General features: G+C 66.2%; 54 protein-coding genes (2 of these 54 running past the window's edge). 26 read left to right on the forward strand and 28 right to left on the reverse strand.

All coding sequences use genetic code 11. The features are described 5' to 3' along the window. Positions 1-642: the 3' portion of a YggS family pyridoxal phosphate-dependent enzyme gene (locus ACT3UE_RS05840; RefSeq protein ID WP_443383082.1), read on the forward strand. It extends 129 nt beyond the left edge of the window; the window shows 642 of its 771 coding nt (coding positions 130-771); its start codon lies off the left edge, out of view; its stop codon occupies positions 640-642. Between the two features lie 28 nt (positions 643-670). Here the strand turns inward: ACT3UE_RS05840 and ACT3UE_RS05845 are convergent, their stop codons facing one another. Next, positions 671-1624 carry an acyl-CoA thioesterase gene (locus ACT3UE_RS05845; RefSeq protein WP_443383079.1) on the reverse strand — a complete coding sequence of 318 codons (954 nt, stop codon included), beginning with the start codon at positions 1622-1624 and terminating at the stop codon, positions 671-673. Between the two features lie 59 nt (positions 1625-1683). Here ACT3UE_RS05845 and ACT3UE_RS05850 point away from each other — a divergent pair, with 59 nt between their 5' ends. Both ACT3UE_RS05850 and ACT3UE_RS05855 read left to right on the forward strand, forming a co-directional pair. Continuing rightward, on the forward strand, positions 1684-2151 hold the full coding sequence (locus ACT3UE_RS05850; RefSeq protein ID WP_443383076.1) for a DoxX family protein: 468 nt from the start codon (positions 1684-1686) through the stop codon (positions 2149-2151). A gap of 57 nt (positions 2152-2208) precedes the next feature. Next, the gene (locus ACT3UE_RS05855) at positions 2209-2676 is read left to right on the forward strand and encodes a pyridoxamine 5'-phosphate oxidase family protein (RefSeq protein WP_443383074.1); all 468 of its coding nucleotides are present in this window, start codon (positions 2209-2211) and stop codon (positions 2674-2676) included. A 25-nt stretch (positions 2677-2701) separates the two neighbouring features. Here ACT3UE_RS05855 and ACT3UE_RS05860 read toward each other — a convergent pair whose 3' ends face one another. Then, on the reverse strand, positions 2702-3544 hold the full coding sequence (locus tag ACT3UE_RS05860; RefSeq protein WP_443383071.1) for an SDR family oxidoreductase: 843 nt from the start codon (positions 3542-3544) through the stop codon (positions 2702-2704). Positions 3545-3626: 82 nt separating this feature from the next. Here ACT3UE_RS05860 and ACT3UE_RS05865 point away from each other — a divergent pair, with 82 nt between their 5' ends. Then, positions 3627-4211: a TetR/AcrR family transcriptional regulator gene (locus ACT3UE_RS05865; RefSeq protein WP_443383068.1), complete on the forward strand. Its 585-nt coding sequence runs from the start codon at positions 3627-3629 to the stop codon at positions 4209-4211. On the opposite strand, the gene ACT3UE_RS05870 is transcribed toward ACT3UE_RS05865, so the two are convergent. The 6 genes from ACT3UE_RS05870 to ACT3UE_RS05895 all read right to left on the reverse strand — a co-directional run bounded on the left by ACT3UE_RS05870 (position 4208) and on the right by ACT3UE_RS05895 (position 11936). Beyond that, positions 4208-5251, reverse strand: a complete 1044-nt coding sequence (locus ACT3UE_RS05870; RefSeq protein ID WP_443383065.1) for a LacI family DNA-binding transcriptional regulator — start codon at positions 5249-5251, stop codon at positions 4208-4210. The genes ACT3UE_RS05865 and ACT3UE_RS05870 overlap by 4 nt on opposite strands. A gap of 21 nt (positions 5252-5272) precedes the next feature. Continuing rightward, positions 5273-6808 carry an arylsulfatase gene (locus ACT3UE_RS05875; RefSeq protein ID WP_443383063.1) on the reverse strand — a complete coding sequence of 512 codons (1536 nt, stop codon included), beginning with the start codon at positions 6806-6808 and terminating at the stop codon, positions 5273-5275. Continuing rightward, the gene (locus tag ACT3UE_RS05880) at positions 6795-8651 is read right to left on the reverse strand and encodes a glycoside hydrolase family 35 protein (protein ID WP_443383060.1); all 1857 of its coding nucleotides are present in this window, start codon (positions 8649-8651) and stop codon (positions 6795-6797) included. The genes ACT3UE_RS05875 and ACT3UE_RS05880 overlap by 14 nt, the downstream gene beginning before the upstream one ends. Positions 8652-8712: 61 nt before the next feature. Further along, positions 8713-9645 (reverse strand): carbohydrate ABC transporter permease, encoded by a 933-nt coding sequence (locus ACT3UE_RS05885; RefSeq protein WP_443383057.1) that lies wholly within the window; start codon positions 9643-9645, stop codon positions 8713-8715. A 110-nt stretch (positions 9646-9755) separates the two neighbouring features. After that, positions 9756-10625 carry a carbohydrate ABC transporter permease gene (locus tag ACT3UE_RS05890; protein ID WP_444566384.1) on the reverse strand — a complete coding sequence of 290 codons (870 nt, stop codon included), beginning with the start codon at positions 10623-10625 and terminating at the stop codon, positions 9756-9758. Then, positions 10626-11936, reverse strand: a complete 1311-nt coding sequence (locus ACT3UE_RS05895; RefSeq protein WP_443383052.1) for an ABC transporter substrate-binding protein — start codon at positions 11934-11936, stop codon at positions 10626-10628. A gap of 585 nt (positions 11937-12521) precedes the next feature. On the opposite strand from ACT3UE_RS05895, the gene ACT3UE_RS05900 reads away from it, so the two are divergent. Continuing rightward, positions 12522-15410, forward strand: a complete 2889-nt coding sequence (locus ACT3UE_RS05900) for an exo-alpha-sialidase (protein ID WP_444566385.1) — start codon at positions 12522-12524, stop codon at positions 15408-15410. A gap of 60 nt (positions 15411-15470) precedes the next feature. Here ACT3UE_RS05900 and lhgO read toward each other — a convergent pair whose 3' ends face one another. The 5 genes from lhgO to ACT3UE_RS05925 all read right to left on the reverse strand — a co-directional run bounded on the left by lhgO (position 15471) and on the right by ACT3UE_RS05925 (position 22266). Further along, positions 15471-16676 (reverse strand): L-2-hydroxyglutarate oxidase, encoded by a 1206-nt coding sequence (lhgO, locus tag ACT3UE_RS05905; RefSeq protein WP_444554109.1) that lies wholly within the window; start codon positions 16674-16676, stop codon positions 15471-15473. A 190-nt stretch (positions 16677-16866) separates the two neighbouring features. Further along, positions 16867-18558, reverse strand: coding sequence for a dipeptide ABC transporter ATP-binding protein (locus ACT3UE_RS05910; RefSeq protein WP_444554110.1), 1692 nt, complete (start codon positions 18556-18558; stop codon positions 16867-16869). Positions 18559-18569: 11 nt separating this feature from the next. Continuing rightward, complete coding sequence (locus ACT3UE_RS05915) at positions 18570-19562, reverse strand: ABC transporter permease (RefSeq protein WP_443383041.1); 993 nt, start codon at positions 19560-19562, stop codon at positions 18570-18572. Next, a complete protein-coding gene (locus tag ACT3UE_RS05920; protein WP_443383038.1) occupies positions 19555-20481 on the reverse strand; it encodes an ABC transporter permease in 927 nt (308 codons plus the stop codon). Before ACT3UE_RS05920 ends, ACT3UE_RS05915 begins: the two co-directional genes overlap by 8 nt. Positions 20482-20628: 147 nt before the next feature. Beyond that, positions 20629-22266, reverse strand: coding sequence for a peptide ABC transporter substrate-binding protein (locus ACT3UE_RS05925; RefSeq protein WP_443383035.1), 1638 nt, complete (start codon positions 22264-22266; stop codon positions 20629-20631). Between the two features lie 289 nt (positions 22267-22555). Here ACT3UE_RS05925 and ACT3UE_RS05930 point away from each other — a divergent pair, with 289 nt between their 5' ends. After that, positions 22556-23008 (forward strand): hypothetical protein, encoded by a 453-nt coding sequence (locus ACT3UE_RS05930; RefSeq protein ID WP_444566386.1) that lies wholly within the window; start codon positions 22556-22558, stop codon positions 23006-23008. Positions 23009-23021: 13 nt separating this feature from the next. Here the strand turns inward: ACT3UE_RS05930 and ACT3UE_RS05935 are convergent, their stop codons facing one another. Continuing rightward, positions 23022-23201, reverse strand: coding sequence for a hypothetical protein (locus tag ACT3UE_RS05935; protein WP_443383029.1), 180 nt, complete (start codon positions 23199-23201; stop codon positions 23022-23024). Between the two features lie 44 nt (positions 23202-23245). Here ACT3UE_RS05935 and ACT3UE_RS05940 point away from each other — a divergent pair, with 44 nt between their 5' ends. The 5 genes from ACT3UE_RS05940 to ACT3UE_RS05960 all read left to right on the forward strand — a co-directional run bounded on the left by ACT3UE_RS05940 (position 23246) and on the right by ACT3UE_RS05960 (position 27045). After that, a complete protein-coding gene (locus tag ACT3UE_RS05940) occupies positions 23246-23386 on the forward strand; it encodes a hypothetical protein (RefSeq protein ID WP_443383026.1) in 141 nt (46 codons plus the stop codon). A gap of 400 nt (positions 23387-23786) precedes the next feature. Beyond that, the gene (locus tag ACT3UE_RS05945) at positions 23787-24413 is read left to right on the forward strand and encodes a relaxase/mobilization nuclease domain-containing protein (RefSeq protein WP_444566387.1); all 627 of its coding nucleotides are present in this window, start codon (positions 23787-23789) and stop codon (positions 24411-24413) included. A 196-nt stretch (positions 24414-24609) separates the two neighbouring features. After that, on the forward strand, positions 24610-25008 hold the full coding sequence (locus ACT3UE_RS05950; RefSeq protein ID WP_444566388.1) for a helix-turn-helix domain-containing protein: 399 nt from the start codon (positions 24610-24612) through the stop codon (positions 25006-25008). A 36-nt stretch (positions 25009-25044) separates the two neighbouring features. Then, the gene (locus tag ACT3UE_RS05955) at positions 25045-26151 is read left to right on the forward strand and encodes a DUF3039 domain-containing protein (RefSeq protein ID WP_444566389.1); all 1107 of its coding nucleotides are present in this window, start codon (positions 25045-25047) and stop codon (positions 26149-26151) included. Between the two features lie 582 nt (positions 26152-26733). Next, complete coding sequence (locus tag ACT3UE_RS05960) at positions 26734-27045, forward strand: hypothetical protein (RefSeq protein ID WP_444566390.1); 312 nt, start codon at positions 26734-26736, stop codon at positions 27043-27045. On the opposite strand, the gene ACT3UE_RS05965 is transcribed toward ACT3UE_RS05960, so the two are convergent. After that, a complete protein-coding gene (locus ACT3UE_RS05965; protein ID WP_444566391.1) occupies positions 27000-27473 on the reverse strand; it encodes a DUF6326 family protein in 474 nt (157 codons plus the stop codon). The two genes, ACT3UE_RS05960 and ACT3UE_RS05965, sit on opposite strands and share 46 nt — an antisense overlap. Positions 27474-27638: 165 nt before the next feature. Between ACT3UE_RS05965 and ACT3UE_RS05970 the strand changes: the two genes are divergently transcribed. Together ACT3UE_RS05970 and ACT3UE_RS05975 are read left to right on the forward strand one after the other, a co-directional pair. Further along, complete coding sequence (locus tag ACT3UE_RS05970) at positions 27639-28787, forward strand: sensor histidine kinase (protein ID WP_443382108.1); 1149 nt, start codon at positions 27639-27641, stop codon at positions 28785-28787. Beyond that, positions 28784-29434, forward strand: a complete 651-nt coding sequence (locus ACT3UE_RS05975; RefSeq protein ID WP_444554116.1) for a response regulator — start codon at positions 28784-28786, stop codon at positions 29432-29434. Before ACT3UE_RS05970 ends, ACT3UE_RS05975 begins: the two co-directional genes overlap by 4 nt. A gap of 39 nt (positions 29435-29473) precedes the next feature. On the opposite strand, the gene ACT3UE_RS05980 is transcribed toward ACT3UE_RS05975, so the two are convergent. Beyond that, positions 29474-30217, reverse strand: coding sequence for a FadR/GntR family transcriptional regulator (locus tag ACT3UE_RS05980; RefSeq protein ID WP_444566392.1), 744 nt, complete (start codon positions 30215-30217; stop codon positions 29474-29476). 124 nt (positions 30218-30341) lie between these two features. Here ACT3UE_RS05980 and ACT3UE_RS05985 point away from each other — a divergent pair, with 124 nt between their 5' ends. Genes ACT3UE_RS05985 through ACT3UE_RS06000 form a run of 4 tightly spaced genes read left to right on the forward strand, consistent with a single transcriptional unit; the run spans position 30342 to position 34222 of the window. After that, complete coding sequence (locus ACT3UE_RS05985; protein WP_444554118.1) at positions 30342-31142, forward strand: (Fe-S)-binding protein; 801 nt, start codon at positions 30342-30344, stop codon at positions 31140-31142. Beyond that, positions 31139-32650, forward strand: coding sequence for a LutB/LldF family L-lactate oxidation iron-sulfur protein (locus ACT3UE_RS05990; protein ID WP_444554119.1), 1512 nt, complete (start codon positions 31139-31141; stop codon positions 32648-32650). Before ACT3UE_RS05985 ends, ACT3UE_RS05990 begins: the two co-directional genes overlap by 4 nt. Continuing rightward, positions 32650-33288 (forward strand): LutC/YkgG family protein, encoded by a 639-nt coding sequence (locus tag ACT3UE_RS05995; RefSeq protein ID WP_443382120.1) that lies wholly within the window; start codon positions 32650-32652, stop codon positions 33286-33288. The genes ACT3UE_RS05990 and ACT3UE_RS05995 overlap by 1 nt, the downstream gene beginning before the upstream one ends. 13 nt (positions 33289-33301) lie before the next feature. Then, complete coding sequence (locus ACT3UE_RS06000) at positions 33302-34222, forward strand: macrolide 2'-phosphotransferase (RefSeq protein WP_443382098.1); 921 nt, start codon at positions 33302-33304, stop codon at positions 34220-34222. Between the two features lie 22 nt (positions 34223-34244). On the opposite strand, the gene ACT3UE_RS06005 is transcribed toward ACT3UE_RS06000, so the two are convergent. Together ACT3UE_RS06005 and ACT3UE_RS06010 are read right to left on the reverse strand one after the other, a co-directional pair. Then, positions 34245-35141 (reverse strand): hypothetical protein, encoded by an 897-nt coding sequence (locus ACT3UE_RS06005; RefSeq protein WP_443382096.1) that lies wholly within the window; start codon positions 35139-35141, stop codon positions 34245-34247. A 99-nt stretch (positions 35142-35240) separates the two neighbouring features. After that, positions 35241-36884 (reverse strand): sialidase family protein, encoded by a 1644-nt coding sequence (locus tag ACT3UE_RS06010; protein ID WP_443382094.1) that lies wholly within the window; start codon positions 36882-36884, stop codon positions 35241-35243. Between the two features lie 113 nt (positions 36885-36997). Between ACT3UE_RS06010 and ACT3UE_RS06015 the strand changes: the two genes are divergently transcribed. Then, the gene (locus tag ACT3UE_RS06015) at positions 36998-37411 is read left to right on the forward strand and encodes a hypothetical protein (protein WP_443382092.1); all 414 of its coding nucleotides are present in this window, start codon (positions 36998-37000) and stop codon (positions 37409-37411) included. 12 nt (positions 37412-37423) lie between these two features. Here the strand turns inward: ACT3UE_RS06015 and ACT3UE_RS06020 are convergent, their stop codons facing one another. Further along, on the reverse strand, positions 37424-38089 hold the full coding sequence (locus ACT3UE_RS06020) for a helix-turn-helix transcriptional regulator (RefSeq protein ID WP_443382090.1): 666 nt from the start codon (positions 38087-38089) through the stop codon (positions 37424-37426). Positions 38090-38180: 91 nt separating this feature from the next. Here ACT3UE_RS06020 and ACT3UE_RS06025 point away from each other — a divergent pair, with 91 nt between their 5' ends. After that, positions 38181-38606 (forward strand): hypothetical protein, encoded by a 426-nt coding sequence (locus ACT3UE_RS06025; protein WP_443382088.1) that lies wholly within the window; start codon positions 38181-38183, stop codon positions 38604-38606. 74 nt (positions 38607-38680) lie between these two features. Here the strand turns inward: ACT3UE_RS06025 and ACT3UE_RS06030 are convergent, their stop codons facing one another. Continuing rightward, complete coding sequence (locus ACT3UE_RS06030) at positions 38681-40501, reverse strand: gamma-glutamyltransferase family protein (protein ID WP_443382086.1); 1821 nt, start codon at positions 40499-40501, stop codon at positions 38681-38683. A gap of 63 nt (positions 40502-40564) precedes the next feature. Here ACT3UE_RS06030 and ACT3UE_RS06035 point away from each other — a divergent pair, with 63 nt between their 5' ends. Beyond that, the gene (locus ACT3UE_RS06035) at positions 40565-41653 is read left to right on the forward strand and encodes an alpha/beta hydrolase (RefSeq protein ID WP_443382084.1); all 1089 of its coding nucleotides are present in this window, start codon (positions 40565-40567) and stop codon (positions 41651-41653) included. Between the two features lie 6 nt (positions 41654-41659). Here ACT3UE_RS06035 and ACT3UE_RS06040 read toward each other — a convergent pair whose 3' ends face one another. The 3 genes from ACT3UE_RS06040 to ACT3UE_RS06050 are packed head-to-tail and all read right to left on the reverse strand — an operon-like array spanning position 41660 to position 44059. Further along, positions 41660-42100: a hypothetical protein gene (locus ACT3UE_RS06040; protein WP_443382082.1), complete on the reverse strand. Its 441-nt coding sequence runs from the start codon at positions 42098-42100 to the stop codon at positions 41660-41662. Between the two features lie 48 nt (positions 42101-42148). Beyond that, positions 42149-43228, reverse strand: a complete 1080-nt coding sequence (locus ACT3UE_RS06045; RefSeq protein WP_443382080.1) for an NYN domain-containing protein — start codon at positions 43226-43228, stop codon at positions 42149-42151. Positions 43229-43276: 48 nt separating this feature from the next. Continuing rightward, a complete protein-coding gene (locus tag ACT3UE_RS06050) occupies positions 43277-44059 on the reverse strand; it encodes a CG0192-related protein (protein WP_443382078.1) in 783 nt (260 codons plus the stop codon). 30 nt (positions 44060-44089) lie between these two features. Here ACT3UE_RS06050 and ACT3UE_RS06055 point away from each other — a divergent pair, with 30 nt between their 5' ends. Continuing rightward, positions 44090-44863: a VOC family protein gene (locus ACT3UE_RS06055; protein WP_443382076.1), complete on the forward strand. Its 774-nt coding sequence runs from the start codon at positions 44090-44092 to the stop codon at positions 44861-44863. Positions 44864-44883: 20 nt separating this feature from the next. Here the strand turns inward: ACT3UE_RS06055 and ACT3UE_RS06060 are convergent, their stop codons facing one another. Both ACT3UE_RS06060 and ACT3UE_RS06065 read right to left on the reverse strand, forming a co-directional pair. Next, a complete protein-coding gene (locus ACT3UE_RS06060; RefSeq protein WP_443382074.1) occupies positions 44884-45435 on the reverse strand; it encodes a dihydrofolate reductase family protein in 552 nt (183 codons plus the stop codon). 109 nt (positions 45436-45544) lie between these two features. After that, complete coding sequence (locus ACT3UE_RS06065) at positions 45545-46813, reverse strand: glycerophosphodiester phosphodiesterase family protein (RefSeq protein ID WP_443382072.1); 1269 nt, start codon at positions 46811-46813, stop codon at positions 45545-45547. A gap of 208 nt (positions 46814-47021) precedes the next feature. Here ACT3UE_RS06065 and ACT3UE_RS06070 point away from each other — a divergent pair, with 208 nt between their 5' ends. The 3 genes from ACT3UE_RS06070 to ACT3UE_RS06080 are packed head-to-tail and all read left to right on the forward strand — an operon-like array spanning position 47022 to position 49586. Then, positions 47022-47228 carry a hypothetical protein gene (locus ACT3UE_RS06070; protein ID WP_443382070.1) on the forward strand — a complete coding sequence of 69 codons (207 nt, stop codon included), beginning with the start codon at positions 47022-47024 and terminating at the stop codon, positions 47226-47228. 45 nt (positions 47229-47273) lie between these two features. Beyond that, complete coding sequence (locus ACT3UE_RS06075) at positions 47274-48323, forward strand: glucose 1-dehydrogenase (RefSeq protein WP_443382068.1); 1050 nt, start codon at positions 47274-47276, stop codon at positions 48321-48323. A gap of 18 nt (positions 48324-48341) precedes the next feature. Then, positions 48342-49586 (forward strand): alpha-hydroxy acid oxidase, encoded by a 1245-nt coding sequence (locus tag ACT3UE_RS06080; RefSeq protein WP_443382066.1) that lies wholly within the window; start codon positions 48342-48344, stop codon positions 49584-49586. Here ACT3UE_RS06080 and ACT3UE_RS06085 read toward each other — a convergent pair. Together ACT3UE_RS06085 and ACT3UE_RS06090 are read right to left on the reverse strand one after the other, a co-directional pair. Beyond that, positions 49570-50838 carry a glycoside hydrolase family 3 N-terminal domain-containing protein gene (locus ACT3UE_RS06085; RefSeq protein ID WP_444566393.1) on the reverse strand — a complete coding sequence of 423 codons (1269 nt, stop codon included), beginning with the start codon at positions 50836-50838 and terminating at the stop codon, positions 49570-49572. The two genes, ACT3UE_RS06080 and ACT3UE_RS06085, sit on opposite strands and share 17 nt — an antisense overlap. Before the next feature lie 68 nt (positions 50839-50906). Next, entirely contained in the window at positions 50907-51911 is a 1005-nt protein-coding gene (locus ACT3UE_RS06090) for a YdcF family protein (protein ID WP_443382062.1), read from the reverse strand. A gap of 39 nt (positions 51912-51950) precedes the next feature. Here ACT3UE_RS06090 and ACT3UE_RS06095 point away from each other — a divergent pair, with 39 nt between their 5' ends. Together ACT3UE_RS06095 and ACT3UE_RS06100 are read left to right on the forward strand one after the other, a co-directional pair. After that, positions 51951-52769 carry an MOSC domain-containing protein gene (locus ACT3UE_RS06095; protein WP_444566394.1) on the forward strand — a complete coding sequence of 273 codons (819 nt, stop codon included), beginning with the start codon at positions 51951-51953 and terminating at the stop codon, positions 52767-52769. 66 nt (positions 52770-52835) lie between these two features. Then, a complete protein-coding gene (locus ACT3UE_RS06100) occupies positions 52836-54314 on the forward strand; it encodes an aldehyde dehydrogenase (protein WP_443382058.1) in 1479 nt (492 codons plus the stop codon). Here the strand turns inward: ACT3UE_RS06100 and ACT3UE_RS06105 are convergent. Further along, positions 54304-54488: the 3' portion of a DUF202 domain-containing protein gene (locus ACT3UE_RS06105; RefSeq protein ID WP_443382056.1), read on the reverse strand. It continues 148 nt past the right edge of the window; only the last 185 of its 333 coding nucleotides appear in the window; its start codon lies off the right edge, out of view; its stop codon occupies positions 54304-54306. The genes ACT3UE_RS06100 and ACT3UE_RS06105 overlap by 11 nt on opposite strands.

Here is a 54488-nt window from a genome sequence, read left to right on the forward strand (position 1 = left end):
CCGGTCAGCAAGACCATCGACGAAGCCCATATCCGGTTGGCCGTCGACGCCGGCTGCCGGTGGTTGGGTGAGAACAAGGTGCAGGAGGCCCACCGCAAATGGGAGGCGATGTCCGATCTGGAGGAGGTCAAATGGTCGGTGATCGGGCACCTGCAGACCAATAAGGCCAAATTCGTCGCCCGGTTCGCCAGCGAGTTCCAGGCCCTGGACAGCCTGCGTCTGGCCGAGGCGCTGGATCGCCGGCTGCAACGCGAGGGCCGCGGTCTGGACGTCTTTGTCCAGGTGAACACCTCCGGCGAAGCCAGCAAATACGGGATGGAGCCCGAGGAGACAGCCGGCTTCATCGCCGAATTGCCGGCATTCAGTACCCTGCGGGTCCGCGGACTCATGACGCTCGCCGCATTCAGCACCGACCAGGAGCGGGTACGCCGCTGTTTCTCCACCTTGCGCACCCTGCGCGATCGGATCCGCCAGGACGCCCCGGATCCGGCGGCCTTTGAAGAACTGTCCATGGGCATGTCCGGGGATTTCGAGTGGGCCATCGACGAAGGCGCAACGGTCGTGCGGGTGGGCCAGGCGATCTTCGGGCCACGGACGCTCCCCGACAGTTATTACTGGCCGGCGGCCGGCACCGACTCCTGACCCCGGGATGCCACCGGTTCCGCGCGGGCTAGTATTTTCGTTCGGTGGCGAATTGCAGCGGGGGAACCTCGGCCCGCCGGAGGATCAGTTCCAGCGCATGGTCATCAAGCCGCCGGTCCTCCTCGGTGACCGGAACCCACTGCGGGATCGGGGAGGCATGGCCGCTTTCGTCGCGGGACACGAAGATGCTCATGCAACGGGTGGTTTCCCGCCAGGCCTCCGAGCGCGGGTCCCGGGCCCTGACGTGTACCGCGATATGCATGCTGTGCGGGCCGGTGTGGATCAGCCGGGCCTCGAGTTCGACGACGTCTCCGATGTGGATGGGGTTCAAAAAATGGATGCCACCCGAGTAGACGGCCACCGAATCGCGTCCGCTCCAGCGCGTGGCACAGGCCCGGGCGACCTCGTCGATCCAGCGCATGACGATCCCGCCGTGGGCGTTGCCACCCCAGTTCACATCGGTGGGTGAGGCGAGGAACCTGAACATCTCCTGCGGGGCCGTTCCGGCCTCCGTGTATTTTTGGGCCCGCATCAGGTCGCGGATGGCTGCCCGGGCCTCCACCCGGTCCTCGACCCAGCGGGCCAGCTGCTCCGCCTCGGGATCGGAGGCCTCCCACGGTTGGACGGGTTTGGGTCGGCTGTCCTCATCCATGGCGACGAAAGCCAGAATGCAGTCCATCGCGGGCCGGAATTCGCGTTCACTGACATCCGCGGCGTCGACGGTGACCACCACCTGCATGCTGGTGCGTCCGGTATGCACGATCCGGGCGGTGACCTCGATCAGATCGCCGTTGCGGATGGGACGGGTGAAGTGCACGTTCCCGACGTAGGCGGTGACGCAATAGCCCCCGGCGTATCCGACCGCACAGGCGTACCCCGCCTGGTCGATCCATTCCAGGATCCGGCCGGCCTGGACCGTCACGCCGTCCTCGGACACATCGGTGGGGGCCGCTAGGAAACGCAGCTTCATCACGTCGTTCATCAGTAGATCGTATCCATGCCCGGCCCCGGTCCGGACATCGGCACTGCTAGCCTTCCGTCATGAAGCGTCCGTTCGTGCAGAGGGCCCGAAGCATGGTGGCCCGCCCCACGGGGAAGGTCTCACGGCCCCGATTCGTCGGCGCCGTCATCCTCGGTGCGTTCCTGGTCTTCGCCGGGACCAGCCATCTGAGTTTCGCCCGCACGGAATTCACGGCTCAGGTGCCGCAGTGGGTCCCCCTCGATGCCGATGTCGTGATCCTGGCCTCCGGAGTAGTGGAAATCGGTTTGGGTGCGGCCCTGGTGTTCTGGCGTCGACGCCGCGTTCTGGTGGGTTGGGCCGTTGCGGCCTTCTTCCTTGCGGTGTTCCCCGGCAACATCGCCCAATACGTCACTGGTACCTCCGCGTTCGGACTCGATAGTGATGGTTCGCGGCTGGTCCGCCTGTTCTTCCAGCCCGTCCTGATGCTCTGGGCCCTCTGGTCCACGGGGGCTTGGAGGGCACTGCGCACGGCCCTCCGGGGTCCCTGATCCCGGGGTCGGCTCCCGCCCTACCAAAGTCCGGCCGCCGAGCCTATGCTCGGGACCATGACGAAGGATCAGGGTTCCTCCACACAACGCCTCGAGGTCAACGAATGCTGGACGTTGCTTCGCAGCGTGTCGGTGGGCCGTTTGGCGGTCTGGGTGGAGGACCACCCGGATATTTTTCCAGTCAACTACGCCGTCGACCACGGAACCGTCGTTTTTCGCACCGGTGCGGGAACAAAACTTTCCGCAGCGTTGGGGGATCACCCGGTGGCCTTCGAAGTGGACGGCGTTGACCAGTCCACGGGTGTCGCCTGGAGCGTCAATCTCAAGGGTGCCGCCGAACTGCTCAAGTCCACGGAGGAGCTCGTGGAGAGTTTCTCGCTGATGCTCTTCCCGTGGGAATCGGGGCATAAGGACGCGTTCGTCCGCATCACCCCCACCTCGACCACCGGCCGCCGGTTCACCATTTCCGAACCCACCGAATGGTGGACCATCAATTCCCGGGCTCCCCGCACCGCCGACGAATAGGCCGCCCTGCAGCCGCGCCGGGATCTCAGCTCTGCGCTGAGTCCGTCGAAGCTGCCTCCCGTTTCCCGCCCGAGCGTCCGACGAAGGCGTCCATGGTGTTGTTCACCCCCAGCAGGTTGGCCACCTTGTCGAAGAGCGGCACCGGCAGGATACGCAGCGGAGACAGGGCATGGACGGCGCGGGGCATGACGAGCTTCTGCTTGCCCGCCTCGATGGCGTCGAGCATCCGGGTCACCACGTAGTCGGGTTTCAGGATCGGCAGGATCAGCGGGAACCTGGTCTTCACGCCCTCGAACATGCCGGTGGAAATGTAGTAGGGGCAGACCACCAGGGAGTTGACCCCGGTGCCGTCCTTGGCCAGTTCGACACGCAACGATTCGGCGAATCCGAAGGCCGCGAACTTGCTGGCCGAATAGTCGGTCTGCTTCGCCACCCCCACCATTCCCGCGGCGCTGGAGACCGTGACGATACTGCCGTGCCGGCGTTCGATCATTCCGCCCAGGAAGGCCCGGGTGACCCAGTACAAGGCCATCACGTTGACCTGGATCGTGGCCTCCAAGGCCTCCTCGGAGGCGTCGAGCAGCCGTTTGCCGCTGACGACGCCGGCATTATTGACCACGACGTCGACCTCGCCGGTCTGCTCCGCCGTGGCCCGGACGGCGGCCCGGTCGGTCACGTCCACCGCGAAGGCCTCGGCGTCGGCCCCCAGCGCCCGCACCTCGTCACGGACTGTCCGTCCGGAGGCTTCCGACAGGTCCCAGATGATGATGCGGGCCCCGCGGCGTGCGGCGCCCAGTGCCAACAGCCGGCCGATGCCGCTGCCTCCACCGGTGATCAGGACGGTCTCGTTCTTCAAGGGGTGGCGCATGGTGCTCCTCGTTCGGTGGAGTTAACGATCTTCAACTTACATTGAACCAGCGTTCGATGGATGACAAGGCTAGGGTTGGTTCATGGGGGGAATCAAGAAGCCCGAGGGCGAACGACGCAGGGACATCATGGACGCCGCCGCAAAGGTGGCACTGGACGGCGGGATCGAGTCGGTGACCTCCCGCAGCGTGGCTGCCGAAGCGGGGCTGTCGATCGGCCTGGTCTACTTCTATTACGAGTCCAAGGAAGGTCTCCTGCACGCGCTGTTGACCCACCTGCTGGAGACCATCCTGGGTGGTCCCCCGCCCGGTTTCGGCGAGGATCTCTCCCCCCGGGCCGCCCTGATTTCGATGGTGGCCCAGCAGATCCATGCCCTGCCCGCCCGGCGCGGTGAAGTCGACCTGATCTTCCAGTTCTATTTCCTGCGTCACCACGACGAATACCGCGCGCCCATCAACGCCGCACTGGACCGCTACGCGGCCACCCTGGAGCCGGTCACCGAGCGGCTGGTCGAAGGCACCGGCATGTCAGGCCCCGCGTTGCGTTCCACCCTGGCCTCACTCATCTACGGAGCGGCCGTGAACGTGGCCCGCCAGCCGGAGGAATTCAGCCCCGAGCTGCTGTTGCAGGTCGTCTCCACCCTGGTCCCCGAACACCGGGGGCACTAGCCGCCCGGCGGCGGGGCCGTACTGGAGCGGATGATCAGTTCCGGGGCCACCCGTTCGGAGGAATGGTCCGGTTCCGGGTGGGTCATCTGCCGGATCAGATGGGCCACCGCCTGCCTCCCGGTCTGCTCGAACGACTGCCTGATCGTGGTCAACGGCGGCTGGCTGTAGGCGGCCAGGGCGATGTCGTCGATTCCCACCACCGACACATCCTCGGGCACCCGCCGGCCGAGCTCATGCAAGGCACGCAGTGTCCCGAAGGCCATTTCGTCGCTGGCGACCAGCACTGCGGTCACCTCGGGCATCCGCCCCAGGAACTGGCCATTGCGGTACCCCGACTCCGGCGTCCAGTCACCGTGGAGTTCGGGCGGCACCTCGCAGCCGGCTTCCTGCAACGTCTCCCTCCAGCCGGCGACCCTTGTCGCCGAATCCGACCATTGATCGGGTCCGGCGATATGCCAGACCGTCCGGTGCCCCAGTTCGAGCAGGTGGCGGGTGGCCAGCCGGGCCGCTTCGGCCTGGTCCACGGCCACGACATCGGCGGCAGAGGTCCGCGAACCGTCCACGGTGACCGTGGGAACCCGGCGGGTGATCCGTTCGAGGGGTTCGTCGACGTCGATCAACGGCACCGCGATGATCAGCCCATCGACCCCCTGGTCCACGAGCCGGGTGACGGCCTGGCCGATGGCGGAGGAAGCCAACGAGTCGGTGGTGGTGTTGTTGACGAGGTAGCCGTGGGCGCGGGCCTCCTTCTCGATGCCCAGGGACAGCGAAGCCCGGGAATAGAAGTCCGTGGCCAGGGTGAGCACCCCCAACGTCTTGCTTTGACCGGTGACCAGGGCCCTGGCGGTGTAGTTGCGCCGATACCCCATCTCCTCGACCACCGTCATGACCCGGTTCCGGGTCGCCGGCTGCACATGCGGGTGCCCACTGAGCACCCGCGACACGGTCTGCGCCGAGACCCCGGCCGCCTGGGCCACATCGCGCATGGACGGGGCACGCCCCACCGGCATGGTCATGCCTCCACGTCCCCTCGTCATCATCCGGTCTCCTTGGGTTCCAGCCTAGGCCCGGGCAGCTTCATCGGCGGGGAGCGCAACGTTCGCGGCCGCCGCGGCCACCCGCTGGCGGGTCTGACGCAGGACGGTCACCGGTTCGGCGCCCACCACCAGCTCCCCGGCCTTGACGAATCCCTCTTCCCGGTCCTCCAACGCCGAGATCAGCCGCCCCCGGCAGCGCCGTTCGTCGTCCAGGACCGCCGGTTCGCCGATGAGGTTGTGGAATTCACCCGGGTCGGCGTCGAGGTCGAAGAGCTGTTCGGCGCCGCTGCCCGAGGCCCAGATGTATTTGAACCGCCCGTCGGTGATCCATTGGATCGACTGGCCGAAATAGGTGTGCTCGCCGTGCAGGTGCGTCCTGGCCGGGACCGGGCCTCCGGCCAGGTGCCCGGCCAGCGAGAGACCATCCACCGTGGCGGGGATCTCGACCCCGGCCAGGTCCAGCAGGGTGGGCATGAGGTCACGCAGTTCCACGACGTCGTCCACGGTGGAACCGTTCGAGGCGGCCGGGCTGCGGGGGTCGTGGATGATCAGCGGCACCCGGGCGGAGCCCTCGTAGGGCACGGCCTTGCGGAACATCTGGTGGTCCCCCATCATCTCGCCGTGGTCGGAGGTGAAGGCAATGACCGTGTTCTCGTCCAGTCCGAAGTCGGCCAGGGATTCGACGATGCGGTTGAGCTGTAGATCGAGCTGGGTCATCAACCCGTAATACCCCATGCGGGCCCGGCGGACGACGGCGGGAGGTAGCTTCGCGACGGCCGCCTGGTAGTCCCCGTCCCGGCGGTGCTCCTGCCAATCGGAGATCCAGTCCCCCACGGGCAGTTCGTCCTCGGGCACGCAGGAATACTGGTCCATCGCCCAGGCCGGTGGATCGTAGGGCGGATGGGGCCGATGGAAGGAGAGGTAGAGGAAGAACGGGCGGGTGGGGTCCCGGCGGTACATCCAGTCGATCGCCTCGGTGGCCAGCCAGTTGGTCGGATGCACCCGTTCGGGTTTGTCCCAAGGGCGGGCGGCCACCGAATTGCAGTTCACCCCGGAATCGAAGTATTCCTCGTCGGCGGCGATGCCGGGCTGGCGGCGCAGCCACGGGACGTAGTCGTCGAAGAAGCGGAAGTCCTGCCGATGCTCCCCGCGGGCATGGTGGAGGTACCCGTCGTGCAGTACGACGTCGTCGAAGCCCACCCGGGCGCGTTCGGGGTAGACATGCATCTTTCCGATGGCCTGGGTGTGGTAGCCGGCGCGGGAGAATTCCCCCGCGAGGGTGACCGGGTGGGCCGCGGCAAACGGAACACCTTCCTCGTAGCCGACCCGGCCGTGGCGTTCCTGTGACTGGCCGGTGAACAAGGCGGCGCGCGCTGGAACGCACGTGGGCGTCGCCGAGTAGGCCTTCGTGAAGCGGGTGCCGCGTCGGGCCAGTTCATCCAGGTGCGGGGTCTGGACCTGCGGGTGGCCCGCGATCGACAGGCAGTCCCCCCGCCACTGGTCGGCGCAGATGAGGATGACGTTCGGCCGTTCCGCGGTGCCCGCATTAGAAGGTTTCAATGAAGACCTCCGGGGGACCGAGTTCTGGTTCCTGCACGATCCGGACCTGGTCGCCCAGGCCTTCCAGCTCGAGGACGGTCAGGGTGTTGGCCCCTGGAACCAACAAGGGCGCCGGCAGGTACAGCGTGGTCTGCGGTCCACGGTTCCAGTAGCGCCCGAGCAGGAAACCGTTGACCCAGAGGAATCCCTTCACCGAACCGGGCAGGGACACGAAGGCATCCGCTGTGTCGTCGACCATCAGGGTCGCCTCCGCCAGGCCGGTTTTTCGGTTCTGCACAGTTTCCCCGGGGGTGGTCCGGGCCGTCGCCAACAGTTCGGCAGGCCCCGGTTCAGTCAGGGCCACGTGGCGGTGGTTCCAGCCGCTGACCAGTCGTCGCCCGATGAGGACCCCGCCGGTGATGCCCTTGGACTCCCCCAGCCGGGGGCCGTAGTTGATGCGCCCCTGGTTCTCCACGACGATCTCCAGCTCCACCCGCTCCCCCGCACCGGTGAGTTCGATGACCGCCTGCGGGTCGTTGCGTTGAAGCACCCCGACCAGGGTTCCGTTGACATGGACCTGGGCCCGGTCGCGCAGCCCCAGGATGCTGATGGTCGTCGGGCCCTTCGGCAGGATCGGCCGGGCACTGTAGAGCACCAGTCCGGCATCGGCGTCGAGCTCTTCGAACGTCAACGGGTGGGCCGAGGCGACCGGGGTTCCCGCCCCGCGCAGCACCGGAAGCAGACCTGCCCTGCCCTCCAGGGGCAGGCTCGTCGCCGGCAGGGTGGCCGGAGCGGCCAACAGTCCGGCGGGGACCGGTTCGGCTCCGGGGCCGAGCAGGACCTCGCGCATGGCATGGAACTTCGCGGTCAGCGCCCCGTTTTCGGCCACGGGGGCGTCCGAGTCGTAGCTGGTGATGGTCGGTTGGTATTGGCCCTCGTCGAAGTTCGCCCCCGAGGTGAGACCGAAGTTGGTTCCGCCATGGGCCATGTACAGGCTCACCGATCCGTCGGCTTCCACGATCTCGCGGATGATCCCGGCCGCGTCGCCGGGCTCGCGCACATGGTGCTTTTCGCCCCAGTGGTCGAACCAGCCGTTCCAGAATTCGGCGCACATGAAGGGATCCCCGGGGCGGCGTCCGCGCATCAACGCGGCGCTTTCGGCCACCCTGCTACCGAAGGTCGCCGTCGCGAACGTCCCCTCGAGGGTGCCGCCGTCGAGCATCAACTCGGTGGGCCCGTCGGCGGTGTAGAGCAGTTCGGTGACCCCGCGGGCCAGCAGTGCCTCGCGCAGCCAGGCCATGTATTCGGCGTCGTCGCCGTAGCTGCCGTATTCGTTTTCGACCTGCACGGCGACGATCGGCCCCCCGGTCCCCGACTGCCGGGACACCAGTTGGGGCATGACCAGGTCCAGCCAGCCGGCGACATCGCGGGTGAAGTCATCGCTGAGGCAGCGCAGGCGTCCCCTCCTGCCGTGGGTCACCCAGACGGGGAAGCCGCCGTTGTCCCATTCGGCGCAGATGTAGGGGCCCGGCCGGACCATGACGTCCAGGCCCAGCTCCCCGGCCAGATCGATGAACCGTCCCACATCCCGCCAGCCGGTGAAATCGACCCGGCCCTGGACCGCCTCGTGGAAGTTCCAGGGGATGTAGGTGTCTACGGTATTCAGCCCCATGGCCGCCAAGCGGGCCAGCCGGTCCCTCCACTGGTCGGGGTGGACCCGGAAGTAGTGGAGGGACCCGGAGAGGATCCGGTGGGGTTCGCCGAAACGGAGGAACCCCCCGTCGTGGATCGACAGCGCCGCCGGGGTCGGCGACGAGGCCTCCGTGTCCAGCGGCGCGGCGTGGGGGCGCGCTTCCTGCAGCATTCCTACTCACTTTCCATGGGGGTTGCATTCCGGTGGCCGTCCGGAAGGGTGGGTGGCCTCGTTATTTACTGGCGCCGAGCGTCATGCCCTCGATGATCCGGCGGCCCAGCCAGATGTAGAGCAGGATCATCGGCAGCACCAGCACCAGCACCCCGGCAAAGAGTCCGCCGTAGTCGGCTCCGTTGGTCTGTTGCCGGGCGATGAAGTTCAGCAACGCCACCGGAAGGACCTGCTTATCCGTGTCCTGGATCAGCACCAGGGCCAGGAACGTCTCGTTCCAGATGTTGATGGCGTTCAGCGTCAGCAAGGTGATGATGCCGGACCGGGCCAGGGGCATCATGATCTGCCAGAACGTCCGCAGCGAGGAGCTGCCATCCAGGGCCGCCGCCTCTTCGAGATCGTTGGGCAGGCTGCGCATGAACCCGGTCAGCAGGATCACCGTGAAGGGGATGTTGGCCCCCAGCAAGGCCAGGAAGAGCCCCCACAACGAGTTGATCAGATGCAGTTGTTCCAGCATGACGTACAGCGGGATGATGATCACCTGCACCGGCACGCCGATGCCGATGGCGAAGAGGGCGAAGATCGTCCCGGAGACCTTGCGGGTGCTGCGGGCCAGGACGTAGGCGGCCGGAGCGGCCAGCAGCATCAGGGTGATCGACCCGCCGACGGTCATCAGGGCGGTGTTGAACGCGGCAATGCCGAATTCGCCCTCGAATAATGCGGTGGCGAAGTTCTCGAAGGCCGGCGGGATCGGTAGCCCCCACGGTGTTTCGAAGATCGCCCGGTGGGTCCGCAGCGAGGTCAGCAACACCCACAGCAGGGTGCCGACGTTGAAGGCGGCCAGGATCCAGACCAGCACGATGCCGACGCTGCGGACCTTTCCGGTCGCGCCGATCCTGGCGGTGGAGCCTGTCTTGCGCGGCGGTGGCGGCGGGGTGTTCTCGGGATGTTCCTGATGGGCCGGGGTGGCCCGGTCGGAAAGCAGGGTAGCCATGGATTCCTCAGTACTCGATCGGTTCGCGGCGGGTGGCCCGCTGGAGCGCGAAGACGAAGACCATCACGGCCAGCACCGTGACCACTGCGGCTGCGGAGGCGTAGCCGAATTCAAAGGCCGGTGTCCGGCCCCCCGAAGGTCTTCCCGTAGATGAACAGGGCGCTGTTCCACACGTTGGTCGGTGGCATATCCGCCGAGGTGCCTCCGAAGGCATAGATGAACTCGAAGATCTTCAGTGAACCGATCGTCCACAACACCGCTGCGGCGGTAACGACATCCCAGGTCAGCGGCAGGGTGACATAGCGGAACCGTTGCCAGGCCGTGGCACCGGCGAGGGCGCATTCCTCATAAAGATAGATGGGGATCTGGTCCACTGCTGCCATGAGGATGGTGACGTAGAGGCCGAGGTTGATCCAGATCAGCCCCACCACGATGATCAGGAACAGATGGTCACCCAGCCAGTTCGGTCCCTCGGGGATCCCCACACCGCGGAATGCGGATTCGAGTAGTCCGTTGGACTGGAAGATGAAGCCCCAGAGGATGGAGAGCACGACCGGGGAAATGATCACCGGGAAGAAGACGACGTTGCGGATGAATTTCCGTCCGCGCATCTCCCGCAGCACCATGGTCAGGCCGAAGGCCACGGCGAAGACGGCGATGCCGCCGACCAGGAGGATGATCAGGGTATTGGCAAACGCCTGGTGGAAGACGCTATCGCCCAACAACCGGCTGTAGTTCTCGAAGCCGACCATGTCCGGCTCGCCCATGCCGTCCCAGCGCATGAACGAAATGACGAAGGAGGCCAGCGCCGGCCCGAGGAACAGGATCCCGTAGGCGAGCAGGGCCGGGATCAGGAACGGCCAGAAGATCCGGCGACGCCGCTTCTCCATGGGTGACTCGGAGCGGCCCGCCCGACGGCGGGCCGCTCCGTGCCGGGCGGGCCGAACGGGATGTTCGGCCGCCCGGGTGGCGAGGGCCATCTAGTTCTGGCCCTTCCAGTAGTTCGCCTGGGCCTTGGAGATCTTCTGGGCGAAGCCCTTGGCGTCGGTTCCCCCCGAAAGGTAGTCGCGGACCGGGGCGGCGAAGACCTCCGGGACGATGCCCGCGTAGTCGACGTTCACCCCGTCCAATGCCAGCACGGGGTCCTCGGCGGCGATGGAGTCACCGATGTTCTTCAGGTCCTCCGGGACCTCCACATCGTCGCGGACCGACATCGCGCTGGAGCTGGTCACGTAATCCTCCTGGTATTGCTTCTCCAGGACGAAACGGATGAAGGCCTTGGCCAACTCCTTATGCTTTGCCCTACCCGGGACCGAATACCCGGTCAGGCCGATCTGCGCGTTTGCTTCGCCCGAGGTCCCCGCGGGGATCTCCAGTGACGCGAAGTCGAAATCCTTGCCCGCACTCTTGGCGGTTTCCTGCGGGATCCAGGACCCGTTGAGCAGGAACGTCGCCTTCCCGGTGGCCCACCGTTCCTGGATGGCCGGGAACTTCGAACCGAAACTGCCGTCGGCGAATGACTCCGGGGGGACGACGTCACGGATCTTCTCCACGGCAGCCATCACGTCGTCGTCCATCCAGGCCTCACCGGACTTGTCCTCGACCGTGGCCCGGAACTTCTCGGGACCGAGTTCACGCATCAGGATGCTGCTGGCCCAGAGGGTGGTGTAGTACGGCACGTCGCTATCCAGTGCCACCGACCCCTTGCCTTCCTTCGTGATGAGGGCACCGAGATCGTCCAGGGTCTTCGGGGCGTTGCCTTCCAGCTCGGAGTGTTCCTTGGCGTCGTACCAGATGCCGATTCCGAGCACGGAGTAAGGAATCATCCAGACTTCGCCGTCGTCGTTGGTGACCAGGTCCTCGAACCGGTCCACGCCGGCGTCGGCCAGCGAGGAGTCCTCGTTGATGCTCTTTTCGGTCATGACCGAGCTGAGGTCCTCGCCCTGGCCGTCACCGACCAATGGCGCCAAGTTGTCCAGCGCCGATTCGACGACATCGGGGGCGTTCGAGCGCATCGCCGGCGCCAGCTTCTGGGTGACCTGGCGTCCCTGCCATTCCACCTCCACCGTCGCTCCGGTTTCCTCCTCGAAGTCCTCGATCGCTGCCGAAATCGCCTTGGCCTGGGGTTCCTTCTCCTGCCAGTACGACCAATAGGTCATCGTCTTTCCGGAAAAATCGCCGTCGGCGGCGTTGGCGGCACCCGACGACTCGGCATCTCCTCCGCATCCGGTCAGCGCCAAGGCGCCCGTCACGGCAATGGCGGTGAGGGCGCCGGCCCTCGAAGTGTGCATGGAACGCATCGTCTCTCCCGACTTCTCCAATGTGGTGATCCACGGATGTTATGGATCACTTACCTATGTTTACCCATGAAGAGTGTGAGCGCAAGCACATTCCCGAAAAGACCAAAACTGTGCGCCTCGAAATGAGGGCAAACCACAAAAGGGACGAAAACTTCTTTGATTTCATGCGCTTCCACGAACACATAGGGCGCGGGAAGGCCCCTGGGGCCATCATGGCCAATCCACGCACAGGTCCCTGATGACCCGAATTTGAGATCAGAATACGAAATGTTATCTGTATCAGAAATAAATACTTCGCCACGAGTTCACCGCACGGAAAGCCAGACAGGATTCGACGCCGTACCGGGATCGTGTCGACAAGGGGGCGCGCCGACCACTCCCGGAGAGTCAAACCTCGCTTGCCCAAAAGTCACACAGCCTTCCCCTTCTGGCCCAATCCAGAAATCTGTGATCCAGTTCATACAGTACATCGGACATCCCACCTCCCATCTATTCCATTTGCTTCGTTCGAAAGGTCTCTGCATGCACCACGCCCCAGCGGTTCCCCCTACCCGTCGTCGACGGTCGGCACCATGGATGGGACGAGTTCGCCACCTCTTCATCACCGGTGCAGCATTGGGGCTGGTGCTTCCGGTCGCCATCGCCGTCCCTGCCACGGGCGACACCACCACCCCGGGGGGCGATCCGTCAGCTGCCCCCGGGGTATTCAATGAGCAGAACCTCGCAGCCGACCGGACAGCAGAGGATTTCTTCTACCGGATCACCGCTCTGACGCATGTTCGTGACGGAGTATTGCTGGCTGCGTGGGATGCCCGACCGGACAGCGCAGCCGATGCACCCAACCCGAATTCAATCGTCATGCGGCGCAGTACCGACAACGGCAAGACGTGGGATTCCATGTCGACGATTGCCGCAGGCCATCCCGGTGATGCGACCGGGAAGAAATACGGATACAGCGACCCCAGCTTCGTCACCGACCACGAAGCCGGCAAGGTCTTCGCCTTCTTCGTGTATTCCAAGGATCAAGGTTTCCACGGCAGTGCATTCGGCAACGATGATGACGACCGCCAGGTCATCAGTGCTGCCGTTGCAGAGTCCACGGACGAGGGCAGGACGTGGTCCGAACCGCGGCTGATCACCGACGTGGCGAAGCCCGGAGCTTCGAAGACCCCATCCCCCGGCGATGTCCGCAGCATGTTCGCCAGTTCCGGAGAAGGAATCCAGCTACGCCATGGTGAACACCGTGGACGGCTCATCCAGCAGTTCGCCGGCGACGTCCAGCAATCAGACGGCACCCGCGCCATGCAGGCCTATTCGGTCTACTCCGACGACCACGGAGCGACTTGGCACCGCGGTGAACTCGTCGGCACCGGGATGGACGAGAACAAGGTCGTCGAGCTCTCCGACGGCCGTGTCATGCTCAACTCCCGCGATTCGAACGGAGGCGGATTCCGGAAGGTCACCATCTCCGAGGACGGCGGCGAAACCTACGGACAAGTCACCGCCGACCGACAGCTACCGGATCCCACTAACAACGCGGAGCTGACCAGCATGTTCCCGAATGCCGCCGAGGGTAGCGACGACGCCCGGAAACTGCTCTACACGGGGGCCAACTCACAGACTGAACGCGAAAACGTTTCGGCCAGGGTTTCCTGTGACGACGGGGCCACCTGGCCTGGTCTGCGGACCATTCGGTCCGGCACCTCCGCTTACTCGTCCACCACAGCCCTGGACAGCGGGATCTTCGGTACCTTCTACGAAGCCGGTTACACCAATGACCTGCGTTTCTCCGCCTACGACCAGGACTGGCTGAATGTCGTGTGCGCACCGCTTGAGGCCGAACCCCTGGAGATCGACCCGGATGAAACCGCCAACGTTCCGGTGACTGTGACGAACCAGGAAGCAACCCGACTGCCAGCAGGCCAACTGACCATCTCCGGCCCCGCCGGCTGGACGGCCAAGACCGTCGAGGTCCCCGCCGTCGCTTCCGGCAAGAGCACCATGGTCGAGGTTCCCGTGACCTCCCCCGCCACGGCCAACGGCCCCGTCCAGCTCCAGAGCGTCTTCACCGCCGCCGACGGGAGGGAATCCCAAGGTCCGGTCACGGCAGAAGTCGAGGGCAAGACCATCGTGGGTATCTCCGTCGAGGGCGAACAGACCGACTCGAACCGGGATGTCGACGCCGATCCGTATGCGGCCCGGGACCAGGTCCCCTACAGCTTCGTGGTGTCCCATACCGGAAATGTCACGCAATGGGTGGTGCCCACGGACGGAAACTTCGCCCCGTTCGCGGCCCAGCCCGTCGGGGACCCCAGCCCGGCAGGCAACTGCCGTTATGGTTCCCTCGCCGTGGGCACTTCCTACAACTGCACGTCTCCACGTCACACGGTGACCGACGACGACGTCGCGGACGGTTTCTTCGTCCCCCGAACCACCTGGACCGTCGGACAAGTCCCGGAATACACGAATATCGACCAAACCCTCGAAGTCACCGGTGAGGAAGTCGACGTTCTCCGCCGGGCACCGGAGCTTTCTGAAACCCACGACGACGGGGCTTTCATCGACGTGGACGGTGACGGGTACGCCAGCACCGGAGATACCGTCACCACGACGCTGACTCTGGAGAATACGGGCAACGTGCGGTTGACGGACGTGACCACGGGCGACCATACCGCGGCGAAGGAACTTTCCACCGGCGGAACGACGACCCATGAACTGCAGCACACGGTGTCCTCCGAAGACGTCGAGTCGGGTGCCATCGCGGCCCAGACTGTGAAATTCACTGCAGCCAATGGGTCGAAGTCGACCTCCCTGACGGCCAAGCTTGCTGCCATTTCCTTGGACGTGTCTGAAGATATCGACCCTGGAGCACCCAGCGACAACGAATCCACGGCGCCGACAGCAGCATCCCTGTCCCACGACAACGGGTGGGACACCGGCCTCCAGGATGGCGATTTTACGGTCAGCATGAACCTCTGGCACGGGTCCAATGCCAGCTTGTTCCGTCTCTACGAAGATGGCGAACTGGTTTCCGTCTCGAAGCTCAAGGCCAAAACGCCGGAAGCACAGAAGGCCTCCTTCTCTGTTGAGGGGAAAAAGAACGGCACCTACACCTACACCGGAGAGCTGGTGAATGCCGCTGGCTCGACGAAGACCGCGCCGCTGAAGGTCAGGGTCACCGACGCGGCCCCGGCGCTGCCGGTTCTCAGCCGCGACCACCAGGGAACCGGCGGGGACTACACCTTGACCGCCAACCTCTGGTGGGGCACCAATGGCGAGACCTACCGACTTCTGGAAGACGGTCGGCAGATCGCCACCGGGAAATTGGACGCCAGCAGCCCCGCAGCCCAGCAGGTCGAAGAAAAGATCTCCGGGCGGAAGTCGGGGACCTATGAGTATGTCGTCGAATTCTCCAATGCCGCCGGAACCACGGCCAGTAAACCGCTGATGGTCAAGGTCAAGTAGCTCAAGCCCACTGCGTGGTCCTCGGGTGGGGCACTCCTCCCGTGCCCCACCCGGCGTCGTTCAGCCTCCGGGGGTGATCCCCAGATGATGTTCGAGCACGTATTCGGCGATCGCCATCGCCGAGGTCGCCGCCGGGGAGGGGGCGTTGCGCAACAGCGTGACGGCTCCGACCTGGTCGACGGCGAAGTCATCGACCAACGACCCGTCCTTGTCCCAGGCCTGGGCCCGCACCCCGGCCGCCGATTTCGAGGCCAGATCCGCCGGCAGCAATTCGGGGACGAAGCGGCGGGCCTGCTGGAAATAGAGCGGTTTGACCAGGGAGGCGGAGATCTCCCGGACCCCCATCAGCCAGTGTTGCTTGGCCAGGGCCGGAGCCCCGGGCCAGCGCAGCGATTCGAGGGTGTCCCGCATCGAGACCTGCCGCCACCGGTATCCTTCCCGCGCCAGGGCGGGCACGGCATTCGGGCCGACCTGGACGTCGTCGTACACCCCGCGGGTGAAGTGGACGCCCAGGAAGGGGAAACGCGGGTCAGGAACCGGATAGATCATGCCCTTGACCAGGTCTTGGCGGCCCGGGGCCAGGGCCCGGTATTCCCCGCGGAAGGGCAGGATCCTCGGCGACGGGGAGGCCCCGACCATCCGGGCGATCACGTCGGACTGCAGACCCGCACAGACGATGAGTCGGTCGAAGACATGGGTCCCTGCCGTGGTTGAAACGCTCACTGATCCGCCGGCGGTGGACACCGCGGTGACTTCCTGACCCAGCAGGACGGCCCCACCTCCGCGACGGACGTCATCGGCCAACGCCTCGGTGATCGCCGAATAGTCCACCACCGCCGTATGCGGTGAATGCACCGCGGCGACCCCGGCGACATGGGGTTCGATCTCACGCATCGCCCCGGCATCGAGCCGCCGCACGCCGGGGACCCGGTTCTCGCGGGAGCGGCGTTCGATCTCCTCCAGCCGGGGCAGCTCGTCCTTCGTGAGGGCGACAACCAGTTTGCCGAGCTCGCGGTAGGGCAGGGAACGCTCGCGGCAGAAGTCGCGGGTCATCTCCCGGCCCCGGCCGCAAAGGGTGGCCTTGAGTGAACCGGGTGGGTAGTAGAGCCCGGCATGCACGACGCCGGAATTATGGCCCGTCTGGTGGGCCGCCAGACGTGCTTCCTTCTCGAGCACCGTCACCTCGACGTCCTCGGTGGCGGTCAGCGCCCGGGCGATGGCCACCCCCACGATGCCCCCGCCGATGATCCCGACCCGTTCAGCCATGCTGGTCCCTTTCGTCGCCGGCACCGTGCTGGCCCGTCCTGGCCCACCTGCCGTAGGTCGATTCTTGCACCGTTGCCGGAATCGGGGGCCTCCTGCGGTCCGGATTCAGTCCCCGGGTGGGCCCACCGACAGGTCGGCCCGCCACCCCCGTTAGGGATGGCGGGCCGGGAACTGTCGTTCTGCTGGCGGGTCAGGCCACCTCGGGAGGCAACATCAGACCGGCACCGGGGATGGCGTCGAGCAGCGACCGTGTGTACTGGGTCTGCGGGTTCTCGAAGACCTCGTCGGTGCTCCCGGTCTCCACCAGTTTCCCCTTCTCCATCACGCAGACATGGTCGGCGATCTGGCGGACGACGGCCAGGTCGTGGGTGATGAACAAATAGCTCAACCCCAGTTCGGACTGCAGATCCGCCAACAGGTTCAGCACCTGCGCCTGCACGAGCACGTCCAGCGCCGAGACGGCCTCGTCGCAGATCACCACTTCCGGGTCCAAAGCCAGCGCCCGGGCGATGGCCACGCGCTGACGCTGGCCGCCGGAGAGCTCGTTCGGGAAGCGCTGCATCATCGACGCCGGCAGGGCCACCTGCTCCAGCAGCGCCCGCACCTTCTGTTCGCGGACCTTGCCGTCACCGATCTTATGGACCCGCAACGGTTCCTCGATGGTGCGGAAGATGTTGTACATCGGATCCAGCGAGCCGAAGGGGTCCTGGAAGATCGGTTGGACCCGGCGCCTGAATTTGAACATCTCCTTGCGCGAGAGCGTGGTGATGTCCACGCCGTCGAACAGGATGCTGCCCTCCGACGCGTCCTCCAGCCCCAGCACCAGCCGGGCCACCGTAGATTTACCCGAACCGGATTCGCCGACGACGGCGGTCGTCGTGCCCCGTTTGATGCTCAGGGACACCTCGTCCACGGCCCGGAATTCCGTGGCCTTGCCGACGCCGCCGCGGATCTTGTAGTTCTTGACCAGGTCCCGGACCTCGATGACGTTGTCCGTGGCCACCGGCCGGTCGGCGGTCAGTTCCTCCGCGGATTCCTTCCCGCGTTCCTTGGCCGATTCGATCCGGCGCGAGGCCAGCGAGGGGGCCGAGGCCACCAGGCGCTGGGTGTAGGGGTGGCGCGGGTTGGTCATCAGTTCCACGGCGGGCCCGGCCTCGACGACCTGTCCCTTGTACATGACCACGACCTTATGGGCGCGTTCGGCCGCCAGCCCGAGGTCGTGGGTGATGAGCAGCACCGCGGTGCCCAGGTCGTCGGTCATGGTGTCCAGGTGGTCCAGGATCTGGCGTTGCACCGTGACGTCCAGGGCCGAGGTCGGTTCATCGGCGATGAGCAACCGCGGTCGGCAGGACAGCCCGATCGCGATCAGCGCGCGTTGGCGCATGCCACCGGAGAACTCGTGCGGGTACTGGTTGGCCCGCTCCTCCGCCCGCGGCAGACCGGCTTCGGAGAGGACCTTGGCCACATCCTTCTTCTGATGCGGTAGTCCATTGGCCGCCAGCGTCTCCTTGACCTGGAAGCCGATCTGCCAGACCGGGTTCAGGTTCGACATCGGGTCCTGGGGGACCATGCCGATGGAGGAACCGCGCAGCTCGACCCGACGCTTCTCCGAGGCGTTGGTGATGTCCTCACCGTCGAAGAGCAGGGTCCCGCCGGCGATACGGCCATTGGCGGGCAGCAAACCGATCGCCGCCAGGGCGGTGGTCGACTTGCCCGAGCCGGATTCCCCGACGATCGCCACGGTTTCCCCGGGCAGGATGGTCAGGTTGGCTTGACGGACCGCCTCGACCTCGCCGTTTCCCGTTTTGAAGCTGATGGCCAGATCGCGCAGTTCCAGCAGCGGACGCGGCCTCGAGGCTTCGTCAAAGGTTTCGTTGTTCATGGTTTCACCGTTCATCGTTTGCGCGCCTTCGGGTCCAGGGCGTCCTGCAGCGCGTCGCCGAGCATGATGAAGCTCAACACCGTCAACGACAGCGCCAGGGCCGGCCAGAACAAGGCCATCGGATTCGAGCGCAGCGAGCTCTTGGCCGAGAAGATGTCATTGCCCCAGGACATGACGTCCGGCGGCAACCCGATACCCAGGTAGGACAGCGTGGACTCGGCCACGATGAAGATGCCCAGGGTGATGGTCGCGATCACGATGACCGGGGCCAACGAGTTCGGGATGACGTGGCGGATCAGCGCACCGGCCCGGCTCACACCCAATGAGCGGGCCGCGATGACGAAGTCCGCGTCGCGCACCTCGATCACTGCGGCCCGGGTGATGCGGGCGATCTGCGGCCAGCCGAAGGCCGAGAGGATCAGCACGATGGTCCAGACGTTGCGGTTCTCCTGGAAGAACGGGATCTGCACCACGACGATGGCGCCCAGGATCAGCGGCAGGGCGAAGAAGATGTCGCCCAGGCGGGCCAGCACGGCGTCGACCCAGCCACCGAAGAAGCCGGAGATCGCCCCGATGGTGCCGCCGAAGATCACGATGGCGATCGTGGCGAACAACCCGATGGTCAGCGAGGACTGGGTCCCGTACATCACCCGGGCCAGGATGTCGCAGCCCTGCTGGGTGAAGCCCAGCGGGTGCCCGGGGACGGCACCGCCGTCGGAGTTGGCCAGTTGGCAGTTCGCATTGGGTTGTTCGTTGGTGAACAGCCCCGGGAACAGGGCCACGAAGACCACCGAGACGATCAGGATCGCACTGATGATGAACAGTGGCTGGGTGCGCAGGTTCCGCCACGCCTCGAGCCACAGGGAGACCGGTGCCGCGTCGGAGACGGAACTGTCGGTGGCCTGCAACGGGGTTTCGTCGGGGTCGGCCACGAAGTGTTCGATCGGGTACTTGGAAATCTTGGCACCGCGGACGGTGGGACGGTTTTGGGTGTTCTCAGGCATATCGGATCCTCGGGTCCAGCCACGCGTACAGCAGGTCCACCAGCAGGTTGGCCAGGACGAAGACCACAATCAGTACGGTGACGATCGAAACGACAACGGGGGCCTCCCCGTTCAGCACGGCGCGGTACAAGGTGTTGCCCACGCCGTTGACGTTGAAGATTCCCTCGGTGACGATGGCTCCACCCATCAGGGCGCCCAGGTCGGCACCCAGGAACGTCACCACCGGAATCATGGAGTTGCGCAGCACGTGGACCGTCACCACGCGGCGACGGCTCAGCCCCTTGGCGGTGGCCGTGCGCACATAGTCGGCGCTGGCGTTCTCGATGACCGCGGTGCGGGTCAGCCGCAACACGTAGGCGAAGGACACCAGCCCCAACACGAGGGCCGGGAGGATCAGTTCGGTGAAACTCGCGTCACCGCTGACCGTCGGATTGGCCCATTCGAGTTTGACGCCCACCACGAACTGCATCAGGAAGCCCAGCACGAAGATCGGCACGGCGATGACCAGCAGCGAGAAGACCAGTACGGTCGAGTCGAAGAACTTGCCCTTCTTCAGCCCCGCGAACAGGCCGATGGCGATGCCGAAGACGGCTTCGAACGCCAATGCCATGAGGGCCAGACGAGCGGTGGTGGGGAAGACGCGGGCCAGGATGTCGGTGATCGGCTGGCCAGCGAAGTTGGTGCCCAGATCAAAGGTGAAGATGCCCTTGAGGTACAGGAGGTACTGGATCCAGAAGGGCTGGTCCAGGTTGTACTGCTCGCGCAGTGAAGCTTCGACCGCAGGGGTGCAGCCCTTTTCGCCGCAGATGGCGGCGGTGGCGTCCCCGGGGAGGCTGAAGACAAGGAAGTAGATCAGCAGCGTCGCGCCCAGGAAGACCGGGATCAGCTGCAACAGTCGGCGGAGGAGGAATCTGCCCATCAGCGGTGGGCCTTTCGTGCTGAAGACGCCCGATCGGGGCGTAGGGAGTTTGACATGCTTTTTACCTTTTGGGTGAGGCAGGAATGCGGGGCCCGCCCCCGTGATACGAAAGCGGGCCCCGCGTGTGACTGAGGGGTGTGGTGTCCCCTACTTGCCGGTGATGGCGTAGTACAGCGGCACGCCGTTCCAGCCGAACTCGACGTTCTCCACGTTGTCGCTCCAGCCGCCCTGGGCCACCTGGTACCACAGCGGGATGGCCGGCAGGTCATCCAGGAGCATCTCCTGGGCCTCGTTCATCGCCTTGGAACCGTCCTCGACGTTGTCGGCGGACAGGCCCTTGGTGATGGCGTCGTCGAACTTCTTGTTCTCGTAGACGGCGTCGTTGGAGCCGGCACCCGTGGTGTAGATCGGGCCCAGGAAGTTGGCCAGCGACGGGTAGTCGGCCTGCCAACCGGAGCGGATGGCACCGGTCAGCTTCTGCGCGGTCGCATCCGTGCGGACCTCCTTGAAGGTGGCGTACGGCTTGCCGGCGACCTTGATGTCGAGGTTGTTCTTGATGTTGTTCACCACGGCCTCGACCCAGGTCTTGTGGTCGCCCTTATCGGCGTTGTACGCAATGGTCAGCTTCTCCGACTTGTCGTACGGCTCGATCTTCTCGGCCTTGGCCCACAGTTCCTTGGCCTTTTCGGGATCGTAGGCCAGGTTCTCGCTGCCCGGGATCGAATCCGAGTAGCCATCGAGCACCGGTGCGGTGAATTCCTTCGCCGGGGTGCGGCCACCGTTGAAGATCACGTCGGTGATCTCCTCGCGGTTGATGGCCATGGAGATGGCCTGGCGGCGCAGCTTACCGGCTTCGCCGTCCCAGTTGTCCAGGTAGTACGGGATGGCAATCGTCTGGTTGCCGGCGTACGGGGACTCGATGGAGCGGTCGCCCAGGTCGTTCTTGAAGTTCTTGATATCCGAGGTCGGGATGGTCTTGAGGACATCCAGGTTGTCGGAGATCAGGTCCTGGTAGGCGGTGGTGTCGTTCTGGTAGATCTTGAACGTCACGCCGCCGTTCTTCGGCTTCTGCGGGCCTTCGTAGTCCTCGTTGGGGACCAGCTTGATCTGGGTCTCGTGCTCCCAGGCGCCGTCGCCGTCGAACTTATACGGGCCGTTGCCGACCGGGTTCTCGCCGTACTTCTTCGGGTCCTTCAGCGCCTCTTCCGGCATCGGGTAGAACGCGCTGTATCCCAGACGCAGCGGGAAGTCGGATTCGGGCTGCTTGAGCTTGACCGTGAAGGTGGTGTCGTCCACGACCTTCAGACCGGAGAGCTCATCGACCTTCGAGCCCTCGGCGCTGGCTTCGTCGTAGCCTTCGATGCTCTCGAAGAAGTATCCGCTGAGCTGGGCGTTCTTCGCGGCGGCACCGTAGTTCCAGGCGTCGACGAAGGACGCGGCCGTGACCGGGTCACCGTTGGTGAACTTCTGGTCGGCCTTGAGCTTGATGGTGTAGTTCTGCGAATCGTCGGTGTCGATCGACTCGGCCATCTCGTTCTGCGGCTTGCCATCGGCGTCGTAGCTGATCAAGCCGGCGAAGATGAGGTCCAGGACGGCCCCGCCGCCGACCTCATTGGTGTTCGTGGGGATCAACGGGTTCTGCGGCTCGGCGCCATCAACGACGATGACCCGGCTCGTGTCTCCTCCACCGTCGGCGGCGTTGTCTCCTCCGCCACCGCAGGCGCTCAGGCTCAACGCAACTGCTGCTGCGACGCCGAGGATTTTTGAAGTGCGCGAATAACGCATTCTTGCTCCTTGTGATGCCGGACGGCGGGGAGGATTACCCATGACACCGCTTCGGCTACTGGTCGGTATTTTCAAGCCCTCATCGTGTTGTGAAGCACTTGTTAACAAGTAGCCTAAGGCATATGGACCACTCACTGTGACCCCAATCATCGTCCCGGGTGTTTCAGCACACCCGACGGCCCCGGGCCCGCCCAGCCGCGGCGGCCCCGGGCCCGACGGCTGACAGAGTGGTCGCGGCCCCGTAGGCTCGGATCCACCGGCGTCCCGGCCGCCGGGGAAAGGATCCGTCATGACCGAGAACCACAGCACCGAGGATCGAGACCGCCCCGCACCGGAACACCGGGTCCCCGAGGGAGTCGACGACGCGACCGTGGAGGCGCTGGGCAAGCTCTCCGAGGCGCTGGAAATGGTCGAGGACGCCCGCGGAAGCCTCTACAACTTCCACCGCAAGACCGGAGTTGCCGATCTGGCCCTCGGGGAGGCGGTGGAGATGCTCCGTTCCGCCGGCCACGGGGCCGTGGCCGCCCGCCTGGAGGAGGAACTGGTGGGGCGCAACGTCGTCGAGGGACGCTGGACGTTCCAGATCATCGAGGACTACGACGACGGCTACTACACCGAATTCCGCCGCCAGGAAGCTGCGGCCCGCCACGAACTCGCCGAGGGCAAAAGGCATCTGCACGAGGCCAGGATGAAGGAGGAGCGCCGGACCCACGGCAAACGCCATCACGAGGCCCGGCCCTGAGTAGTCCGGCGACTCAGCTCCTGCCGCGGGCCGGCCGCCTGCTGACCAGCCCCACTTGGGGCACCGCCCCGTCGGACCGGATCACATCGGCGAAAACTGCGTGCGCCGAACGGTTGGCGGGGGCGGTGGCCGACTCCACGCCCTCGGGCCCCACGGGCAGGAGCACGAAGAAGCCGGGCACCCAATCCAGCATGCGGGGGAAGTCCTCCGAACCAACCGACTGGCGGGGATCCGAAGATGGCTCTCGGGACCGAACAGCTCCTCGATGACGCCATGCACGGCAGCGGTCTCGGTCAGGTCGTTGACGTTGACCGGGTGCTGCGGGCTGTACTCCACCGCCACATCCACGCCATAGGCCTCGGCAACACCGTGGAGTAACCGGGGCACTGCGGCGCGGAGTCTGTCGTTGGCCCGGACCGAATATGAACCGACGATGGCTTCGAAGCGGGCCCACTCCAAGATGACGTTGCTCCCGGTGCCGTCGCGGGGATGACGGCAAGGAGGTTGCGCGGTTGCGTGCTGACCTGGGCCGGATGGGGTCGAACTTGAACCAGCCGACGCGCGCGGTGAATTCCGGCCAGGTTCTTGCCCATGGTGAGCTGCTGGAGACGGTGGAGGCCACGCGCCAGGAGTTGGCCCGTCTGCGGGGTGAGCTGGCGTGATCGCGAAGATCACCCGGGGCAAGAACCCCGGGGACATCGGGGCCTACCTGCATGGTCCGGGGAAGGCGAACGAGCACGTCCATCCGGCCAACGGGAAGCTGGTTCCTGGCGGGGTGGTGATCGCCTCGAACATCGGCGTGGAAGGACACCTGGACCCGTCCCAGTGGGCCGGCGAGCTGCGCAAGGCCATGCATAGCCGGCCGGAGATCAGGAACCCGGTCTGGCATGCCTCGCTACGCAACACCGCGACGGATCCGATCCTGACAGATGATGCGTGGGCGGATATGGGCCAGTCCTTCGCCGAGGACATGGGCTTTGCCGATCATCCCTGGGTGATGGTCCGCCACGGTTCTGACCATGTGCATGTGGTGGTTTCCCGGGTCAGTGACTTGGGGGAGGTCTGGCATGGGCGAAACGACCGCCGTGCCGCGCAGAGTGCCTGCACCCGCCTGGAACAAGAACACGGCCTGGAGCAGGCCCCGAGGCGTCGTGTCCAGAAAAAGGTTTCAGTGGGGGCAGAACGAGAACAGTTCAAGGACAAAGCCCAGAAGGTGGAGGCAGGCCGGGCGGTAAAGGAACGTGAACGCCTCCAGCTGGCGAAGGCCATGGCGGAGAGCCGCCGACTACAAAAGGAAAGTTTTCCCTTCGCTCCCAATCCCAGGGCTCCGGAGCGTACGCCGGTTGCCAACCCTCGGAACACAACACATCGCCAGTATGGGCGGGATGAAGGCATCGAAAGATGAATGAGGCGTAATTGTTGAATGTCTAGATGGTTCGCATTTAGCTATTAGATGATCTGGCTTGACGCGCGTGGTCCGCGCGGGTGACACTTATGACACATAGGAGCTGATGCCCTACGAGCTAAATCTTTAAAAGAAAAAGAACCAAAGACGAAGCCAGAATCTAAACAGTGCTTAATCGCAGCAAGGTGACCCCCTCATGACCAGCGTATTGTCCTTCTCTGCCGTGCCTGAATCTGAAATTGATGCCCTGAGTCAGCTGCGTCAGTCTCTTCCGGAGAAATCGGAACTGGGTATGGCTCTGGAAAAGATGAGCGAGGGTTTACGCAGCGGAGCTGGAATTACCGTTGCGCGCGACAACGACGAAGTCACTCCTTCCAGGGCGGCTTCTATGTTGGGTATTAGCCGGACCCACCTGTACAAGATCCTGGATGCTGGTTTGATTCCGTCTCATGTTGTTGGTGCGCGGGACCGCCGGATGTACATGGTCGATGTTCAGGAGTACCTGGCTCAGACGATGAAGCTGCGTGCGGGCGATGCGGTTTCCATCGCCAAGCGGGAACAGTACGAGGACGATATTCTCGACTCCATGGAGTAGCTGAAATGGTGTCTGACCCGGCGCTAAGCTGTGGAGATGGTGCTGAATCGGCGTGTGACTCTTAGATGCTTAACAGATGACCTTGATTCCGGCTGGGAAAATGCAGACCACTATCGAGCGGTCAAGGATCTTCGCCGGCTGGCAAATCAATGCTTGGCACATGAAGCTAAGAAATCACTAGTTGCCCGGAGTCTCCGAAATATCCCTCGGCTGAATACTCTCGCGCATCCGCTTCTTCGCCACTTTGAGGGCTCCTTTGGCGCGGGATACGACGCTACAAGCAGCGAAAGTATTTCTGGCCTGACTAAGCCGCATTGGTGGAAGCAAAAAACTCAACAGTGGAGGGGCGCCGCTACCGACCATTCGATGGTGGGCGAGGATTTAGTCTGGTTATGCGCTGCGGGTATACGTCGAGCTGGCGATAAAAGTGATTTCTACACCAAGTTCATGCGGGATGTTGAACGAACTGGCCCAAAACCATATTTGCCGGCAGAAGAGGACTCTCTGTTGGGTGAAATTGACGAAAAGATCACTGCCCAAGATGCCTGGAGAACGCAGATTCACTCCAGTGCTTTGGCCCTTCTTGCAGAAGTTCGGGAAGACCCCGGAGAGACGCGTAGTTTCCAATTTCACGCAGCGTCGAGAAAATCTATTTCTGCGGGATCCAGCGAAAAACCAATCGGTGAAATCTGTCTTGCCGTAGACGCGGTGAATATGGAGGGGACAGAGCTATGCGAAGTCTTCCTAGTGGCCAAGGTTCTTGATAGTTCGCAACTTCTACAGGTCGATGTAGCTTGCCAGTATGCTCGTGCGGCTCTGCAAAGTGATGCCGAAGAATGGAAGGCAACTCCTTACACAGAGAACGCATTTGCGTTCTCTGCCCTCATAGATCCGGCTGCATTGGTGCACGCAGCGGCACTTGTGCGAGAGGGAGAGCTTCCCGAGGAGTCTCGACCCGAGGGACTGCGCATAGGGCTTCGTGCACATTATGCGCGGAAACACGGAATCGTAGATGCCCGAGTGGATGGGTCACCGGTTTTGAGCCTTTGTGGGTACGTGTTCGTCCCGACAGCTAACCACGAAAGTTTGGAAACCTGCGCCGAATGCTCACAACGCCACAACCAGTTAAAGCCTGGGAACTAGCAGAACCTTTTAACAGCGATTTTTAACACGAATCAACACACGATAATGTCCGCTATGTGTTGCGGTTCTTTTGCGTTTTGCGAGATTTTTGCCGCATCCACTATGGCGTGCTCTAATCGTCCGGGGGTCTGGACTCTGCTTCCCCTGAGAAGCGTCTGTAGGAAATCTGGATATCCATAAATCGTGTTATCGGAAGATCTGATTGAACAGATTTCTGATGATGCTTAATGCTGATTACCAGTGATTCTGATATTCAGGAAGCCTAATTTATCCACACGATAATTTCGGTTATCGAGTGGAAGTGACGTCAGCCCTCGGTACCGTCGGCCCAACTTCAAGCAAGGCAGGCCGTTATGCCGTCTTGATCGCCAAATGGGCGCTATCCCTGCCGGCGGAGCACACCCGTCTCACCTATGGGCACGGCCTCCCCTTCTGGAGTGTCTGAACCGCTCCGCGCTGGACCTGCTGGGGGTGGGCCGCATCCACGTCGAGGCCTACTGCGTTAGATGCGGTTCTATTTTCGAGCCCTCGACCCATGACGCATAGCCAAGCCCGATCTTCTCCTGGATCGGCAAGGCGTCCATGTCCCCGAGCAACAGCACTGCGGACACCGAGGTGGTGCGGGCCCCCGTGGAGATCTCGAAGCGCGCTCCGTCGAGCCAAGTCCAGGACCTTTTGCTGTGTGCCGGGAAGATCGAGCCCGACGTGGGGGTCATGGTAAAGCCGGTGACGCAGATCGGTGGTCCCGGGGTGGAATGCGCGGACGTCGACCAGCAGGTCGACGGTGGGGTCCGTGCGGGATCCGGCAGCCATGAGGCCCTCCCCCCTCGTGGCGCCGTGGCCCTGGCTCAGGTGGCTGGTTTTGCGCTGGAACCGGCCAACGGCAGCGTCTGACGGGAACGGTGCCGCCAGGTCCACGCGGTCCGCATGATCATCAGCAGAAGAACCAGCTCGACGGCGCTACCGAGAAGGTAGTAGATCCACCTCTCGCTCAGGGCCGTCACCACGATGGTGACGAAGTAGAGCACACCGATGACGATGTTGGCGGTCAGATTCACCCTGGCCCGGGCCAGAAGCGACACCACGATCATGAGGCTGGGAACCAGGATGTAGGCGGTCGCCAACGCCAGGAAGGTCTGGTTGATCGCCACGCCCGTGCCGGAGACCTGGCCGGCGAGCGCGCCCTGGACGATGTCGGCCCTCCAGAATCCGAAGAGATCGACATAGGCGAAGACGAACAGGACGCTGGTCCACAGGCCGCCAAGCACGATCCTTTCGTCGAGTCGGGGGTCCGAACGGTCCGTCGTTGGATTCCTACGCATCACGGTTTCACTTTCATCGAGGGTGGGCACTGGTTCCTGGCTTCCAGTGTGGGTCCGGCACCCCCGGCACCACACCGGTCCGCAGGCCTGGATCGACCTGGCCCATCGGCCGGGCGGGGGCTGGTCCTTCGGCCGTTCCGTTGCCGGCACCGCTCTTCTATGCTGATGACCATGTGGAGTGTCGCCCGGTCGCTGTGGGTCGAGCCACCCGTCAGGGGTGCGTCGGCCGGTATCCGCTGGCACGACGGCGTCCTGGCTGCGGTCGTGGCCGTGGCGGTGGGCCTCGAGGCGGCCGTCCGGCCCGACTCCGCGTGGCTCATCGTACCGATGGGACTGCTCGTGACGGTGGCGGTGTTGATCCGGCGAGCGCATGCTCTGGCCGCCGTCGTTCTTGCGTTCGGGATGTTCATCCTCGTGGATCTGGGCGCCCTCGTCTCCGGCACCGGCCCGGTGGTGCTCCATGGCGGGGCCGCCGTGCTCCTGCTGGTCCATTCCCTCTTCCGGCGGGCCGCCAGACGGGACGTGGCCCTGGGCGCCGGGGTGATCGTGATCGGACTCCTGCTCAGCATCCTGACGGACTTCAGCGGGCCGGCGGATGCGATCGGGGGGACGGCGGTCCTGGTGTCAGCCGCCGCCGTGGGAACGGCCGGCCGCTATCGGGTTCTCGTCCGGGGTCAGTTGATCGAGCACACGAGGCTCCAGGAGCGGGAGCAACTGGCCAGGGATCTCCACGACACGGTCGCCCATCATGTCTCCGCCATGGCCATTCAAGCCCAAGCAGGTCTGGTCCTGGCTCGTTCCACCTCGCCGGGCGGCGCCGTTGACGCGCTGGAAGTCATCGAGCGGGAGGCCGCCACCACGCTGGAGGAAATGCGGGCCATGGTGGGCACGCTGCGCGGCACCGGCGATCGGGAAGCGGCCGGTCCAACGAGCCAGCTGGCCGATCTGAAGAACCTGGCCTCCCCGGGAACCGGCCTTCCGCGGGTCGAGGTCCGGCTGCGGGGCGAGCTGGCAGGCCTGCCTGCGGGCGTGCAGACTTCCTTGTACCGCGTGGCACAAGAGGCCGTCACGAACGCCCGGCGGCATGCACGCCACGCCACCTTGATCGATGTCACCGTCGTGGGCGGTGGCACCGAGGTGAGGCTCAGCGTCATGGACGACGGGGCAGCCACCACCGGTGGGGTCCCCGGCTATGGGCTGATCGGCATGGCCGAGCGGGTCCGGTTGCTCGGGGGGACGTTCCATGCCGGACCGGGAACCGGACACGGCTGGCTGGTCACCGCGGTCCTCCCCCGCCCGGGGGCCTCATCATGACCTTGCGGGTACTCATCGCCGATGATCAAAGCATCATCCGGGCCGGGCTGACCACGATCCTGGACCACCAGCCCGGCCTGAACGTCATCGGCCAGGCTGCCGACGGGAGGGAGGCCGTGGACATGGCCCTGCGCCTGCGCCCCGATGTCTGTTTGCTGGATATCCGGATGCCGAACCTCGATGGCATCGAAGCAACCCGCCTGTTGGCCGGGCCCGGCGTGGAGAACCCCTTGGCCGTCGTCGTGATCACCACCTTCGACACCGACGAACATGTCTACGGGGCGCTGAAGGCGGGCGCGCGGGGGTTCCTCCTCAAGGGCGCCTCCCCCGAAGAACTGGTCCGGGCCGTCCAGGCCGCCGTCCGGGGCGGGGCGCTCATCGATCCCGGGGTGACGGCCCGACTCCTGGCCGACTTCACCCGTCGCATCCCGACCCGCCCTGCCCAGCCCCTCGATCCGCTCACCACCCGTGAGGAAGCGGTGCTGCTCAGCGTGGCCGCAGGGCGGACCAACGCGGAAATCGGCCAGGACCTCCACATCGCCATAAGCACCGTGAAGTTCCACCTCGGCAGTCTCATGGCCAAACTCCAGGCACGGAATCGGGTCGAGTTGGCCATCTGGGCCTACGAGACCGGGCGCATGGAGTGAACCGTCGAGGCCCTGTCGAACGCGTTCCGCACCGCAGGGTCAGTCCCCCTGGGTCTCCGTTGATTCCTGGTGGAACCATTCGATGTGTTCGCGCAGCAACCGGGCGGCCTCGGCCCCGTGGCCGGCGGATACGGCCGCCAGAATGCCATGGTGCTGGGCCCGCAGGACCTCGGCGATGGGTTCCCAGGCGGCGTCGCTGCGCACCGATTCGCGCACGTAGTCGCCGATGGACAGCCGCAGGGACTCCATCATGGCCTCGATCACGGCGTTACCGGCCAGCCCGGAGAGCAGCACGTGGAAGCGGGCATCCATGGCATGGAAGCCGGCACGGTCCAGCTGCGGATCGTCCATGGCGTCCAGCAGCTCCCGTGCCGCGGCCAGGAGGCGATCGGAGCGTTCGGGGTCGGCTTGGAGGTCCGCGGTGTTCGCGGCCCAGGTCTCCAACAGGATGCGGGTCTGGACGATCTCCTCGACACTGAGCCGGGCCGAGGCGACGTGCATCCGCAAGGCGGTGGCGATCCCGGTGGCCGGTTCGGAAATCACCACGGCCCCGGCGCCGGGCCCGGATCCGGTGGCGGTGCGCACCACGCCCATGACGTCCAGGATCCGGATGGCGTCACGGACCGAGGCCCGGGAGATGCCATGTGTTTCGGCCAGCAGCCGTTCGCCGGGCAGTTGGTCCCCGACCTTCAGCTGCCCATGACGCAGCTGGTCCTCGATGGCGTCAAGGACGGTCTGGTAGGCCTTCGGTGCCGGAGCTCCGGCCTGGTTCTCGGTGGTCACCCGTCCATCCTTCCATGGTCCGACCACCCTCGGCGCGGGTGCTGGACGGAGGGGAGCAGTAACCCTATAGTGGTCTGACCACATAGCCCATGGCTCGCTCGACGACGCCACCGGAAGGCCCTGAATGAAAATCGCCCTATTTGCCACCTGCATCGTCGATGGCATGTACCCGAGCACCGCCCGGGCCACCGTCTCGATCCTGGAACGGCTCGGGCACGAAGTCGTGTTCCCGACCGGCCAGGCCTGCTGCGGTCAGATGCACATCAACTCCGGCTACTTCGCCGAGGCCGTGCCGGTCATCGCCAATCACGTCGAGGCCTTCGACACCCCCGACTACGACGTCGCCGTGGCCCCTTCGGCCTCCTGCGTCGCCTCGGTGAAGCACCAGCACCCGATGATCGCCGAACGGGCCGGCGATGCCGGGCTCAAGAGCCGGGCCGAGTCGGTGGGGACGCGCACCTACGAGCTCTCCCAACTGCTCACCGACGTCCTGGGCATCACCGACGCCGCCGCAGAACTGGGCAGCTGGTTCCCGACCTCGGTGACCTACCATCCCTCCTGCCACGGGATGCGGCTGTTGCGCCTGCAGGACCGCCAACTGGATCTGCTGCGCACCGTCGAGGGCATCACGGTGGCCGATCTGCCCGAGGCCGACCAGTGCTGCGGCTTCGGCGGGACGTTCTCGATGAAGAACGCCGAGGTCTCCTCGGCCATGCTCGAGGACAAGGCGGAGAACATCACCTCCACCGGCGCCTCGCTGTGCACCGGGGGCGACGCCTCCTGCCTGCTGCATATCGGCGGTGGGCTCTCCCGCTCCGGCGCCGCGGCGGGCACCCTGCACTTCGCCGAGATCCTCGCCAGCACCCGGGAGAACCCGTATGACGCCGGGACCGGGCACGGCGCGAAGGCGAAGGTGGCCCGATGAGCGCCGTCTTCGTCGGCATGCCGTCCCTGCCCGCCTACGGGATCGGGAACCTGCATGCCACCGAGTCCTTCCCCGACGCAGCCCACCACGAGCTGGCCAACGACCAAATGCGCACCAACCTGCGCCATGCCACCCACTCCATCCGCGATAAGCGGCTGAAGGTCGTCGGGGAGCTGCCCGACTGGGAGGACCTGCGCTCCGCCGGATCGGCGACGAAGGAAGCGGCCATGGCCGACCTTCCGGCCCTGCTGGAACAGTTCGAGGCGAACTTCACCGCCCGCGGCGGGATCATCCACTGGGCCCGGGACGCCGAGGAGGCCAACCGGATCGTCGCCTCCCTCGTCCGTGAGCAGGACACCGAGGAGGTCGTGAAGGTCAAGTCGATGGCCACCGAGGAGATCGGTCTGAACGACCACCTCGCGGCCGAGGGGATCGAGGCCTTCGAAACCGATCTGGCCGAACTGATCGTCCAGCTCGGCCACGACAAGCCCAGCCACATCCTGGTCCCGGCCATCCACAAGAACCGCTCCGAGGTCCGCGAGATCTTCCTGCGCGAAATGCCCGATGTCGACCCGGAGCTGACCGATGACCCGCGCCAGCTGGCCATGGCCGCCCGGGCCCACCTGCGGCGCAAGTTCCTCTCGGCCAAGGTCGCCATCTCCGGGGCCAACTTCGCGCTGGCCGATACCGGCACCCTGGGCGTCGTCGAATCCGAAGGCAATGGCCGGATGTGCCTGACGCTGCCACAAACGCTGATCACCGTGATGGGCATCGAGAAGCTGCTGCCCCAGGCCGACGACCTCGAGGTCTTCATGCAGCTGCTCCCCCGCTCCTCCACCGGGGAACGGATGAACCCGTACACCTCCTTCTGGACCGGGGTCACCGAGGACGACGGACCACAGAACGTGCACCTGGTGATGGTGGACAACGGGCGCACCGCCGCCCTGTCGGATCGGTACGGACGTTCGGCGTTGCACTGCATCCGGTGCTCGGCCTGCATGAACGTCTGCCCGGTCTACGAACGCACCGGCGGCCACGCCTACGGCTCGACCTACCCGGGACCGATCGGGGCGATCCTCTCCCCGCTGATGACCGGCATCAAGGCGGAGGAGAATAATTCCCTGCCCTATGCCTCCAGCCTGTGCGGGGCCTGCTTCGACGCCTGCCCGGTGAAGATCAACATCCCCGAGATCCTGGTGCACCTGCGCGGCGAGGACGTCGACTCCCGGCGCGGAAAACCCCGGATGCCCTCGGAAATGGACCTGATGATGAAGGGCGCCCAATGGGCGTTCTCCTCCGGGACGCACCTGAACCTGTTGGAGAAGGCCCTGCCCTTGGGCCGGTTGGCTGCCGGACGGGATAAGAAGATCAAACGTCTTCCCGGCCGCCTGGCCGGCGGGTGGACCGCCTCCCGTGACATCCCGGCGCCACCGAAGAAGTCCTTCCGCGACTGGTGGGCCTCCGAGCACGACGCCGGGGACACCGGCACCACGAAGGACGGAAAATGATGGGCGCCCGCGAAGAGATCCTCGAACGCATCACCTCGGCCCTGGCCGACGAACCCGCGATCCCCGAGGTCCCGCGCACCTACCGCCGGTCCGCCGATCTATCGGAACAGGACATCGAGGAGATGCTGGTCGAACGTCTCGAGGACTATAAGGCCCACGTCGACGTCGTGACTGCGGCAGGACTCCCGGGGACCATCGCCACCCTGCTGAAGGAGGCCTCCGGGTACGTGGTCCCCCACGGGCTGCCCGAGGCCTGGTTCGACGTTGACGATCTGCGCGTCGATGACCGGCGGATCACCGATGCCCCGGGCCACCGGTTGAGCGTGCCCGAACTCGACGCGCTCTCCTCCGTGGTCACCTCCTCGACGGTCTCCATCGCCGAATCGGCCACGATCGTATTGGACGGCTCTCCCGACCAGGGGCGGCGGGCGATCAGCCTGGTACCGGATCAGCATGTGTGCATCGTCCCGGCGTCGTCCATCGTCCAGATCCTGCCCGAGGCCATGTCGCGGCTGGAGATCACCCGGCCGTTGACCTGGATCTCCGGCCCCAGCGCCACCAGCGATATCGAGCTCGAACGGGTGGAAGGGGTTCACGGGCCCCGGCGTCTGGACGTCGTCATCGTCACCGACCTCTGAGACAATGCCATCCATGAGCACCGACCTGCCGGAAACCCCCGAAGCCGTCCGCGCCCTGGCCGCCCGCCACGATCTGGACCTGGCCGAAGAGGGCATCACGTTCAACGAATCGGGGCTGGACTACCGGGTCGCGTTCGGCCACGAGGACTCCGAGGTGGCCCAGCAGTGGGTGCTACGGATCCCGCGCCGCGACGAGGTCTCCGCCACGCTCGGCGAGGAACGGGCGATCCTTGATTTCGTGCGCCCCCGGCTGTCGGTGGCCGTCCCCGACTGGCGGATCAGCACCGCCGAACTCATCGCCTATCCGTTGTTGCCCGGTTTCCCCGGGCTGACCCTGGACGGCGCCGGTGAGCCGCTGTGGAACTTCGACACCGAATCAGAGGCCTACGCCGATTCCCTGGCCCGGGTCATCGCCGAACTGCACACCCTGGACACGGACCGGGCCCAAACAGCAGGCGTTCCGCATGAGGACCCCGAGCAGGTCAGAGCCCGCTGGCGGGCGGACCTGGAGCGGGTGCGGGCCGAGTTCGAGGTCTCCGACGACCTGGTCGGCGGTTGGGAGGCCTGGCTGGCCGATGACGGATTATGGCCACGGTCCACCGTGTTCACCCACGGGGAGCTCTACCCGGCCCATCTGCTGCTCGATGAGCATGAGCAGATCGTTTCGGTGCTGGACTGGACCACGGCGAAGGTCAGCGATCCGGTGGTCGATTTCGCGTTCCACTGCATGATCTCCAGTGCCGATATCTTCGAGCGGACCGTGGCCCGCTATACCGAGCTCACCGGGCGGGAGGAGCCCCGGCTGGCCGAACGCTGCGCCTCGTTGTTGGCGGCCAGCCCACTAAGTCATGCGCTCTACGCACTGGCCACCGGGCTGGAGGAGCATCGGGCCGCCGCAGCCAGCATGCTCAACCCGCAGGCCCCGGACCACTAACCGCAGGAGAAGGTGCCGGCGCCTATTCGTCTGTGGTGTGGGGCAGCGAAGCCACGACCTCGGCGTATGGGAACGACAGGACGGCGCCGGCGGCGAGGGAGTAGGTCACCCCGCCGGCGGTATCGTCGATGAGGACCGCCAGGACGCCTTGTTCGCCGGAGAGCTGCGGTTTCTTCTGGTCGACGACCGTGCTGAAGATCTCATCAGCCGTGAAGTCGCCGGCGTGGGTGCTGTCCAGGACGCCACCGGGGGGAACGGCCATCGCCGGGAACTCGGCCTCATAGGTGCCGGTGACGTAGCTTTTGCCGCCCGCATGGTTGACCATCATCGCCTCGGAGAAGTCGATGGTCAGCTTGCTGTCCCCCGATCCCGCGGTCATGCGGTTGGCTGCGGACACCGTGGTATCCCCGGGGGCCCTGCCGACCGATTCGGGGGTCACGACCATGCTGACGTCGGTGGATTTTCCGTCGGCATCGATCGCCTGCCCGGTCAGCGTGAAGGGTGCCCCGTCATACCCTTCGGAGGCCTTGACCACGACCGCCTCTTCCGGGGCGAACTTCGGTTCTTCGCCGTCCCGGCAAGGCTCTGCTTCCTCGCAAAGCCGCGGCAGCTCGGCCACGCCGGGGGTGGCGATCTCCAGTCCCTTCGGCACCTCCTGCCCGGCGTCGAACTCCAGTCGTTCATGATCCTCCACGGCCGCCCCGCCGGCGAGTTCCGCCGGGTTGAACAGGACCGGGACGCCGGCATACATGGCCCCGAGGTCGGCGTCGTATTCCAGCCCCTGCTGGGCCGCCGCTGCCGTGGAGGTGGCAGCCGACGATCCGGTCGATGAGGTGCAGCCGCTCAGCCCGGCAGCGGCGAGGAGCGTCACCGCGGCGCAGACCGCGATCCTTGGCCCCACTGCGTTTTGACCGATCATGGTGCCTCTCCCCACGGTGCCAGTGGTCCGGCCCGGCGACCTCGCGACGGGCGTTTCCGGCCACGCTACAGCACTCGAAGAGACGTCCACTCGGCTGGTCTATATTGTCGTCCGACCGTTACTGCCCACCGGTTCCCCGGTTCCGGTCTTCGTGTCCAGGGTGAAGGTCTGCTCGAAGTACTCCCCTCCGGCGGCGACCGCACAGTGCACGACGACGGCTCCGGCTGCCAGATCTGCTGCGCTCACCGTCTGGGTCGGGGTGAAATACAGTGTCTCGGCGCCCGGCTCGAGTTCAACCGGCGGGAAGTCGCCGGCCACCTCCCCATCGAAGGTCCCGGAGAGTTCGGCCGTCACCGTTTCATCCCGAAGGTTCCTGAACCGCCCGGTGAAGGCGAGGAGGTCCCCGACCTTCACCCCGGAGGCCGGGGGCCCGTAGTTGGCGATCTGGGCCTCGCGGGTGCCCAGGATCTGCCCCTCCTCCGCGTAGCCGTGCCCGATTTCCTTCCAGGTGTGCACACCCCACTGCCCCGCTTCCGCCGGGATCGAATGCGTGGCCCCGACCGTGACCCATTCGGTGGGCCGCCCGGGGGTGATGGAGCGCAGCACCCAGGTCAGCGCTCCGCCGTCGTCCTCGGTGAAGGTCGCCGCCGCGGCGGCGAGTGCCTCATCACCCAACTGGTCGGCGTCGATGCGGGTGAACACCAGCTCGGTGTACCCGCAGCGTTCGTAGAAGACCCCGAGTGAGCCGTCGGCCAGCACGGCGGCCGTGGAATAGGCCGAGCTTCCTAAGCAGAGGGTGCGCACCGGCACCCAGCTGGCCCCGGCGTCGTAGGAGGCACTGAGCACGGTCTGACGCCGCAGTGCGGTGTCCCGGTTATTGGTCGCCAGCAGGACGGACCCTCCGTCTGCGGTGGTGCGCAGGCGCAGGATGGATCCGTTGTCCCCCGGATCGGGGAGGGTGGGGATCGGTTCCAGGGCCGTGTAGCTGTGGCCGCCGTCGTGCGAGAGGGCTCCCCGGCGGGCCCCGGGCGCCCGTGAGTTCAGCAGCACGGTGCCGTCGGGCAGGCAGAGGGTCTTGTTTTCATTCGCTTCCCCCGGGGCGGGCTCACCCAGGGTCCAGGTGTCTCCGTGGTCGTCGGAGTAGGCGCTGGCGGCGCGGATGAAGCCGTTGAACAGCAGGACCATCTGTTGGATGAGTCGGCCGGCATAGGGGCCGGCGTCGAGTTGGATCCCGTTCCCGGCGGCGGCGAAGATCCCGGTCACGCCCTCGCGCTTGAGTTCCCCGGTCAGCCGCCGGTGGGACCAGGTGGCCCCGTCGTCGTCCGAGATGGACAGATCCACGTGCTGGACGTCGTCGTCCGGTTCGAGTCCTTCGACGGCTTCGAAGAACCCGGCATGGGTGCCGGCGGCATGGAAGCAGAAGATGCGTCCGGTCTGCCGGTCCACGAGCAGGCTGGGATCACCGTATCCGGTCAGGCCTTCCCCGGTGCGGATCAGCTGTTGTGGTCCCCACGTCGTACCGTGGTCGAAGCTGCGGCGCACGAGCAGGTCGATGGTGTTGGGTAGGTCATCGAGATTGGGTCGGCCGTCATAGGCGGCCAGTACCGTTCCCGAGGTACTCACGGCGAGCGCGGGGATCCGGTACTGCCGGTAGCCGCCGTGGCCCCGGGCCGCCAGGACGTGTTCGGTGGGCTCGTGCGTGGGCGTGGTGGACGGGTCGGCGCGGGGATCAGGAGGAAGCACATCCCAGCTCTACACGGTGTGCCGGGCAACGGCCAATGATGACCTCCCCTGGGATACGGTGGGCAAAACAAAAACCATCGGGGGGACGCGTGCCAGTCAGGATCAGAACCATCATGCCGCTCATTGCGGTCGGCGCCCTGCTGACCGGCTGCGGCGCGGGGGCCACGGCACCTGGAAGTTCGGCGCCCCCGGAATCCGCCGCCGCATCCTCCCCATCCGTGGTTTCGGAGGACTGTTCGGCGTTGCAGGACCGATTCGCCGCCGGCGATCTCCCGCAGGAATTCTACGACGGCGTGGATCAGGGCGTGCGGGTCGTGGAGACCACCAGCGGGACGATCCTCCAGGACGGCCCGCTCACCTCGGAGGCCGCCCAGGATCCCGATGCCTCCCCGTCCGCCGCCGAATACCCGGACCGGGTGGAGCCGGACCCCGACTGGCCGAAGGATTCCGTGGTCTTCATCGATCCCGCCAGCGGCGACGTCGTGAAGGCCATCGATGTCCCCGATGAACTGACGTGCGCCCCGTAGACCTGCCGGGCGCTACTCCGCAGCCAATCTGACGCAGCATCCGCAGGGCGCGCTGGGTTCCACCCGTTCGGTGCGCCGATCCGATTCCAGCGTCTCCAAGGCCCCGCAGATCAGCTCCTGGTTGATTCCGCACACCGTGTCGGTATGCCGGTTGGCCAGGGAGTGAAACGGACAGTTGGTCAGATCCGTGGTCCCGTCTTGACGATCCTCTGGCCGGTAGCCGTTCGCGGCGAGAAAAGCCTGCACATCCGCTTGGCCGGCCGCCAGGCGGCGCCCCGCCGCGCGCGCGGCTTCGGGCAGGTGCTCGTCCAACGACCGGCCGTCGGCACGGGAGGCGTCGATCGCCTCGGCCATGATGTCGGCGGCGACGGTATATTCGCGCTGCGGGACACTGGCGGACACCTCAGTCCGGGTCGCCCGGTAGACCTTGGAGGGCCTGCCGGAACCGGGGCCCGTGGCCCCATTCAACCGACGGAATTCCACCGTGAGCAGCCCCTGTTCGGCGAGCCGATCCAATTGGAAGGCCGCAGCATGGCGGGCCAAGCCCAGTTCCCGGGCGACCTCGTCGCGCCCCACTGATTCCCGGCTGCGCGACACCAACTCGTAAATCGAAGCGCGTAGGGGGTCCGCGACGGTGGCGATGTCCTGCAGGGAACGATGGCGCGATACGGGTCTCATGACGTCAGTCTACTTCTAAAACGAATATGTATTGATTTAGAGTACCGACGGTTCTAATGTGAGTTATCTCTACTTTAGAAAGGTTCCCGTCATGACCACCCATCTCGCCCCGGAGGGCACCCGGCAACACAGCCGTGCCACGCATCAGGCCTTCCTCCTGCTGCGGACCATCTTCACCATCGCGCCGATCATCTTCGGTATCGACAAGTTCACCAACGTGCTCACCGATTGGACGCATTACCTGGCCCCCATCGCCACCGACATCGTCCCGGTCAGCCCGGAGGTCTTCATGTACGGGGTCGGCATCGTGGAGATCGCCGCAGGCATTCTGGTCGCACTGCGGCCACGCATCGGTTCGCTGGTCATCGTCGCCTGGCTGGCCGGCATCATCGTGAACCTCCTGCTGCTCCCCGGGTTCTTCGATGTGGGGCTGCGGGACTTCGGCCTTCTGGTGGCCGCCTTGGCGCTAAACCGCCTGGCCAGTAGCGAGGCCGTGGCCCATCCGAGGAAGGCATAACGCCGAAACCAGCGCGGGACCCGGCTCCACGGCGGGAACCGCGCTGGACGCGGTCCGGCACCCACACCTGCCCATCAGCGTCCTGCGGCGTAGCCCTGGGCCCCACGGGGATTCGCTGCCGCCGCGAGTTGACCTGTCGCTGGATCCCGGACGACGACGGACAGCCGTCCCAGCGCCCAGTCACCGGCCCGGGTCACCACATGGCCACGGGCTTCAAGCCCGGCGATCACCGCTTCGCCCAGCCGGTCCTCCACCACGGCCCCACCCGGAGCCCAGGTCCGCGGCCAAAAAGAACCGGGAATTGAGGTGGTGTGCAGCGCCGGGGCGTCGATCGCCTGCTGCGGGGTGTACCCACCGACGATGGTGCGCAATAGGTAGAGCAGCTGCCACTGATCCTGCTGGTCCCCTCCCGGCGAGCCCACTGCCGCCACCGGCTGACCGCCCTTGAAGACCAGGGTGGGGGTCAACGTGGTGCGCGGGCGTTTCCCGGGAGACAGGGTGGACGGAGAGCCTGCCTGTAGCCAGGTCATTTGCAGCCGGGTGCCCAGGCAGAATCCCAGCGCGGGGACGTTCGGCGAGGATTGCAGCCAGCCACCCGAGGGGGTAGCCGACACCATGTTCCCCCACCGGTCCACCACATCCAGATGACAGGTGTCCCCTCGGGTTTCCCCGCTGGGGCGGACCGTCGGTTCCCCGACGCCGGCGAAACCGGTCTTGGCGCCGTCGGCCCGGGCCGGGGACGGTTCCTCGGTGCGTAGGTCGGGCCGAAACGGCGTGTGCCCGGGGACGGTTCCCGGTCGGAAGTCATGGCTGGCCCGTTCGGTGATCAAGCCGCGGCGTTCGGCAGCATAGTCGGCACCCAGCAGGTACTCCAGCGGGACATCGGTGTCCCCGAAATAGGCTTCCCGGTCGGCCATCGCCAGCTTCAGGGCCTCCAGGATGGTGTGGGCGCCGAGTTCGGTGGACGGGTCCAGGTAGTCGTCGTCGTACCCCTCGAGGATGGCCAGGGCCAACAGCAGTGCCGGGCCCTGCCCCCAGGGTCCGGTCTTGGCGATGGTGTGTCCGCGAAAGACGACGGTGGCCGCCGGTTCGTAGCCGGCCCGGAACCCGTCGACGTCGGCGGCCGTCATCACCGCGGCATGGTCGGTCCCGGAGGAATGCCGGTGGGGTGTCGCGAGGAAGGCCTCCGCCTCGGTGCCGACGGTATGCGCCCAGAGCCCACGGGCGGCATCGATTCCAGCGGCCCGGCCGCCGTCCGCTGCGGTAGTTGTCGCCGTCCGTGCCAGGGATCCGAGCAGCTGCGCATACGTCGGGTTGTAGAGCATCGACCCTTCGGCCGGCGGCTCCCCCTCCGGGAGCCACTGCCGGGCCGAGCTGGGCCAATGGTCGGTGAACAGGTCGGCGACCGTGGCGATGGTGTCGCACACGCGCGGCAGGATCCGGTGCCCGTCCCGGGCCTGGTCGATGGCATAGGCCAGCACGTCGGCCAGGTTCCAGCTGCCGTGGTCACGCAGCAGCAGCAACCAGGCGTCCACCGCCCCGGGGACCGCCGCCGCCAGGGCCCCGGCCCCGGGCACCAGATCCAGGCCTTCGGCACGGTAATGCTCCACGGTGGCCGCCGCCGGTGCCGGCCCCTGGCCCATCAGCACGACGGGCTCGCCCGGGCGTTCAGCAGTGGCGAAGAGCGCGGTCATATCGCCGCCGGGGCCGTTCAAATGCGGTTCGACGACGTGGAGCACGAAGCCGGCGGCCACGGCGGCATCGAAGGCGTTGCCCCCGCGTTCGAGGACCGATTGGGCGCAGGCGGTGGCCAGCCAGTGGGTGGAGGCGCTCATGCCGAAGCTGCCGTACAGGGTCGGGCGGGTGGTGAAGGATTCCGGTGCGGTGTAGGTCACACCCCTACTGTAGGTTCCCGCAGCTGGAGGGAGGCCCCCGGTCAGTCGTTGTAGGCTGCGGACATGACGACGTGGGTTCCCGATGTGTTGGGGCCGGGGTTCGAGCAGCTCACCTTGGAGCTGCCCTCGGGCGAGGTGGCCACCCTGGTGAGGTATGGCGGGGGCATCCAGGACTGGAACGTCCCGGAACTGTCCGGGGTCGACGTCCTGTACATCCACGGGTGGTCCGACTACTTCTTCCAACGTGAGCTCGCGGAGTTCTGGCATCGGGCCGGGGCCCGCTTCTTCGCCATCGATCTGCGCCACTACGGGCGCAGCCTCCGCCAGGGGTCCACCCCGGGGTACATCACCAGCCTCGACGAGTACGACGAGGAGATCACCGCGGCGCTGGAGGCCATGGGTCGCGATTCGGCGTCCACGACCCCGTTGTTGTTGATGGGTCATTCCACCGGTGGCCTGACGGCCACGCTGTGGGCCGCCCGCCATCCGCAGCAGGTCGACGCCCTGGTCCTGAATTCCCCGTGGCTGGAGTTCCAGGGACGGGATATCGGCCGGGCCATGATGGCCCCGTTGATGCACGCCGGGTCGTGGCTGCGCCCGGCGGCCTCTTTGCCGACCATCGATCCGGGGATCTACACCCGGGCCGTCTCCAGCCAGTTCGACGGCGAATGGGACTACAACCTTCAATGGCGGCCCGAACGCGGGTTCCCGCTGACCCGGGCCTTCCTCAATGCCGTCTTTGAGGGCCAGGCCACCGTGGCCGACGGCCTGGACCTGGAGATCCCGGTCCTGGTCCTGCTTTCATCCAGGAGCTACCTGCAGCCGCGCTGGTCCGTCGAGGCCACCACCGCCGACGTCGCCCTGAACGTCGACGTCGTGGCCGAACGCGCGTCGTCCCTGGGCAGCGATGTCACCATCCGACGCATCCAGGACGCCTTCCACGACATCTTCCTCTCCCCCGCGCCCGTCCGTGCGCCGGCCTATGGGCTCATGGGCGGTTGGGCGCAGGAGGCACTGGACAGCACCAATGAATTGTGGGCCGCCCGCATCCAAGGGGCCGAGGAGCCCCGGGTCCCTCATCGTTCCGCGTGGAAGGATTTTGTCGCCGGCCTTCGCGAGCTGGTCCGCGATGCCGGCACCGGGCGGCGCTGAGACGTCTCAATCGTGCTGCTGCGGGTTCCCTTCGGGCACCGCGACTTCGGGCCGGAACCGGCCCGTGGAAAAGGCCATTCCCACGGCTCCGATGGCCAGGGGGATGAAGGGTGTGGCCAGGCTACTTTCCTGCACACCGGGCGACCACGCCCACACGACGACGGCCACCACGACGCCGGCCAGCGCGAAGTGCACGACACGGGGCAGGGGCCTCGGGGCCAGGGCGAACGCCGTGTAGGTGGAGGTCAGCAGGATCCACGCCAGGATCAGCCAGTTCTTGGCCGCTTCCTCGGGGGCGCCGGCCATGGACCAGACGATTCCCCCGGAGATGGCCATCATCACCGCCGCATACATGCTTGCCGGCCGGTTGCTGCTGATCCAGGAGGCCCCGGTCCGTGGTCCCTGTTCCGTCACGTCCGACGTCGAGGTGGCTGGGTGTTCACTCATGCCGTCGACCCTACTGCCGAGGAAGTAGAAGGTTAACCTTCGAGCGGGTCAGGTCAGCTCATCGAGACGGTCCCAGAAGGAAGCGCGCAAGGTCCGGCGGACCACCTGGATATCGGTCTTCCATTCACCGATCTGCTGGGCGCAATCCTTCAGCAGCACCCGATCGATCTCCGGTGGCAACAGCGGACGGTCGGCCTGCAGCTCGGTGAGTTCGCGCTGGGTGGTGTTGACGTACCAGTTGTCCGCGACGCTGGCCCCGACTTCACCGACGGCCCGCAAAAGGGCGCTATCGCTGGCCTCGGGGGCCCCGGCCGTGGCCGCGGCGTTCTCTCGCGTGGAGGAGTGGACCAGCTGCGGTCCTGCCGATGGCACGTGGGGCAGCGGCCCGGTGTTCGGCGGGATGCGCACCGGGGACGGACCGGGCACAGGTCGCTGCGGGCGCACCGCAGGGGCCCCGGGCTTCACCGCCTGGACCGGGTCGGTTTCCAGCACGGGCCCGGATGCTTCACCCGGGGTGTCTTCCGGCATCGGATCGGCGGTGGCATGGACCCCGGGACCGGGCATGGACCCCTTGGTCACCGACCGGGTGAACATCGCCTCGAGCAACTCGGCGGGCAGCTCCGTGATGCCATCCACGCACAGGGCCAGGTGCTCGGCCACCGAGGCCAGCCCGATCCGGGTCTCGGGTTTGCGCAGTCCAATGAGCTTGACCTGCACGCCCATGTCCTGGGCCTCCTCCACGGCCTCGGCCAGGTCGTCGTCCCCGGAGACGAGGTAGACCACCGAAACGGCTCCGCTGCGGGCCAGCCCCACCAGGTCCAGGGCCAGCCGCAGGTCCACGCCCTTCTGCTCACCGCTGTAGGAGATCCGGCCCAGCCGCACCTTCACGCCGTCGACCATGCCGATGCGCTTATGCTGATCGGTGAACAGCCCGTCCCGGGAGGCGTCATACCAATACGTGCGCAGCATCGGCAGGGCACTGTCTTCCCGGGCAATGCCGGCAATGCCCTCCACGAGTCGTTCGTAGTCCACCCGGAAGGCCGAACGCAGCGAAGTGCCCGCCGTATGCTGCCCGCCGACGGCCAACAGGAACCCGGCATCCACGAAGATCGCACTTTGAGTCGTCATGGGCCATATCCTACGGGCAGCGGCCCCGGGCCCTCCCGGCCTACCCGTTCAGGTCAGGGCGGCCAGCAGCAGTGAATCCCCCAGGCCGTCCCAGCGGCCGGTGAGCTGTCCGTCACGTCCGTCGTGTCCGTCATGCCCGGACGCCGCGTGCGGGGTGCGGTAGACGGCGAGCGCCGGACCGTCGGTGGTGATCGTCGTGACGTGCCCGGCCCCCGGTTCCTCGCTCGTGGACGGGGCAGCCCTCGTGATGTCCGGCGCCGGCGCCGCGTGATCGCCGAACCCGTGGACGACGACGGTGCTGGGCTGGAGCACCAAGGTTCCGTCGATGTCACGGAACTGGTCGGCCCCCGCCTGGCCCCGGACGATGGTCCGGGCCAGTGCCGCGGCGTAGACGGGATCACCGGTGGCGTCGTAGATCCAGCGATGCCCGAGCACCGAATGTTCCATTTCCCCGGCCAGATGTTCTTCGGCCCCGGACAGTTCGGCCCCCCGGTAGGTCAACGGCACCTGCAGGACGGTGCCGTCGGAGCGGCGGACCAGATGGGTTTCGATGCCGATCCTTTCGTCCGGGTCATCGAACCGGTAGGCGCCGATCATTTCGACGGAGTCGCCGTCGTCGACTCCCGACCAGGGTTGGCGGGCCAGCCAGGCGGTGACGATTTCTTGTTTTCCGGGGGTGAGCTCAGCACGATAGACGATGGCCATGGCTTCACCGTAGGCCAGATCAGGGACCGGGGCGACCGATCGGCCCCCGCAGCCGGGATGGTTCGGGAATCCCGCACGTCCTGCCCCATGGGCGCAGCCGATGCCGCGGGCATAGACTCTCCGCACGGTTCCATCCGCGCCACCCAGGAGGTCGTCATGCCCATGCCCGTCCCCAGCCCCGGTGCCCCCTGCTGGATCGATTTGATGTCCTCCCAACCCGAACGGGCCCGCGGCTTCTATGCAGCCGTGTTCGGCTGGACCTTCGACACCGCCGACCCGGCGCAGTCTGGCCGGTACTTCACCGCTTTCAAGGACGGCCTCCCCGTCGCCGGGATCGTGGGCAACGACGGCGAAGCCGGTCTCCCCGACACCTGGAGCACGTACCTGCGCGTGGAGGACATCGAGGCCACGCTCGCCGTTGCCGTCAGCCAGGGCGGAAAGATCATGGCCCAGACCACCGAGATCGTTCCCCGTGGCCGGGTGGCCCGGGCGCTGGATCCCTCCGGGGCTTCGGTGGGCCTCTGGGAAATCGCCGAGCACCGCGGATTCCGCCTCCATGGCGAACCGGGCGCCCCCTACTGGCATGAACTCCACGCCCGCAACTACGTGAAGACCGTGCAGTTCTACCAGCAGGTCTTCAGCTGGCAGACCACCGTCGTCTCCTACACCGACGACTTCCGCTACACGACGCTGGGCCAGGGGCCGGAGGCCAGCGCCGGAATCATCGATGCGGCCCCCTATCTGCGCACGGGCCACCCCTCCGCCTGGCAGGTCTACTTCCAGGTCGTGGACACCGAGGCAACGATCACCCGCGCGCTGGGCCTGGGAGCCAGCGTGATCGAACCGCCCGTCGACACGACGTTCGGCCGGGTCGCCGCCTTATCGGATCCGACCGGTGCACTGTTCAAGATCGCCCAGCCGTCGCCGTGAAGCCGGTCTCTGCGGGGTCCTCACTCGCTGTGGCGGCCGTAGCTGAGGACCATGTTGCCCTTGCTGGTCCGGCGGGAATCCTGCAGCACCAGTCGGGTGACCGGGTCGCTGGCTTCGAACAGATGCTTCCCCGCCCCGGCGATGACCGGGTGGACCATCAACTGCAAGGAGTCCAGCAAGCCGGCGAAGAGGAGCTGGCGGACGACCGAGATGCTGCCGCATACGGAAACGTCCCCGCCGTCGGATTGGCGCAGGTCGCGGACGAAGTCCTCCAACGGGTCCTGGATCAGCGTCGAGTTCTGCCATTCGAGCTCACCGCCCAGCGTCCGGGAGGCCACGAACTTCTCCACGGGGTTGATGAAGGCCGCAAACGGGTCGTCCTGCCCGGCCTTCGGCCAATGTCCCGCCCATTCCTGGTAGCTGTGCCGCCCGAGCAGGACGGTGTCCGTCTGCTCCATCATGGAGTTCATCCCCGCACCGAGTTCCTCGTCGAAACGGTCGAACTGCCACAGATGGGGCGATTCGACGACGCCGTCAACCGATTGGAACAGTCCTACCTTGACCTCGCGCATGCTGCCTCCGTCATCTCTTTCGGTCCTCCGCCGTCCCTGGCTCGATCATCTGCCGCCCATCGGCGGGCGTCAAGGGAGAGGCCCGGATGCCCGAGCCTCCTCGGACCGTTCAGTTGGCGAAGACGTCCTGCAGTCGCCCCCACTTGTCCCATAGGGCCACCGAGTCCCCGCCCTTATTCAGGATCGATGCCGAGCCGCCGTTGAAGTAGGCCGTGGCGGTGTTGGTTCCGGGGCCGGTATGGACCCGCAGTTCCCCGCCCGGAGGGATCCGGTAGCCGGCGCCGACCCGCAGGGTGTTGTTCGCGGCGTCGCGGAGCAGCACCCCGGAGGCGTCGATCGCATGGTCGGAGGCGTTGCGGATCACGACATGCTCCCCCGCGTCGAATGCCACGTCGTCCCCGGGCGGATCATTCACCGCCTCGGAGATCTGCAGGCCACGAGCCCGCGGGAACGGGGGCCTCCCGGCCTGGAGTCGCACGCTTTGTTGCGGGAAGTCCCCGGTCACCATGTCCACTCCCAGGTCGACGGCGATGGTGATGGCTTCGGGTGAGTTCGCCGTATAGACCCCCAGACCCAGGCCTGCCGCGTGGACCCGGTCGACCGCGCCGGGGGTCAGGGTGCGGTAGTTGGTGCCCACCGAGTCGGCGAAGCCGGACCAATCGGCCAGGGTTTGTTCATTCGGCACGGTGCCGACCAGTTGTTGCAAGTCAATTCGTGGTGCCAAGGCAGCAAACCGGCGGTTGGAGGAGGCGTCGAAACCCAGCACGTGGACCTTCCCGGCGTCCACCAGCCGTTTCCATGCCGGATGCCCGGACAGCTTTCGTGCCACGAGCGCTTCGATGCCCGGGGAGTTCTTCGGCGACTTGATCTCCAGGTACACCCCGGTCCGGCGGTTCGCGATACGGGCCAGGTCATCCAGATGCGGGATCCGCGCCCCGGTGAACCGTCGGCCGAAGGAGGAGCCGACCTCCAGAGCCCGCAGTTCCTTCCAGGTGAATGAGGTGATCGGATCCTTCTCCCGACCGGGATAGACCTCCTCGACATTGGTCGTGCGTGCCGGAGTGTTGTCATGGAAGAGGAAGGGCACCCCGTCGGCGCTGAGCTGCACATCGGTTTCGATGAAGTCGACGCCGGCAGCCCGGCCCGCCCTGAAGGCGGCCACCGTGTTTTCCGGTGCCACCCCGGCGGCTCCACGGTGCCCGATCAATAGCGGACCCGCCGACGAAGGTCGCAGTTTCGTGGCCTCCGGTGCCACGGCATGCGCCGGGGCGGCGGCGGCAGGGACCATCGCGGCCGGGATCACCAGAACCGCGACGAGGAGGATGAGGACTGTCAGCGGTCGGCGGGGTCTCGGAGAGGGCGTGAGGCAAAATGCCATGGGTTTCGGTTCCTTCGGCGTTCGGGGTGCGGGTGCTCCACGTCCATGTTGGCCACCCCGGACAACGGCCGGATCAACGGCCGGTGAACTCGTCATGAAGGCCCCCACGGCAACGGCCAAACGGTTCCGTTCATCCTCTGGATTCGGGGGATATTCGGCGTATCCTGAAGGAACCAGCAGCTTCTGCCGGGTTGACGAGGAGGTCATCATGAGCCTGTTCAGAAGGCACCGGATCCACGAGAAGGTCATTGCGCCCGCTGCACATGCCGCAAAGGCGACGGCGGAACAGACACCGGTTTCCCCGATCTACAAATATCGGGTCGACGAGGAACTGGCCACCCGGATCGCCCTGAAGGCGTATGGCGCGGGGGGCGACGGCAAACCGAACATCCCGCGGATGCCGCTCAGCGGATAGCCGACCTCGACCCCATCGACCCGCGCCACCTACCAAGGAGTGTTCATGAAGGCCCTCACCGTCACGCCGGGAAGCAAGGATTCGCTGACCCTGCAGGAGGTGGGGCCTCCCGACCCATCCGAAGGCAGCATCCTGGTCGATGCGCTGGCCATCGGGCTATGCGGGACCGACCGGGAGATCATCAACGCCGAGTACGGCACCGCCCCCGAGGGCAAGGACGTGCTGGTCATCGGCCATGAGAACCTCGGCCGGGTCCGTGAGGCCCCCGCGGGTTCCGGCTTCTCCGCCGGTGACCTGGTCGTCGGCATCGTCCGTCGCCCCGATCCCGTCCCGTGCGCTGCCTGCGCCGCGGGTGAATGGGATATGTGCTTGAACGGGAAGTACACCGAACACGGCATCGCCTCCTTGGACGGCTTCGGCCGCGAACAGTGGCGCGAGGAGCCGGGACATCTGGTCACGCTCGATGCCGCCCTGGCCGAGGTCGGGGTCCTGCTGGAACCCACGACGATCGTGGCCAAGGCTTGGGAACAGATCGAACGCATCGGATCCCGTGCCTTCTTCGACCCGAGGGTCGTCGCCGTCACCGGCGCGGGACCGGTCGGCTTGCTGGCGGCGTTGCTGGGGGTGCAGCGCGGATACGAGGTCCACGTCTACGACATCGTCACCGACGGGCCGAAACCCCGTCTGGTGGCCGATCTGGGGGCGCACTTCCATACCGACTCACTGCCGGAATCGGGGCTGGAACCCGATATCGTCATCGAATGCACCGGGGTGGCCCCGGTGATCGTGGACGCCATCGCCAACAACGGCAAGAACGCGGTCGTCTGCCTGACGGGGGTTTCGAGTGTCGGCGGGAAGACCCCGCTCGATGTCGGGCAGATGAACCGTACCGCGGTGCTGGAGAACGACGTCGTCTTCGGTTCCGTCAACGCCAACCGACGCCATTACGAGCAGGGCGCCGATGCCCTGGCGAAGGCGGACTCCGAGTGGTTGGCCCGGTTGATCAGCCGCCGCCACCCGATGGCGGACTACGCTGGGGCCTTAGAGCATCGTGACGGTGACGTGAAGGTCGTCATCGACATCGCCAAGCCCTAGCGAGCCCCGAAGGGACCCATGCAACGCAATTTCCCCCAGCTCTCCGAGCTGCGTCCGCTCATGCAGTTCGAACGCCCGAGCCTGGACTTCCGGGCCCACCGACTGGCGAAGGCGGCCGACCTCTGGGACCTGCGCCGGATCGCCCGGCGACGGACCCCCAAACCCGCTTTCGACTACGTGGATGGTGGCGCCGGGAACGAGGAGACGCTGCGCCGCAACCGGCAGGCCTTCTCCGATGTGGAGCTGGTTCCCGGGATCCTCGGCGGGCACCCCGCAGTCGATCTGTCCACGACGATCGCCGGGGCACGGTCCTCCCTGCCGGTGGGCATCGCCCCGACGGGCTTCACCCGTTTCATGCACGCCGAAGGCGAGGAGGCCGGGGTCGGGGCCGCTGCGGATACCGGCATCCCCTATACGCTCTCGACGATGGGCACCCGGTCCATCGAGGAGGTCGCCGCCTTCCAGCCCGCAGCCCGTCGTTGGTTCCAGCTCTACCTCTGGAACGACCACGCAGCCTCGCTCGACCTGGTCAACCGGGCCGCGGCCGCCGGCTACGACACCCTGATGGTCACCGTGGACACCGCCATTGCCGGTCAACGCCTGCGCGATGTGCGCAACGGCATGACCATCCCGCCGAAATTGAACCTCAAGACGGTGCTCGACGCCTCCTACCGTCCCGAGTGGTGGTTCAACTTCCTGACCACCGATTCGCTGAAGTTCGCCTCGCTCAGCGGCACCTCGCATTCACTGCCCGAACTGATCAACTCGATGTTCGACCCGACGCTGTCGCTGCAGGACCTGTCCTGGCTGCGTTCGGTGTGGCCGGGCCAACTCTTCGTCAAGGGGATCCTCACCGCGCAGGACGCGTCCAAGGCCCTGGATGCCGGTGCCGATGGCCTGATCGTCTCCAACCATGGTGGCCGCCAACTCGACCGCGCCCCCGCGAGCCTGCAGGCACTGCGCGAGGTCCGCGAGGCCGTGGGCCCCGACGTGGAACTCATCCTCGATTCGGGCCTCATGTCTGGAGGGGACATCGCCGCCGCACTCTGCGCCGGCGCCGATTTCACGCTGATCGGCAGGGCCTACATGTATGGGCTGATGGCCGGGGGGCGTGAAGGAGTGCAGCGGGCGTTGGACATCCTCGCCGAGGAGCTGCGGGTGGCCACCACCTTGCTGGGTGTCTCCTCCGTCGCCGAACTCGGCCCGCAGCATCTACGGATGCACTGGCGGGGCCCGCAGGCCCGGCCTACAGCCCGTCCTTGACCTTCAGCACGCGCAAGGCGGCCTCGTCGATCCTGGCCTTGAAGTCGGGGTCCGCCTTCGCCTCGGCGACGAGCCCAGCGGTGATGGGTCCGATGGCGGCCTGATTAACGCAGAGCATCATGGTGCCTCCGGCGTCGAAGAACTTCTTCGCCCGGGTCGCGTATTTCCAATCACGGAACTGGGTGGCATCGCACATGTCGTCGGAGATGACGATCCCGTCGAAGCCCTGGTCGTCGCGCAGCATCTTGTTGATGACGGTATCGGAGAAGGCCGCCGGGTTCTTCGCGTCGATCCGGGAGTAGTAGGCGCTGGAGAGCATGATGAAGTCCGCCCCGTCGTCGATCCCTGCCTGGAACGGCTCGAGCGTCGCGTCCTCGCGGGTCGTGACGGTGTCGGTGACCCCGTGGGAGACGTCGGTGTTCCGGCTGACCCGCCCCAGCCCGGGATAGTGCTTCATGACCGGGGCGACTCCCGCGGATTCCATTCCCGCGGCAAAGGCCGAGGACCCGGCCTGGGCGCTGCCCGGGGTCTTTCCGTATTCCCGCCCGAACGCGCCGATCGGGGCGTTGGCGGCACCGATGGAGGCAGGAACGGTATCGGCGACCGGGGCCAGGTTGATGTTGATGCCCGATTGCGCCAGTTCCTTCCCCCAGCCGGTGGCCCGGCGTTCCAGTGTCTTCGGATCCCAGGAACCCTGGGTCAGTCCGGCGGGGATGGTGGAATAGCCGGGGCCCTTCAGGACCTGGACCTTGCCGCCCTCCTGGTCGGTGGAGATGAACTGCCCGACCCCACCGGTGGTCTTCTTCGAGACGGTCGCCTTGATCTTCTTCACCGCCGCGGCGGTGCCCTTCAGCCCCACGGTGCTGCGGCCCTTGAGGAAGACGTTGCCCACATGGTTCTTCTGCAGGATCCCCAGGTCCGAGGCGGTGGCTCCCGTGGCGGGGACCCCCATCATGAGGACCTGCCCCACGCGTTGTTCCAGACTCAGGGTGTCGAGGCGCTCCTGCGCGGCGGTTTCCGCCGCGGGAGTCCCGGGCGAGGCCGCATCCGCCGAGGCCGGGGTGGAACCCGCATGGCCCGGGGTTTGCGTCGCGGCCGGGGACCCGGTCCCGGACGAACTGGCACCGGACGAAGCAGCACCGGCGGATCCGCTGGAAGCGGTCCCGGCCCCCGGCGTCGTGCAGGCGGCCAACGGCAGGGCGGCGCAGATCAACGCGGCCGTGGCCACGTTCCTCAAATGTCTTTTCATCATGCCCTTTCGGCGGGTTCGCAGGCAGACCTGAGGCTCCAGTGTAGTTGGGGTCCGCTCTGGCCTCGTGGCTACTGCCCCGCCAGCACGCCCAGGACGATGAACCCGGAAATCGCGAAGAACGGCAGGCACAACACGGCATTGAGGACCCGATGCTCGTTGATGATCGCCACGAACTCCCGCAGGAAGGCGCTGGGGACGTAGTAGCGGGCGGTCGGGGACCCGACCACCTGGGCATCGACGTCGTATTTGCGGGCCAACAAGGCTGCCCGCAGCACATGATAATTATTGGTCACCACCAGCAACGGTCCGGGACGCCCCGCGGCGTTCTGGACCTCGCGGGAGAAGCGCAGATTCTCCCGGGTCGTCTTCGCCTGGTTCTCCGGGACGACGTCGGCCGCGGGAATTCCTGCCTCGTACAGGTATTCGGCCATCCCCTCCCCTTCGGTCCGCGACTCGTCGTGGCCCTGGCCTCCCGAGGGGATCAGCACCGGTTTCGGATCCGGTGCCTGCCGATGGAGTTCAACCGCCTTGTCCAGCCGGCTGGCCAACAGCGGGGGGACCTTTCCGCCGATCAACCGCGAGCCCAGGATCGTGATGGCTTCGGGGTGGATGTCGTGCTCCATGCGGCCGTAGGCCACGGCGTAGGCGAGGAAGATGACGAAGACGACCCCGAGATAGCCGCAGAGGAAGAAGAGCAGGAACGCCAGTCCCACCAGCAGGGGCTGGAGCGTGAGCACCAGCAGCAGGGCGAGGACCGGCAGCACGAGCATCGCGATGCCCAGCACCAGGGTCAGCAGGTTCCCCAGCCGGCGGCCCTCGCTGCGCATCATGGTCAGCCCGTTGGCGATGAGGAATCCGGCCAGGACGATCACCGCCAACGGCACCAGGGCGAGGATGCCCAGGGTGATGTAGTCGAAGACCGGGGACCAGCTGCTCAACAGGGCCGTGGCCCCGGTGAGTGCGAACCAGATGGCTGCGACCAGGACGACGCCGTTGCGCAGCATGCGCCGGTCCTTGCGGCGCAGCCAGACGTAGAGCAGGCCCAACAGGGCGGCAATGATCAGGAAACTCACCCGGCCAGACTAGCAAGGCAGCCTGACTAGACTGGAGCCGTGCAGCAGAGTCCAAAATCCCCGCCGGGCAGTACCGATGCCTCCATCGCCGCTCTCTACCACTATCCAGTCAAGGGCCTGTCCCCGCAGCCGCTCTCCGAGGTCGGGCTCCACGCCGGGCACGGCTTCCCCGACGACCGGATCTACGCACTCGCCCGGGCCGGGGGGAAGTACGTCCCGGACACGGCGCAGAACCTGGGCAAACAAAACTTCCACGTCCTGGCCCGTGACTTCGCGCTGGCCGGATTGCGCAGCCACTACGACTCCTCCTCACGGACGATCTCTCTCACCCGCCCGCAGGGTGATGACGCAGAGGCGGTACACGCCGATCTGTCCACCTCCACCGGCCGCGACCGGTTGGCGTCGATGGTGGCCGAACTGCTGGGTCTGGCCGGGGACGCCGCGCCGGTCATCGCCCACGAATCCGGCCGGCGTTTCCCTGATCTGCTCTCCAAGGGCGATGAGGAAGCCCAAGCCGTGTCCATCATCAACCTGGCCTCCGTCCGTGAACTGGCCCGGATCACCGGCGTCCCGGTGGACCCGCTGCGTTTCCGCGCCAACATCTACCTCGACGGATTGCCGCCCTGGGCCGAACGGCACCTGCCGGGCCGTTCGATGCTGGCCGGAGGTGCCCGGCTGGAGGTCTTCCAGGAGATCGGCAGGTGCCCGGCCACCGAAGTGGATCCGGTGAGCTCGAAACGTGATCTGCCGGTCCTGCAATTGCTCCACGACGCCTTCGGGCACACCATCATGGGCGTCTACGCCCACGTGCGGACCGATGGAACGCTCACCCGGGGCACTGCCGTCGTTCGGGAATAACCATGGCCGGGACCGGGTGGGCAGGACTACGATCAAACCACGTCGACCCCCCGGATGGAGGCAGCAATGACCGATCCCTCCACCGGTTCCCTGCGCACGGAGGCCTATATCGACGGCCGGTTCCGTCCCGCCGCCGGCGGGGCCACGTTCACGGCGCTCTCCCCCGCCACCGGTCAGCCGATTGCCCGGGTGGCCGCCTGCGGGCCCGCGGACGTCGATGCCGCCGTGGCCAGCGCCCGCACCGCCTTCGATTCCGGCGTCTGGTCCGATGCCGACCCCATCGAACGCCAGCAGGTGCTGCTGCGCCTGGCCGATCTCATCGAGGCGGCCACCGCCGAGCTGGCCGGGCTGGAATCGGTGGATGCGGGCCGTCCGCTGGCCGACTGCCACGAGTTCGACCTCCCCGACACGATCGGCACCATCCGCTGGTATGCCGAAGCCATCGACAAGGTCTTCGGCAAGGTCGCCCCCACCGGGCCCGGGGCGCTGGGACTCATCGTCCGCGAGCCGATCGGTGTGGTCGGGGCGGTCCTGCCCTGGAACTTCCCGGCCGCCATGCTCGCCTGGAAGATGGCCCCGGCCCTGGCCGCCGGGAATTCGTTGGTGGTCAAACCCCCCGAGTTGGCTTCCCTGTCCACCTTGCGGATCGCAGAACTGGCCACCGAGGCAGGCGTACCCGACGGGGTGTTCAACGTGGTTCCCGGGCTCGGGCCCGTTGCCGGGAAGGCCCTGGGCCTGCATATGGACGTCGATATGATCTCCTTCACCGGTTCCACCTGGACCGGCCGGGAATTCCTGCGTTACGCCGCCGAGAGCAACCTGAAGAACATCACCTTGGAATGCGGGGGCAAGTCGCCGCAGATCGTGCTGGCGGATAACGCCGACCGCCTGCCCCAGGTGGCCGCCGATCTGGCCGAGGCCGCGTTCTGGGCTTCTGGGCAGAACTGTTCGGCGGGTTCACGGATCCTGGTGCATGAATCGCTCAGGGCCGACTTCGTGGCCGAGCTGGTGCGCCAGGCCGGCCAGCGGATCGTCGGGGACCCCGCCGAACCCGAGACGATCCTCGGTCCGCTGATCGAGGCCGACGCGCTGGCCAGGGCCCTGCGTTTCATCGAAGATGCCCGCACGGCCGGGGCCCGGATCGCCGCCGGAGGACGGGCCCTGTTCGAAGACAGCGGCGGCTGGTATCTCGGCCCGACCGTCATCGACGAGGTCACCGCCGGGATGGCGATCGCCCGTGAGGAGGTCTTCGGCCCCGTCGTCGCGGTGATCGGGTTCCAGGACGAGGCCGAGGCGTTGGCCCTGGCCAACGACACCACCTACGGGTTGGCCGCGACCATCTGGTCCCACGACATCGATCGGGCCATCCGGCTGGCCCGTGGGGTGCGGGCCGGCACCGTGGCCGTCAACGGCTACAGCGAAGGCAACATCACCACCCCGTTCGGTGGCTACCGGGCCTCGGGCTTCGGGGGGCGCGACAACGGGTTGGAAGCCTTGGAACAGTACACCCAGCTCAAGACGATCTGGGTGACCGTCAGGTCGTGATGACCACGATCAGGGCCAGCACGCCCAGGATCATGACGGCGCCGGCGGTCCAGAAGATGGCGGCCACATCGGCCTCCAGGCGCCCCTCGGCGATGCCACGGGTGCGGGCGGAGTAACGGCGGCGCTGCGTCACGTAGATGGACAGCGCCCCCAGGCCCCCCACGGCCACCAGGA

It is taken from the genome of Arthrobacter sp. 179 (assembly GCF_052379645.1).
Lineage (GTDB): Bacteria > Actinomycetota > Actinomycetes > Actinomycetales > Micrococcaceae > Arthrobacter_H.

Excerpts from the sequence above, each read along its gene's own strand:
- ACT3UE_RS05845 (WP_443383079.1), bottom strand. The coding sequence starts at position 1,624 with ATGAACGACGTGATGAAGCTGCGTTTCCTAGCGGCCCCCACCGATGTG.
- ACT3UE_RS05850 (WP_443383076.1), top strand. The coding sequence starts at position 1,684 with ATGAAGCGTCCGTTCGTGCAGAGGGCCCGAAGCATGGTGGCCCGCCCC.
- ACT3UE_RS05855 (WP_443383074.1), top strand. The coding sequence starts at position 2,209 with ATGACGAAGGATCAGGGTTCCTCCACACAACGCCTCGAGGTCAACGAA.
- ACT3UE_RS05860 (WP_443383071.1), bottom strand. The coding sequence starts at position 3,544 with ATGCGCCACCCCTTGAAGAACGAGACCGTCCTGATCACCGGTGGAGGC.
- ACT3UE_RS05865 (WP_443383068.1), top strand. The coding sequence starts at position 3,627 with ATGGGGGGAATCAAGAAGCCCGAGGGCGAACGACGCAGGGACATCATG.
- ACT3UE_RS05870 (WP_443383065.1), bottom strand. The coding sequence starts at position 5,251 with ATGATGACGAGGGGACGTGGAGGCATGACCATGCCGGTGGGGCGTGCC.
- ACT3UE_RS05880 (WP_443383060.1), bottom strand. The coding sequence starts at position 8,651 with ATGCTGCAGGAAGCGCGCCCCCACGCCGCGCCGCTGGACACGGAGGCC.
- ACT3UE_RS05885 (WP_443383057.1), bottom strand. The coding sequence starts at position 9,645 with ATGGCTACCCTGCTTTCCGACCGGGCCACCCCGGCCCATCAGGAACAT.
- ACT3UE_RS05890 (WP_444566384.1), bottom strand. The coding sequence starts at position 10,625 with ATGGCCCTCGCCACCCGGGCGGCCGAACATCCCGTTCGGCCCGCCCGG.
- ACT3UE_RS05895 (WP_443383052.1), bottom strand. The coding sequence starts at position 11,936 with ATGCACACTTCGAGGGCCGGCGCCCTCACCGCCATTGCCGTGACGGGC.
- ACT3UE_RS05900 (WP_444566385.1), top strand. The coding sequence starts at position 12,522 with ATGGGACGAGTTCGCCACCTCTTCATCACCGGTGCAGCATTGGGGCTG.
- lhgO (WP_444554109.1), bottom strand. The coding sequence starts at position 16,676 with ATGGCTGAACGGGTCGGGATCATCGGCGGGGGCATCGTGGGGGTGGCC.
- ACT3UE_RS05910 (WP_444554110.1), bottom strand. The coding sequence starts at position 18,558 with ATGAACAACGAAACCTTTGACGAAGCCTCGAGGCCGCGTCCGCTGCTG.
- ACT3UE_RS05915 (WP_443383041.1), bottom strand. The coding sequence starts at position 19,562 with ATGCCTGAGAACACCCAAAACCGTCCCACCGTCCGCGGTGCCAAGATT.
- ACT3UE_RS05920 (WP_443383038.1), bottom strand. The coding sequence starts at position 20,481 with ATGGGCAGATTCCTCCTCCGCCGACTGTTGCAGCTGATCCCGGTCTTC.
- ACT3UE_RS05925 (WP_443383035.1), bottom strand. The coding sequence starts at position 22,266 with ATGCGTTATTCGCGCACTTCAAAAATCCTCGGCGTCGCAGCAGCAGTT.
- ACT3UE_RS05930 (WP_444566386.1), top strand. The coding sequence starts at position 22,556 with ATGACCGAGAACCACAGCACCGAGGATCGAGACCGCCCCGCACCGGAA.
- ACT3UE_RS05935 (WP_443383029.1), bottom strand. The coding sequence starts at position 23,201 with ATGCTGGATTGGGTGCCCGGCTTCTTCGTGCTCCTGCCCGTGGGGCCC.
- ACT3UE_RS05940 (WP_443383026.1), top strand. The coding sequence starts at position 23,246 with ATGGCTCTCGGGACCGAACAGCTCCTCGATGACGCCATGCACGGCAGC.
- ACT3UE_RS05950 (WP_444566388.1), top strand. The coding sequence starts at position 24,610 with ATGACCAGCGTATTGTCCTTCTCTGCCGTGCCTGAATCTGAAATTGAT.
- ACT3UE_RS05955 (WP_444566389.1), top strand. The coding sequence starts at position 25,045 with ATGGTGCTGAATCGGCGTGTGACTCTTAGATGCTTAACAGATGACCTT.
- ACT3UE_RS05960 (WP_444566390.1), top strand. The coding sequence starts at position 26,734 with ATGTCCCCGAGCAACAGCACTGCGGACACCGAGGTGGTGCGGGCCCCC.
- ACT3UE_RS05965 (WP_444566391.1), bottom strand. The coding sequence starts at position 27,473 with ATGCGTAGGAATCCAACGACGGACCGTTCGGACCCCCGACTCGACGAA.
- ACT3UE_RS05970 (WP_443382108.1), top strand. The coding sequence starts at position 27,639 with ATGACCATGTGGAGTGTCGCCCGGTCGCTGTGGGTCGAGCCACCCGTC.
- ACT3UE_RS05975 (WP_444554116.1), top strand. The coding sequence starts at position 28,784 with ATGACCTTGCGGGTACTCATCGCCGATGATCAAAGCATCATCCGGGCC.
- ACT3UE_RS05985 (WP_444554118.1), top strand. The coding sequence starts at position 30,342 with ATGAAAATCGCCCTATTTGCCACCTGCATCGTCGATGGCATGTACCCG.
- ACT3UE_RS05990 (WP_444554119.1), top strand. The coding sequence starts at position 31,139 with ATGAGCGCCGTCTTCGTCGGCATGCCGTCCCTGCCCGCCTACGGGATC.
- ACT3UE_RS05995 (WP_443382120.1), top strand. The coding sequence starts at position 32,650 with ATGGGCGCCCGCGAAGAGATCCTCGAACGCATCACCTCGGCCCTGGCC.
- ACT3UE_RS06000 (WP_443382098.1), top strand. The coding sequence starts at position 33,302 with ATGAGCACCGACCTGCCGGAAACCCCCGAAGCCGTCCGCGCCCTGGCC.
- ACT3UE_RS06005 (WP_443382096.1), bottom strand. The coding sequence starts at position 35,141 with ATGATCGGTCAAAACGCAGTGGGGCCAAGGATCGCGGTCTGCGCCGCG.
- ACT3UE_RS06015 (WP_443382092.1), top strand. The coding sequence starts at position 36,998 with ATGCCGCTCATTGCGGTCGGCGCCCTGCTGACCGGCTGCGGCGCGGGG.
- ACT3UE_RS06020 (WP_443382090.1), bottom strand. The coding sequence starts at position 38,089 with ATGAGACCCGTATCGCGCCATCGTTCCCTGCAGGACATCGCCACCGTC.
- ACT3UE_RS06025 (WP_443382088.1), top strand. The coding sequence starts at position 38,181 with ATGACCACCCATCTCGCCCCGGAGGGCACCCGGCAACACAGCCGTGCC.
- ACT3UE_RS06035 (WP_443382084.1), top strand. The coding sequence starts at position 40,565 with ATGACGACGTGGGTTCCCGATGTGTTGGGGCCGGGGTTCGAGCAGCTC.
- ACT3UE_RS06040 (WP_443382082.1), bottom strand. The coding sequence starts at position 42,100 with ATGAGTGAACACCCAGCCACCTCGACGTCGGACGTGACGGAACAGGGA.
- ACT3UE_RS06045 (WP_443382080.1), bottom strand. The coding sequence starts at position 43,228 with ATGACGACTCAAAGTGCGATCTTCGTGGATGCCGGGTTCCTGTTGGCC.
- ACT3UE_RS06055 (WP_443382076.1), top strand. The coding sequence starts at position 44,090 with ATGCCCATGCCCGTCCCCAGCCCCGGTGCCCCCTGCTGGATCGATTTG.
- ACT3UE_RS06060 (WP_443382074.1), bottom strand. The coding sequence starts at position 45,435 with ATGCGCGAGGTCAAGGTAGGACTGTTCCAATCGGTTGACGGCGTCGTC.
- ACT3UE_RS06065 (WP_443382072.1), bottom strand. The coding sequence starts at position 46,813 with ATGGCATTTTGCCTCACGCCCTCTCCGAGACCCCGCCGACCGCTGACA.
- ACT3UE_RS06070 (WP_443382070.1), top strand. The coding sequence starts at position 47,022 with ATGAGCCTGTTCAGAAGGCACCGGATCCACGAGAAGGTCATTGCGCCC.
- ACT3UE_RS06075 (WP_443382068.1), top strand. The coding sequence starts at position 47,274 with ATGAAGGCCCTCACCGTCACGCCGGGAAGCAAGGATTCGCTGACCCTG.
- ACT3UE_RS06080 (WP_443382066.1), top strand. The coding sequence starts at position 48,342 with ATGCAACGCAATTTCCCCCAGCTCTCCGAGCTGCGTCCGCTCATGCAG.
- ACT3UE_RS06085 (WP_444566393.1), bottom strand. The coding sequence starts at position 50,838 with ATGATGAAAAGACATTTGAGGAACGTGGCCACGGCCGCGTTGATCTGC.
- ACT3UE_RS06100 (WP_443382058.1), top strand. The coding sequence starts at position 52,836 with ATGACCGATCCCTCCACCGGTTCCCTGCGCACGGAGGCCTATATCGAC.